The following is a 57671-nucleotide window of genomic DNA, read 5'->3' as shown; positions in this document are numbered from 1 at the left end:
AGTCCCAAGCTGAGAAGCCAAGGGAAACCGCAATGAAACAAACCTCCAACGCAAATATTCGGGCGACTCTTTTGCCCGTTACTACCCCATAGCCCCTGCCCAAAAGCACCTAATCGCCGGCCACAAACAGTATAGATTGGTGCGGAGTACGGATTTCCAGCATATGTCCGGCAATTCCTCCTCCCTCAGCTGACACAGTTGTCGATCGGACCCGTTACCGCGAATCACGAAAGCCTCGAAGTCGCCGAATGGCTGCAGCGCTGATTGAAGCGCGACTGCTGCCAATTGGTCCGCGGATCAGTCCTCAGATAGTTGAGCCGCGCGTCGGCAGGCTGATGCTCCAGTCCGATCAACTTGCAACCACCGAGCTGGCCAAAGCCGGAGGCCCGGTCAGGCCGAACATCTCACTATTGTTCGAGTTCGCAATTGCCGTGCCTCACTCTCGATAAAGGCCTACTGGACGCTTGTTGAGAGATTGTCTCGACCGGTCGTTTCTGCCCGCGGCGGCGGTCGGCATAACGCGTCGGCATTCGCGGCGTAAATTTTTGAAATTTTCTGTTAGACAAAACATCGCCACGTCAGCTTCGTTACGGCCTGTAAAGCGGTCACAGAAGCGGATCACGTCTGGTTTGCACGACACTAACACTTCCTCGGCCCGGCGATCTCCCGCGCAAGCGTATCCTGTGCACCAGCTCGCTGCTATCGCGATCGTAGCAAGGACGGCTGCATAGCGATGCGCATTGCAAGTCCCGCCTATTCGTCGCGCTTGATTCACCAAACCTCTCTTAAACCGCATATACTTCACTGCTTTTTTCTTTGCCCCGCCAGGCTGATCTGTTTACCGGATTGCAGCGCCTCGGCAGCCACTGGCTTGCTGTTCCGGGCGCCGCAATGATACCGGCGCTCGGAAATCATCGTACCGCTAGGCGCAACACGCATTGCGAAGACCGGGATCACACGGAGATCGGCCGTTTAGCGCTTGTGTGCCGATGTTGGCTCCAATACGGCGTTCTGCTTCGCAATGCCTACATCCTGACGTTACGATCGATTCAAGCACTTTGAGCGAGCGGGCAGCGGATATCGTCTCATATCAGCGCTTTTTCCCAGCGAGCGGCTGCCGACCTCCCTTCGCGCAGATCGGAAGGTGCGTCGACCGGAGGCAGGGACTTGTGCATCACCGACGCGTGGCCGCACATTCGCCGAAGCACCATCTCCAACGCGAGAGGCATGGTTCACCCTCAGGTGCCATCTCATAGCTCCTGCATGTACGGTTGGCGACGTTGAACGTCCAAGGTCCTACAATACGATGCGGCGATTTAAGACGCGGGGTGGAGGCCGATGCAAAGCCTCCCTTGCCAAATAGCCGGCCAGATATTCCTTAAAACGGCACGCCGATTGCTGGGTAAGGATCAGCAAGTTGCCGCGAAGAAAGCGGTCGCGGCGGAGCCGGGATTCCAATGAGGTTTATTCGATTCATCCTGATCGACCTCGCCTTGATGCTACTCGCACCTGAGAGTGCAAAGGCCAACATTGTGGCGACCGACGCAAATTTCAAATCGGCTCGGAAAGCTGTGGGATCCGTGATGCCGAATTCTGGCCCAGAGCCAGTATCCGGCTCCGGCGTGCTCCGACAGCTTCACTGCCAAGCCTTTCAAGCCGCGCCATTCCAACATTCATTAGAAGGCCTCGGCCCGCCAAGCAGACTGACAACCTTGCGCTGCTGGAATGGCGCTTTACCTCTGATTGGCAAGCGCAGCGGGCAACGTCCGGTTGCCACACTCCTAGCGGCGCGGAGCTGCTAACAAGAGCTTGATACAAATCTGCAGTCCGCCCTCCCACCCAAGGCTCCTCACGTGAGCGGAAACGCCGTGCTGCCGCGCCATAAACGGCATCGTCGAAAGCATGGCCATCAGCTCCACTGCTGCCATTGGCCTCCTGATTTAGATGAGAAGATGCAGAACATGCGAAGCTTCATTAGAGAAGCCAAAAAGGGCTGTATCGAAGTTGCCTTCAACGGCTCTCTCGGAAGTATTCCGCTAGATACGCAATTCAGCGTACCAGCCAAAGGCATCACAGCGATTTCTGGTCCCCCCGGGTGCGGCAAAACTACGCTCGCGCGCTGCATCGCTGGGGTCCAGCGCCTGCCGAATGGATTCTGTGCAATTGACGGGGAGATCTGGCAGGATGAGACTATATTTCGACCGCCTCATCTGCGTCACGTCGCATATGTATTTCGCTTACCGATTCTCTCTTCTCATTTGTCTGTCCGACGCATACTCTTATACAACGCGTCCAAATCGGAACCGACACTGATCGATTTTGATGGTGTGGTCGAATTGCTCGCCTTGGCGCCACTGCTCGAGCGTTTGCCATCACTTCTTTCCGGAGCGGAGCGACTGCGACTCGCTCTTGGCCGTGCGCTGCTTGGCCAGCCTCGGCTAGTCTTGCTTGACGATCCACTCATTGTGCTCGACCGCTCCGCCAAACGCGAGATCCTGCCCTTTCTCGAGCGCATGCGGCAAACGCTTCCATTGCCGATGATTTACTTCGGCCATGACATCGCTGATATCGAGCATTTTGCCGATCATCTCGTCATGATGAAGGATGGCGCCGTGACTACGGCCGGTCCGCTCAGTGTCCTTCAGAGTGATTCGGCGCTTGCCAAGCGCGGCGAAGCGGCAGTCTGTCTTGATACTACGGTCGGCGGCTATGACGGGCGCTATGGGCTGATCATGCTTCGCCTCAAAGCTGTGCGCTTTCTGATACCTGGAGTGCCGCTTACACCGGGAGCGCAGCTGCGGTTACGCATCGCTGCCGACGACGTCAGCATCGCGCGCGAGCCACGGCGAGCAAGCTCTATCCTCAATGTTTTTCCAGCACGCATAAAAGCCTCTCTGCCGCACGGCGAGGCTGAGGTCACCTTGGTTCTGACCCTTGAAACCGGCCGATCTGGCGTGCCGCTTTTGGCGCGCATCACACGCCGCTCCTTTGATGCGCTACGGCTTAGCAATGGAGGGGAAGTACTCGCGGAGGTCGCGCGCGCCGTTCCGCTTGGGCTGCCGAGCGGTTGCTTGCAACACCTGCCACATCCGCATGAGCACCTTCGACAGCTATGCTCCGATGCGAGAAGAACACCAACAAGATCCCGGCCGTGATCGACAGTCTACCTAAGATAATCCGAATAATGTTCCGGGTAGCTCTTTGCCTTAAAAACGATCTCGATCGGCTACTGACCGATCTGGCTCAGGACGTCGCGCACCAAAACGTACGCATCGGCAGCTGGTGCAGCGACAGTCGAGGCGAGCAAATGGCACGCAGATGATACTCGCAATCGATGTTGCCAGGGGAGAAAAGATCTCAATTTCGCAACCACCCGGCAGTAGAGCAATGTTCTGTCTTGATAAAAGCAGGCTTGCCGAGGCCGCAGCCCTCGGCCCGACCAGCTGCTTCTCGTTCTTTTGGCGAATTTGCTGATGGGGAGGCGATCGGTCCTATTGCGAAGCGCTCGTGAACTGCCGACTGGCGAGCCTCACCGCGGACTTGGCACGCTGCTGCCTTGATCGTGCCACGCGGCCGGGCCTTCAACCCGAGCTGCGGTTTTTTGGTTACAACGATACCGGCCGACATTAACGTGACAGTGGGGCCGCCGAGCAGGTCGGCTCCGCGATCGTCCATCGAACTCTTCGCCATTTCAGAAGCCACCTTAGCTACGGCGTCCGCTGCTGGCCACCTTGATGTCTTGCAAATGTACCGATTGTGGACCTTCAATGGCGAGACGTCGCGCGCGCTAAATAACGCAACCCGACATTAAGTCCATAGTCGGCTTTGCAGTGCCTGCTGGTCAAATGACAAGACCGCTACGGTTCAGGTCTGCCATCTTCCCGCCAAGCGCCTGACCAGCGCCCGTGTGCCGTCGAGCTCAAAGGCAGCGCGACCGTCGCTATTGCTCTGCTGACGTATAGCGGTGTTTTGCAGATTGGCCCCAACGCCTTGTGCGATCTTTGGTGATTTAGATGACCGTCAGCTTAGTGCTGATCGAGCCACCAAGCGCGCGAGCATGCCCGGATCCAAGCCGCTGGGCTGGCCTTGTTGCACCCATTCCGGACCTAAGAACGGGTGGCATATAGTTTGCTCCATCAGTGAGGTCACGATCTACAAAAAGCAAGTTTGTGAGGACAGCATGCTCGGAATTGGAAGTCAGTTGCCGTCATTCGACATCACAGGCGTGAAGCCCGGTTTTCATGCGCAGGAAGAAGAAGGGCAGAGCGCATTTCAGACGCTGACCGAAATGAGCTTTCCGGAAAAATGGAAGATTATCTTCTTTTACCCCAAGGACTTTACATTCGTCTGCCCGACAGAGATCGCCGAATTTGCCAGCCTTTCCAAGGAATTCGCTGACCGGGATGCGGTTGTACTGGGTGGTTCGACCGACAACGAGTTCTGCAAGCTTGCTTGGCGGCGTTCGCATGTCGACCTGCACAATCTACCAATCTGGCAGTTTGCCGATACAAAGGGAACGCTCGTCGATGGTCTTGGGGTGCGTTCACCCGAAGGGGTCGCCTATCGTTGCACCTTCATTGTTGACCCCCAAAACACGATCCAGCACGTTTATGCGACCAATCTCAGTGTGGGGCGCAGTCCTAAGGACACGCTCCGCGTTCTGGACGCGCTGCAAACCGGCGAGCTCTGTCCCTGCAACCGCGAAATCGGCGGCAAAACCTTGAAAGTTGCTTGAGGCAGCATGTCGTGGATCGAACAAATAAGGATTCCCGATTTCGCGAAGGATGTCCGGCTTAACTTGATCTCAGTGGTGTCCGATGAGACGTTTTCGCTGCAACGAAAATACGGGCTGCTGCTGGCGAGTGCGGCTGCCACCCGCAATGCAGCGCTGGTGGCCGCGCTGGAATCCGCGGCGTCCGCCGTGATGACCTCTGTGGAGATCGCCGCAGCGAAGGCCGCCGCCACTGTGGAAGCAATGAACAACGTCTACTACCGCTTCGCTCACCTCGTTTCCGACCCGGAATACAAGACGATGCCGCCACGGCTACGTATGGACGTGATCGGCAATCACGGGGTGGACAAGACAGATTTCGAGCTGTGGTCGCTTGCTGTCTCCGTCATAAATGGTTGCGGCGTCTGCATTGATGCCCATGAGAAGACACTGAGGGCCGCGGGCGTCTCTTCCAAAGCGATACACACCGCCGTGCGCTTTGCTGCGATCACGCAGTCAGTGACGATCGCTATCGAGGCCGCTGGGCCCGCCCCCGCTCAGGCGAGAGGGTGATCTCTACTCTGCCATTCGATCAACGCAGTTGGGGCGCCACGCAGTGGCGCCACAACAAGGCCTTTGCGGCTCTCGAACGATCGTCACGGCGGGGCACGTCGGCAAGTCATGTTGCGCAGCGTCCCTATGAAGAGCGTCGTGGTCGAATTCCCGCCGTCCCGCAAATGACACGCGATGCGCCACGGATAGGATGACTTCGCATCGCCTAGCCTCGGTCGCCGATGGCCGTTCGTTCACAATCACCCAAACTTGAACAGCACACCATACCCGCCGCGCGGATGGCTCCATTGGATGTCGCCGGTCGGCTCAGCGATAACCCGACAGGTACCGCACTCGATGCAGCCGTCAACCGCTACCTCGACTTGGCCGCTGTCGGTGAGTTCGTAGCACCGCGCGGGGCAGACTTTCAAAAGTGCAAGTAGCTGCGGCGATGGCGTTGTGTGCGCACGGACCTTGACGTGAGGGTTTCCGACGTCGACAAGATAGCGGTTGTAATACAGCTTGTCTTCGACGCGCACCGCGGGTTCGGAACTCATGCTTTGGCCTTCCATTGTTGGACTTCACACTGTTGCGGTCAGCGCCAGGCCCGCGCAAGACGACAAGCATCGCCGAACAGACCTGACCATGACCGCGCCTTGACAAAGGATTTCAGGCTCGCTTTCTCCTTTTCAGCCTTGGGCGTACCATCGACGCGCACAAAGTTCTGCATCGCCTTGGAGATGAGCTGCGGATAGGTGAGAAAGAAGTTCTGGGAGTGAGTATGCATTAGGGGCGGCAAATCCTTGTACTTCCTCAGATCTTTGATGACGAACGAATCGTCCAGCATCTTCTTGTAAATTGACAGATTTGTTGCACTCATCGGTTCGCCGCGTGATTTGACCAGACCTATCGCTTCCGCGGCGATACGGCCGGAGGTCATCGCGAGATTGGATCCCTCACGATGAATGGCATTGTTGAGCTGGGCCGCATCGCCCACTACGACCCATCCTTCCCCAAAAAGCTGCGGGATTGACTTGTAACCGCCTTCGGGAATGAGATGCGCCGAATATTCCTTGACTTCGGACCCTGCTATCAGGGGCGCCACAGAGGGATGCCTCTTGAATTGATCGAGCAGTCCGTACGGCGTTTGGCCGGTGTGCTGGAAGTCGCCGACGAGACAACCGATGCCGAGCGAAATACACTCTTTATTGGCGTAGATGAAACCCATCCCGGTCATGCCACGAGAAATGGTGCCGGCCGCCTCGATCACAACGCCTTCATCGCCCCTGAGATTGAAGCGCGCCTCGATAGTCTCGCGAGGCAGGAAATGCATTTCCTTAACCGCGAGCGCAACGTTCTCGGCTGTCGGGCGCGCGCGTAGGCCTGCACGCGTGCCGAGCAGGCCATTGACCCCTTCGGCCAGGACCACGACGTCGGCATGTATTTCCCCGTCTCTGCGATCTGTACGGACACCGACGATCCTTTCACGATCGTCCCGTACAAGCTCGGTGACGGTGGTCTCGCACAGCACGATCGCACCAGCTTCACGCACCTTGGAAGAAAACCATTTGTCAAACTGAGCGCGTATGATCGTATAGCGGTTCGGCCGCTCCTCGTTGAAGTCCTCCGAACGGTAGTGCATGCCGACATGGGAGCGGTCGTCCATCATCCAGAACCGCTGTTCGATCAGGTGGCGTTCGAGCGGCGCCTCCTCTCGAAACTCGGGGATCAGCTTTTCCATCATGTCGGCATATAGGATGGCGCCCTGCACATTCTTCGATCCGGGATATTCGCCCCGCTCGAGCTGCAGCACCTTCATGCCGCGCTTGGCCATCGTCAATGCCGCCGCGTTCCCGGCCATACCGGCTCCGACTACGATCGCATCGAATTTCTCTTCAATCATGCTCATCTCCTCTAGACCGCGATCCGGGCGCGCGCTTCTGGCAAAAGCCGCGCGCGGAATGCAGCCGTCAGCGTCGGTAGCAATTGAATGGCATCACTGACGATCGCGAGATGGGCGAAGTCGAAGATCGGAGCGTTCTTGTCAGTATTGACGGCGACAATCAGATCCGCGCCCTCGACGCCAACCCGGTGCTGGATCGCACCGGAAATGCCGGCGGCAATATAGAGCTTCGGCCGGATGGTTTTGCCTGTCTGGCCGATTTGCCGGTCAGACGTAACCCACCCTTTTTGCACGAGAGGACGCGAGCAGCCATATTCAGCTCCAAGCAGAGTTGCGAGCTCGCGCACCAACCGGAAGTTCTCAGGCGATCCTAGTCCTAGGCCGCCCGCAACCACGACATCGGCATAGGCTAGATTGGACGTTTGTGCATCGCGGTCGGGCAGGAATGACAATACTTTTGTGACAATATCCTCTTCGAAAAGGCCGAGCGGATGAACGACGATACGAGCGGCATCGCGGTCGACACGCTCAGGCATCGGCATGACCCGCGGGCGGACGGTGGCCATCTGCGGACGATAATTCAGGGTGTAGATCGTGCAGAGCAGTGAGCCACCAAAGGTCGGACGCGTCGCCGCAAGCGACCCATCGGCGTCCACGTGCAGCGCGGTGCAGTCGGCAGTAAGCCCCGTCGACAGGGTCGTCGCCACGGAACCTGCCAGATCGCGACCGAGCGTCGTCGCACCCAACAGCAGGATCTCGGGCTTGTAGGTGTTGACGAGTTCGGTTAGCGCCTTGGTGTAGGATTCGTTACGGTAATCCGATAAAACATTGTCGCTCACGAGATAGGCCAGATCGGCGCCATAGCAAAAGGCTTCAAGCGCGGCGTTACGTGTGTGCTGCCCTTCCGGACCGATAACCACAGCGGCAAGATTCACTTTTAGCCTGTCGGCAAGGCCGCGCCCTGCACCCATAAGCTCCCAGGAAACGGGATGCACTTGACCACGCTCAAGCTCGACGAAGACCCAGACGTGCTTGTACGACTTAAAGCGCTCCGGCAGCTCTTTTTTGGCTGCTGCGCGGCCGGCGGCCGCTGGCATGGCCGTTCTGCTGACGTTGCTCATACTTTCAAATTCCTCCTCAACGATAGGGGCGCCGGCGCCACGGGTTGCTTGTTCACTTCGTCAACTGAAGATCACTTTCGGTTAGCAAGTGGCTGGCTGCTCTGCCCCGCCTGCGTGCTTGGACCGGCCGGACAACAATACACGTCGTCGCAAAGAAGCACCCGTCCGACTGATTTTGGAGGGCTCTGCCAAACCGAACCGTTACTCGCCGGGTTCGACGAGCGCCACCGCGGCTCGGCAAGGCGCCGTGGTGATTCTAACCGATAGCTTCGATACCTGAGTTGGCGAGTTCGTACGCTGCGCAGTACCTGCGACCCAGTTCGGCCCAACGACTCCAGATCGGCGGCGAAAACGAGGGCGATCCTGGCAACACTCCTGTCACGCAATCCATCCCGCCCCTCAAACGAAAGCATTCCGTATGGGCCGAAGCTGGCGCTGTTCGTGGCACAGTTCCCATCCGCCAAGAGATGGGCACCGATCTGAGCGGGATCGGGGACCGCTTTGATGCAGATGTTGTTATGCATACCGACTGCAGGAGTAACGCGAAGCGACGACTTACCATTGACCAGCATCTGACCGACGCTGCAGAGCTCTGATCGAGTCAAAACCCGTATCCAAGGAAGCTAACGCGACTATGGGGCTCGGAATGGTAGCGCAGATCTCAGCATGTCGTAAAAGCAGCATCATAGGTCCTCCTTCAAACTCATGCGGTCGACTGCCATCTGTCGGCTTCGATGGCAGGACAACAGCAAGTGTCGTACCAGTTGCAAAGACCATTGAAAGCCAGTCGAAAGTAATGTCCTGCGACACAATTCAACGAACGGCTGATACCTTTGACGCGAGCAATCCAGACATGGGTCGGGAATACGACAACCGCCGCTCCGGTCATTGCTTCAGATAGTTGAGCACGAAAGAGAAGGCCCAATATCGGATCGCCTCGACGCCGGTCGGTCGCAATTCGCTTACAGCGTCACTCCAACTCGCTCAACGGGACAAAGGCCGCGGCCTTCTTAGGGTCTGCGACGGCATCCTTCAAAACCTTGAACACTCGCTGATCGATCGGTGACGATGTCACGAAATCTGCATAGGCTTGCTCCAGTATCGCCTTGCACCTAGCTCTGATTTCCGGCTCTTCGGCGCCAGTAAATTGCTCTTCAGCAAAATATTGTCCCATGCGCTTTAAGATGTGAAGGCGCGCGACATTCACGATTTTGGCGTCGTAATCGACGCCAAGCAGCGAGAAAAACTCCTCTGCCGACGAGGCCTTGCTGAGCCGATCCAGGATACCGGCTGGCATGGATGAGCTGATCATCGAAAATTTCTCCTTCGGATTTGCAGTCGCCATCAGTCTGATGAGAAAATCGACCTCGGCGCGGGAGGAGTCCTCACCACCGATGGCGACCTCAAGTCCGCGCTCACGGGCGTAGCCTACCAATCGCTTCACCCGTTCTAGCGCCAGGCCGCGATGACCACCTAGCTTGGCCGCAATCTGGACATCGGAGGTCGGGATCGACACATTAATCATGGGCACCTTTCCTTCGATCGCCGCGTCGACATCAGATTCCCGCATCCGGCACCAGCCTATGGTGGTCACCGGAAGATCTGCTTCGACAATGGCGCGGATGGCGGCGATCTCCTCGTTGCCCATCGCCGGCGTCCCCGCCTCGATCTCCGTGATTCCGGCAGGCACCAGCGCCTGCGCGGTAGCCAGCTTTTCCTCTGTGGTGAACGCAACGCCAGGTGCCTGCTCGCCGTCGCGAAAATGTCGTGTCGTTGAGCACGGTCGGCTTGGCGCGCACCTGGTCGGGCCGAAACGATTTGGCGGGGGTGCTGGCGGCGCTCACGCGAGAGCTCCTCATTATTTGACCTACCTACGATTCAGCAAACAGCATGCCGGCCTGCCGTACCGGCCAACCCATTGATGACCCTACCGCTTCCGCCCTCGACCTTCTTGAGCAAATGAATTGTCGCAAATGCGACAGGTCATGAAGCGGACGCCTTGCCTGTTGTTACGTCGAGTTCGAACGTTAGCAATTGCGGCTCGCCAGGATGTGAGAATTGTCGCCGAGACTTGGGGGCCGCCGCGGCATTGAACACATGTTCACTCGCTCACATGGAACCGGCGCCAACCGTGCGCTCAACGTCCCGCGCGGCTTACCAAATCCGGCGAGGCTTTCTCGGATGACTGGGCGATAGCGGACCTTTGCGGCGGTTCAGATGGCCAGTCGCCGGCAACCACCGGCCGAGCCGCCTACAACAGAAAATCGCGCCGGCGCACGGCCATCCGGCTCTCACCGCTTTCTTCACCGAAGCAGATGTTGAAGTCGTTACATTGATTGCACACGGGTGTTGTGCACATCACGAGACCTTCACTCTCACAAATCATGCGGTAGAAGAAGCGCTTCCAGCGCATATTGTTGAAATTGCGCGCGGCGAGCGGCGCGAAATGACGGCTCAGCAGCCGCGAGAGTTCGCCACGATTGCGCAAGCCGAGAGCTTCCCACAGATGGTCCGGTTCTATCGCGCGACGCGCGATCATCGAAGCCAGCCAGCGGCCGATATCCCCTTCCGTCGATCGTTGCTTGATCAAGAGATCGCGCAGCATTGCGATCTCGTCGTCCTCTTCGCAGTTGAAAGCCGAAAGCTGCTTCGCGAGCTTGATCTCAAGCGTGGGAAAGTACTGCTCCAGCAAGGCCACCAGTTCAAGGCCGGACAGGCCAGCCTTCTCGGGAAGGGAGCCACCATCCATTGTGGCAGCCGCCAGTATAGACGCCACGACATGGCGATCGAATTTGCTGTCAATGGTAATATCGGCATCTGCAGGATGCACACCGGTGAGCATGCGGTAGGTTGCAATTCCCCTATGCATCTGGCTGTTGATATCAACGGCACAAGCAGCCAGCGACGGAAGCAAGTGCGCGTCAGACATAATTTTGCGGGTCTCCAAAATGGTCAGGTTTGCGCGCCGCAACCTGGTTTTGATCAGGGTCGCTCGTCAGAATGCCGGCCTCCCGGGATGGGCGTCGAGGAGACCGGCATCCGTCGCGCGCCTTTACGAGGCCGCGAGTTCGGCGGCGGTCTTGCCGATGATGGATTCGTCCACCGGCTTCATAATGCCGTGCTCCATCAGCATGTCCTCGAGCTCGTCCATGGAGATCGGGGTGGGGATGATGCCCTTGCCGCCATTATTGTGAACCTTGGTTGCAAGATTGCGATAGTGATCAGCCTGCTTGGAATCGGGTGCATATTCGAGAACCGTCATCCTGCGTAATTCTGCATGCTGCACCACGTTGTCGCGCGGCACGAAGTAGATCAGCTGAGTGCCTAGCTTCTTGGCTAACGCTTCCGCTAGCTCCAGCTCCTTGTCAGTCTGCCGCTCGTTGCAGATCAGACCGCCCAGCCGCACGCCGCCAGAGTTCGCGTATTTTAGGATGCCCTTGGAGATGTTGTTCGCGGCATACATCGCCATCATTTCACCGGACATCACGATGTAGATTTCCTGCGCCTTATTCTCGCGGATTGGCATCGCAAAGCCGCCGCAAACAACGTCGCCAAGCACGTCGTACGAGACATAGTCGATGTTCTCGTAAGCGCCGTTCTCTTCCAGAAAATTGATCGAGGTGATGACACCGCGGCCGGCACAGCCGACACCTGGCTCAGGACCACCGGACTCCACGCAACGAATGTCCTTGTAGCCGACCTTCATGACGTCTTCCAGTTCTAGGTCCTCCACGCTGCCGGCGCTCGCGGCAAGGCTCAAAATCGTGTCCTGCGCCTTGGCGTGCAGAATCAGGCGGGTCGAATCTGCCTTCGGATCGCATCCTACAATCAGGATTTTCTGACCCATCTCGGCTAACGCCGCCAGCGTGTTCTGCGAAGTGGTGGACTTGCCGATTCCGCCTTTGCCGTAGAACGCGATTTGTCTCAGTGAAGACATGTTGCTCTCCATCAACCGATTTGCCAAACGTTGCGCGCTTCTTGTGCGAGCTTGGTTCTCTCACAGAAGCGGGGGCACACGGGTTCAAGGGAAGGAGCGCATCGCTCGCCTTGGGCGTCGGCGTGCACTCAGCCCTCACTCAGTGTTGCTGCAGCTCATTAGCAACAGCCGTGCCAGCGCCTGAACCACACATTAAACTTCTGATTACACATAAAAAAGCCAACCAGCCGGCGTGTGATCGTTGGCTGTTGCGGATGTGACGGGTTCTGCGGCCTGTCGGAAAACAAACAAAAAACCACAAACATCAACGACAAAAGCCGGCATCACGGGATCTATTCCGATCTCTCCAATTGTGGAACGGAGCTTGCTGTTCCTCTCGCAACCCGAGCGATTTCGGGAGAATGAATATGCCGGACGGGCTCGAAACCTGGCGGACCAGCGGCGAGTGTTGCAAATGCGGAATGGCGCTTGGTGCGCAGATATCGGGGTTGACCGAAGAACTTCAACTGGGCTCGCGGGGAGCCGCAGCGGCCTGCCACTTGGTCAGCTCAGCACCCCTACATAGGTCGGCCATGGCGACAATCATCGTCTATCAGAAACCCGGCTGCGCAAATAACGCGCGCCAGATTCAAGCGCTCAAGACCGCCGGCCATGACGTGGTCGTGAAAGATATCTTGAAGCAGCCATGGCATGCGGACGAACTGCGCGGCTTCTTTCGCAATATGCCCGTTAACTCCTGGTTCAACCGAGCCGCGCCCCGTATCAAGTCAGGCGAAGTCAATCCCGATGCTCTCGACGCGGCAAGCGCACTCGCATTGATGGTAGGGGATCCGCTCCTGATACGACGACCGCTGATCGACATAGACGGGGCACGAAGTGCCGGACTCGATCGTGAGCCAGCGCTGTCGCTGCTTGGCGGCAAGACGCAAGATGATCTCGAGGTATGCTTGCACGAAGGACACTGCACGCCGTGCCGGCAGGCGTGAAGACGCTGAGCGTCCCTGCCAGCGAACAAGCAAGGCAACAATGTGTTTTTTCACTTCGGGCTTGCTTCACACGAAGTAACCGCGGGAACCTCCGCCAAGACGGCGCGCGAGTGATTGCTCGTAGCGCGGCATCGCCGGTATTGCACTGGAGTGCCGCGCTCGCCGCTTTGTAACGTGTGAGAGACGTAGCCGCATTCTGTAACCTTTATCACGCGCGACCTCCGCGGCCTGCCTTGACTCGGAGCGCCAACGCCGCGAAGCAGATTCGTCAGTTCAAACTGACTACTGGATTATTACGATCAAAACAGAACATGTTTCGTGGCCGTGATCCTAATGCAACTTAGCGGGACAATTGTGCTAACGTTCGCTTTGTTTTTGATCGGTATCAAATACTACTCCGTTCATCATGTGTGACAGAGATCTCGCGCGGCTGCTCGCGCGAGTTTTGGAATGGAGACTTAGATGAGAGTACTAGCAGTTCTGACGAGGGCATCGGTCCTCGCGCTTGCGAGCTCGTTGGCTAGCAATTCGGTCCAAGGTGCGGATCTGGGCCCGGCACCGGTCTACTATAAAGCGCCTCCAACTGTGGTCTCCAGTCCCTGGATGATCCGCCTGCGCGTGCTCGGCGTTCTTCCGGATACCGCAGGTAGCTCAGTCAACGTTGCTGGAACGCCATCGCTGTCGTCACCGAGTTCAGGGCTTTCGCTCAGCGAGCGAGCCATACCAGAGCTCGATATCACCTACTTCTTCACAGAAAACGTAGCCGCTGAACTTATTCTCGGCGCGACTCGCCATCACATCAGCGGCAATGGCGCACTCACGGGGCTCGATATCGGCACCGCCTGGCTATTGCCGCCAACACTAACCCTTCAGTATCACTTCACCGATTTCGGCCCGATAAAGCCGTATATCGGCGCGGGCATCAACTACACTGCATTCTTCAACCAATCGGCAGCCAATTTGTCGTTCGGCGGTCTTACCGTCACGGATCTACACATCAGAAACCAATTCGGCGCGGCGGTCCAATTCGGCTTCGATTATATGCTTGACCGTCACTGGGGCCTCAACCTGGACGTGAAGAAGCTGTGGCTGCGGCCGGAGTACTCCGCGACCGTAAACGATGCGGTTGCCGTCACCGGGCGCGCCAATATCGACCCATGGCTCGTCAGCGGCGGCGTCGCTTACAGGTTCTGAGGGCGAGAACAGGGTCAAGGAGACTCCGTTATCGACTCGGACGCTACGAGCGCGTGAAGCGCGTCTCCTACCCTCACCGTGTGCAGTGGGAAGCTAGCTGACACGTCCTCGCCGCGTCAGCTGGCCAGAGGTAGACAATCATTACCAGCATTGCTCTCGCTGTGAGCTACGAATCGGGCGGCACGTAAGTGACGATACGAACAGATGGGCGCGTTATAATTCTATTACTGCGTGGGCGCGCGTTGCAAAGGACAAACTTTGCCTATTTGGCCTCAGAAGAGGGGATGCGCCGCGCACATGTCAATGACCTCGGGTTGGACGGTCAACCTCAGACGATCCGAGCTCCGAGCGGCCGAGCAGCTCCTGGACGAGCACGCCGTCCATGCTTGCGGGTCCGGTCAAGTGGTCGCCAGGACGCCTCTAACTTCGCTTGAGCACCATCACAAGGCGGTCGACACGTTTGCCCTGCTTGAGATGGGATTTGACGATCTCGTCAACGTCCTCAGGCGTGGTCACGCGGTACCAGATTCCGCCGGGATAGACTACCAGCAAGGGACCAGAGTTACAAAACCCAAGGCAGCCCGCCATCGTGAAACCGATATCGTTGAGGCCTTGCGCTTCGATCGCCTTGCCCATTCGATCCCACAGGGTTTGCGCGCCTGAGGCGCCGCAACTGCCATGCGGATGTCCTGATGGACGCTGCGTGTTGCAGGCAAAGACATGATGCCGATACAGCTGCGGAAGCTCCATTTCTTCTTCTGAGTTCATGCGCCTATCCTCTGTTGATGCTGAAGAAACGGGGTGCGAGCACGTAATGCCCAGTAGTCTCTTACGATTGAACGCACCATAATTCCCAGTCGCGCTTGCGGAACAGGCGCGATGAGCCGGCGCCATAGTGGTTGTCGTCGCCAAAGAAGCTCGATAGGACCTGCGCGTACCGGCGCCGCCTATTGATCAATTTCAAGCTCGCTCCTGTCATGTCGATCTGTTTATCCACCCGTCGCTTATTCTCGATCCAAGTCAACTAAGTATCACATCAGTGTGCAACGTTCACTTCTGCAACGATCCTTTGCTTTGGGCAGCGCGCCTCGCAAGTATTGCCGAAGTAAGCGATCTGTCGTTGTCTTCTCGCTTCTATCAGCGGTCCCCAACCGGCTAACAGCCCCACGGCTTCTTTCAGGTCAATGGCATCGGCCGGAAAGACGCCCAAACCCTCTGACCTATTCGCTCATCAGGTCCCGCCGGTTTGCTGTTCGCTCATCTCGGCCTCGCAGTTTCCTGCCTGAAGACATCGACCGCAGTCCGACTCAGCCGAAAAACCCCGCGGCCACGAGTGAGCGGCCGATAAGCCGAGCTGGCCCGGGTGTTGAGGACATCAAACCATTGGTCGGGCGTAAGCCTGGCCGGACGCTCGCTGATTTGTATCACCCTCCCGTTCGGGGCGAAGCGGACGTGGATGACGATTTCTTGCGAGTTCATACGATCCCTATTTGGTAACACTCACGATCACGGGCCGAAGAGACCAACGATCTCGATGATAGCGTGCTTGCCCTGGGGCACTCGGCGCAGGCCTCAAGGCGAGCCTTTGACGCCGATACTGGTTATGATTGAGCAGGCCTTCTCCGCCCTCGCCTGGAACATTTTTCTTCCCCCTTTCCTGAACGAGTACATGCCGCCGGTGGCATTCCAGCGCGGGTCACGATGTATAAAGCACGTATCCCGCCTGCTCATCTTGCGATAACAGGTGTGCGCTCATCCAGCTGACACTCCGCAAATTCAGTGCTCACCGCACAACGTTCCTTTCGCGCCAACGGGACGCTAGTCGGTCGCTTTGGGTCGGCCGTAATCTGCGATCCGATCGATCGAGCATATGAAGATCGAGACGATGAAATTGTCGGAACGGCTGATTTGATCGTCTGACGCATCGCAGCGGCCCAATAAATCTGCGGCAACTGGCACCGGGCTCAAGCCAGCGCCATCCGCAGCAAGCTGGTCGTTCGATTTCGATCAATTCTTTCGCAGTGCGCGCCATCGTGGCTTCTTTTCAACTAAAAGGCTGGCCCCTTATTGCCAGAACAGGCGCTCAGGATCCGCGTTCAATTCGTCGATTGCAGAAGGCAAACGGAGGTAAAGGCTGTAAAATTCCCAGACTCCCTGGGCATGATTCTTGCGAAAAAGCTTCCAGATCCCGCTCACGGTATCATAAAGAATTAGGGCGACATCGATGAGAGCGCCATCCGTGTCGATGTTGCGCGAGCAACAAGGGCTCTCGACGAGGTAGCCCCCTCTCACCGGCCCCACTTTCGGCGAGACGTAAAGATAGCGCTTGCGCGCGCTCAAGCCGCGCTCAATTCGTTTGCGATCGAGCTCGTTTGGGTGAGGCAGCAACCCCGTCTTTGCTTTCCTCATCAGCGCGGCATTCATGGCGAAAGCCTCCTTCAAAGCACTGCTATTTCTTCTTCAAGACAGCCGATCAGTAGCGCCTCACCAAAATCGACAATATAGACCGGCACGTTCGCTTCGGTGTGGATAGCGACCTTGATGATTTCGCCGGTCGCTCCGGCGGTGAGCAACACTCCCTCGGGCTCCGCGTTCGGAAATGAGCTATCGTTGGTGAGGTCGACTGCGGCTTTGACTCGCTGGCCCCGTCGATATTTCGGAACGGCTTGCTGAGTCATGACTCCTCCGGCAACGGCAGATCATCGATCTCCTCGCAGGTTTCCACCGGCTCTAGTTCCTTGCGTTTCATGCCAACCCGGTGGCCGCTGTCCAGAAATGCCACACCGTAGATGTAGAATTGCTGCAAGAAAGTGCCGATCGAGACGACGTAACCCACCTCCCCCTTCTTGACTAAGACGTCACCAATCTCCTTGCCGGGATAGGTGCCATCGTTTCGGATGGTGCGATTGGCTCGGAGCTTTTGGCCAAAGCTGAAGACGGGTGGGTCGCTGAGCTCGACGATGTCGCTGTCACGAACAATGCTGCTCATATACCCCTCCTCATGCGCCGCTCCCTCTTCAGATGCAGAGAAGCCGCCTAGCCTACGCGGGCAACACTCTGCATCATTTCGTGCCCACCCGCCGGATCGTCAATCGCATCGACGATGGGAGGGCTGCCTCGGAGGGCGCTCTCGTACCACGAAGCGCCCTCGCACCGCTGAGATGCCGCCAGGCCGTGCTGCCGACCCAGCAGCACCACCGCAGGACAATGCAGAGCGGTTGCCGTCCCGAAGGGCGCGAACCCGGCGCCTGCGACGAGGGCGACGGATTCAGCACCAGGTCTTACCTTGCCGCTCATGAGACCTCACGCTTTACTCTGGCGCTTGATAGCGAGGCAAGGACCTGTCAACCACGCAGGTATTGTCGACCGGACAGGCGGCTGCACATTGCGGCTCGTCAAAATGGCCAACGCATTCGGTGCATTTCGCCGCTTCAATGACAAAGTTCCCCTCCTTCTCCGATATAGCAACGTTCGGGCATAAGGGTTCGCAGGCTGAGCAGCCCGTGCACTGCGAGGCGATGATTTTGAACGGCACATATTCCCCCTTACGCCGCAGAGATCCGAGCTCCTTGCGGAATCGCGGCGTCGCCGCGCTCTACATGCTGGACTTCCCCACGCCTCACCTTGTCGAGATATGACCTAAACCAAGTGATCGCCGACTTCTCAATGAACTCATAGGCGAATTGATCGACCGGCTCGATGCCCGCCTTGATCAAATTGCTTTTCGGGCCGCCGCCAATCTTGGCCACGAAAACCGCATGGCAGTCACGGATGCCGCGCACGATGGTGGAAAGTCTATCTTCCTCGCCATAACCGCCCTGGCAGTAAACCTCCACACGGCGTCGGCCAACGAATTTGGCGCCTGATGTAGAGAGCTCGTACATTTGGAATTCTTTTGCGTGCCCAAAGTGCTCGTTGATCAACCCAGAGCCCTTGGTTGCAACCGCCACCAGAAGAGTGATCGCGCTGATCTCTCCGGAAAACTTCTCAAGCTCCTTTTGGCACGCCTCGGCTTTGGCGACGCGCTCATTCTCTACTCTTTGCTGATAAGCCTTGCGCATCCCTAAGTCATACTGGACGTCCATTTTCATCACCTGATCAGTGGTGAACTCTGGGCCTCGATCGTCCCCGAGTAGACCAACCGCGTCGGCGCGGCACTGGCGACAATGCCGCATCATGTTTATCCGCCCTTCACAAGCATCTTGCAGCGCTTTCAGTTCTTGCGCGGTCGGGCCGCGCTGACCGCTGAGGCCAAATGCTGTGCCATGCTCGGGTGCGGAGATCAGCGGCATGATATTGTGAAGGAAGGCACCGCGCGACGTGACCGCCTTGTTGACCTCGACCAAGTGGTCATCATTGATGTTGGGAATCATCACCGAGTTTATCTTGCACAAAATACCCCGTTCGCTAAGCATCTCGAGGCCTTGCAGCTGGCGATCAGTGAGTATCTTTGCCGCCTCAATGCCCGTGTATCGCTTGTGGTTGAAGAAGATCCACGGGTAAATCTTGGCTCCAATTTCGGGATCAACCATGTTTATGGTGATGGTGACGTGGTCGACCTTGGACCTGACGATGGTATCAACATAGTCCGGCAGTGCGAGTCCGTTGGTTGACAGACAAAGCTTGATGTCGGGAGCCGCCTTTGACACCAGCTCGAACGTTTCGAACGTCTTTGCTGGATTGGCCAGAGCATCGCCCGGTCCAGCGATGCCAAGCACTGTCATCTGAGGGATGGTGGTCGCGACCGCGAGCACTTTTCTGACCGCCTGCTCAGGGGTGAGCTTCTCGCTCACCACGCCCGGACGCGATTCATTGGCGCAGTCGTATTTTCGGTTGCAGTAATTGCACTGGATGTTGCAGGCAGGCGCGACCGCGACATGCATGCGAGCGTAATGATGGTGCGCGTCTACGCTATAGCAGGGATGGTCTTTAACCTTTTCCCAGATTTCGGTTGGCAGATCGCCTTGGCCGGCCTTCGAGCCGCAGCTCGCCTGCCCGGTCTTGGCCGAAGCGCAGCAGCCCTTATGATCGGTGGTGGGCTGCATAATCTTGCCGTGATTTACTGCAGCTTTGACATATGTTCCGCGTCCGACGACCGCGTTCATTCGCTTTTCCCTGGAGACATCGTCGCTCTCCCAGGACCATCCGTGAGCGAGCCTCATAAAGCTGGGTAGCAACTTGCATGCCATGGCCAGAATGATGCAATCGCAGCAGCAGGCCATCGAGTTAGTGCTACGTTAGCACTGGCGCATGCAACAACAGCCATGATGAGCTTGTTAGCAAAACGACAGATACGTCGCTATTCTCACCCAGAGCGCTATGCCTTGCGCATTCATTCTCGCGCTAAGCTCCCCCGAACGCCGCTCCATCTAACGCGTTTGCCGCGTTGCGGCTCTCGCAAGCCCGTTACACGCGGGGGGATCCGGGCTCGACAAGGCCAGTAGTGGCTACCACGGATCCTGCTGGACGCCCAACGACGGGGCGCAGGATGGAGTGTAACCGCCTCGGCTCAACTGAGCGAGCGATTGTCTGCGTCGTCAATTCCGTTGCGACGGCGCTATGTTTGCTAATTTCGATATGCTGGGTCGCCGCTGACCGTATTGCCCCTAACTTCCCGCGGCGGCGCAAACTTGCTGGCGAAGAAGCCGAGCATTCGGTCTGGCGTGGTCGGCAGAACGGGTCTCCGCCATTCAGCGTGGCCAGGACGATATGGAACGATGCTCGGGGCCCTCAAACCACGAGAGCGCCCCACGCGGCCGCCGCAACGACAAAGTCGATCTGCGGCAGTGTCTTCACGGATTGTGCCCGGTCTCGTCCCGCTTTTTCACATTGATTGTGATCGGCAATCGGGTGTCGCTCGCCATCTCAGGCAAATCGAACACCCAGCCATTAGCCACTTTGATCCAGCCGCCCCATAGAGTCTCGTACTCGGATTCCACGATTTTCTCTTCGAGATCCTTTTTTGGCACGTAGATGGACAGGCCCTCCGGAGACCGGCGGATCATGATCTTCACGAGGTCTACTCCCTAACAGTGGCGCCGGAGATGGCTCGCATGCGAGCCACAACGTCGGACACAGCGCACACGGCCTCATCGACCTCCGCCAACGAGGTCTCACGCGACAGAGAAAAGCGCACGGCGCCGTGCATCCGCCACGTCGGCACCTGCATAGCACACAGAACATGCGATGGCTGCATTGAACCGGAGTTGCAGGCTGATCCGAGCGACACGGCTATGCCCGCCCGATCGAGATGGTGGGCGATGGCTTCGCCTTCGAGGTGGTCGAAGGCAATATTGGCCGTGTTCGCCAACCGATTGCTGACGTCACCGAGCACAACGCACTCCCCATTGCGCAAAACTCCACGTTCAAGGCGGTCGCGCAAAGCGCCAATGCGAACGCGCTCGGGTTCAAGCCGCTCCGCCGCAAGCCCGGCAGCCTTTCCCAGGCCGACGATCGCGGGAACATTCTCGGTCCCGCCGCGGCGCCCTCGTTCCTGTGATCCGCCGCAGATTAGCGGCCGGAATTTAGTCCCTTTGCGCAAATATAATGCGCCGACCCCCTTGGGGCCGTGCAGTTTGTGCGCGGACAGCGACAGCATGTCGATCGCGCTTTCCTTTAGGTTCAAACGCACCTTCCCAATTGCCTGGACCGCATCTGTGTGAAACAGCGCGCCCGCCTCACGCGTCAATCCTGCCAGACACTCCACAGGAAACAACGTTCCGGTCTCGTTATTGGCCCACATCACGGAGGCAACGGCTGTGCGTGGCCCAAGCGCGCAGCGAAACGCCTCGATATCGAGCCTGCCGCAAGCGTCTACGGGTACTATGTGCGTCTTGACTCCCCTTGTCGCCAATTGCTGAGTTAGCGCAAGTACAGCGGAGTGCTCAACCGAAGTAGTGACAATTTCGTCTCGATCTTCCTGCGTCGCCAGAGCAGAGAGGATGGCGGCATTATTGGCTTCGGTCCCTCCCGAGGTGAAGACGATTTCATGATCGTATGTGTTACCTAACAGGTCCCTCAGGCTTCGCCGGGCCTGCCTCACAGCAACTGCGACGTCGTTGCCGAAGGCATGCCTGGATGAGGCATTGCCGAAATTCTCAGTGAAGAACGGCAACATCGCTTGCACGACGGACGGATCAGTCCGTGTCGTTGCATTGTTATCGAGGTAAATCGGCGCTCGATCTTCGCTCAATCCACTGCCCCATCAGTACCAGAAACGAGGATTAGCTGACCAAATCCGCGGATTTTACCCACGAGCCACGTGCGTACGTCCCACGCTCGCCCTCGAACGCTTACACGACGTACAGGCACCGGCCAGCCTAGCCATAAACAGACTGCCATCGATGCCGATCAGCTGCCAGCCGCCACCGTGGAGTTGTAGAATGAGGCATGAAAAGTTCGAGCGCGTCGCGAATGCGACGCTCCCGCTTTGTCGTAGTGGACGACGATTGCCTCAGTTGTTTTGGCTCGGCCGGCGCGCTTCGATGTTTTCTTCTCATCACCTGAACAATGTTTTTCATCAACAGAACGATTTCCCGCAGGAGCAGTTTGCGGTGGCGTTCGGGTTGTGAAAGGTGAATCCAGAGCCCTCCAGCGCCACGACGAAATCGATGGTCGTACCGACTAGATGATCGCAGCTCTTGCTATCGACGAACACCTTCAGCCCATCGCATTCGATCACGGTGTCGTCAGGCTTCGGTTCCTCGGCCAGACCCATCTTGTATTTGAAGCCACTGCAGCCGCCTGCTTCAATCATGACGCGCAGACCGCCGGACGGGCGCGTGGACGATGATATCGCACTCTTGATCGCATTCACTGCGCTATCGGTCAGGTTGATCACGTCTTTCCCTCATCAGCTTGAACGTAGCTAAGAGCAAGCCACGTGCCAGCGCGCAGACACTTAATGATGCGCACCTTCGCACGTTGGCTTTGGAACAGGCGTCGGATTTCCTACAAGGCTACTCTAGGCGGTGCCAGCCGATGACGCGTTGTCTTCTTAGGGTGGGCCGCAACGCTGCGGCGGCAGGCAATTTGCATCGGATCTGGCACCGACCAACAGGTCGGTGAAGAGCTTAGATCAAGGACGCATTTTATGACTGCAATCGAGAACACCGCACTTGGCAGACTTGAGAAGGAGGGCCGCCTGCTTAACGCCGTACTCAAAGGTGCGACCACCAAGCCGGGCCGGTTCGGCTTTCGTGGCGACGTCGCACTGAAGTTCCAGACTCAGGTCGCGGACGAGAAGCGACCGCCAGACTATTCGATCGAGCAGGTTCTGACGTTCGCGCAGGACGGAGAGCGCACTATTCCGGTGCTGGTCGGCTACCTACATTCCTTTGCATATCTTGCTGACGTCGCGACCGTCCTTGACGGCACCTTAAGCCCAACCGGCGGCTACTTCATGTTTTGCAACAACATCGATTTGCTGGCGAAGTACAGAGTGAAGTTCGGCGATATTAACTTCCACGTCTTACCCTGCGATGAATCCACCGTTTGGAAGGAGATGATGGACCTGGTCGGGCTGAACAAGGATGATATCAAGAAGCTCGATCCGCGGGGTAAGCTTGATTGCCTCCTCGATGCGACGAAGGATCTCGATCTGTCGTGTGAGGAGATCTCGTATGACGACGGGCTAAAGAGGATGGAAGCGGTGAAAAACCGCAACGAGAACCGGCCGGTCTAAGCGCAGTCTTCAGTTATTTGCCCATGCATCGTCTTCGACAAGATGCACACCAACGATGCAGATATCGCCTTCCAGAACTGCCAACGCGATCGGCGTGAGCGCTCTACCCTCACATGGACCTTCGACGCACCGCCCGGTGCCGAGTTCGAAGGTCGAACCGTGCTTGCCGCACATCAATCGGGTGCCGCAAGAATCGAGGAATTGGTTCTGTTCCCAGTCCAATTTGACGCTGTTGTGCGGGCATTTATTGACATAGCCAAGCACCTTTTTGCCCCAGCGCACCACGATGATGGACCACGGCCGGTGCTTGCCGTCATCTTCGACGACCATAAGATGGAATCCCATGGCTTGGCGGCTCGGAATGTCGTTAAAGCCGCAAATTGCATAGATGGGATTTGGCTGCATTCATCACCCGGTTGTTGCAAGGCGCTTTTCATTGTCGTTGTGCAATCACCGTGCAAGAAGTGTACAAGTGCCGGAACGTGTTTTCGGCAATCCAATCGAAAGCTTCGCCGTCGCAGCATACCAATTTCTTTCGCTTGCGCGCAAAATTCAGAACAATTCGCAGGAGCATTGAGCCTTGCTGCCCTTTCCATGCCTAGCTGCCCAGCATAGCTCCAACCTTTCTGGACCATTTGCAGGACTGCTAAACTTGACAACTGGTCTTTGCTGCTCGCCAATCGCCACGCTGCGGAAGGCCGGTTGCAATGCCCTGCGATCGCGTATCCATCGCGGCATCGCAAGTGCCTTCCCACAAGGTGAACGCTCGCTCCCAACCCGCAACGGGGGGCGCACGCGGCGAACATGCGCCCCCTTTAGGCTAGCCCTTGCGCCCGCGCATGGAACGGCGAAATGTCCGTCTTCTGGCCCGCTGCTGCTGTTGCAGCCACTTTACCCTGCAAAAGCGGCCCCTAAGCCTGCCAAAACCTCTCGAGCAAGCGATACGCAGTGAATGACACAACCTGTTGCATCAGGCGCGAGCTCCTGATCGACATCAAGCAAAGCGCGGGTTGCCGGATGGGCCCGGAAATTGCCGTCGGCGCCCGCGCGCTCGGCTTTTGGAAGGCTTCCCGGACCCGACACCCGCGATGCTAGGTGCTGCACAACACCGCCAATATCTTGGACAAGGTACCGCTCTCGGTGCCAGCCGCCATCAGGAGGGATCCGCGCCAGGTCTATTGGGAGCCGACGCGGACGTCCGCCCGCAGCGGCAATCGACGTCTTTGCGAACAATACCGCGCCAGATGCGGACGGGGAGTCGAATGATCGCCGCAATCGTCGTCTCACCATGAAGAAATCGCTAGTCTATCTCATCCGTGCTTCGCAGTTGATCCCAATGCTCGGCAGGGAAGTCGTAGAAGGCCAGCAGGGTTTCGCGATCCTTGACCAGGCTCGCGGCTAGGTTTGACCGTCCCGCAGAGAGACCTTATCCTCGATCGGCTTTATGATCACTTCCCGGCTCTTTTTGAGCGCCCGCCGCCTCTTACGGGCTCTGCTTTGGTGCATTGCCGATGTCGTCGATCGGCATCAAGATGTCCGCTCAAGCAGGAATGGTCGATAGACCGCCCCCTAGCCAACGCGGTGGTGGAGCACCGGGCTGCGCAGCGCAAGGGCAGGCAGCTGAGGGCTAAGCCGCGTTGGCGGCGAGCGGCCCCGCGCTGCGTCGGTGCAGCACTCTGGGCGCGATCCCGCCGCCTGACGCCGGCGCGTGTTGAAGTGGCGAGCCATTTCTGCAGCAACATCCTCGATGAGCTCAAGTAGCCACCGCTTTCAGGCCCGACCTCGTCCACAGCGACTATTCTGCAGCCGACCCCGGACCTAGATTTAGGCGCTCGAAGTACCAAGACGTGTCGTCGCCTGACGACTCTGTCTCATCACTTGCTTCACTCGAAGCTCGCTTGATGTTTGCCTGAGCACCACTACTCTCGGCGGCAAGATATCCTTCAGGTTTGCCTACACGTTGCCATTTACCTTCGTCGTTATGCGTCCACTTGTCGGGATGCTGGCGAGGATCAAGTACCCAGTGATTCTTATCACTCACAGGAACAAAGCCCATCTGAGCCAGGCGGGACTCGATGCCTGGGAGCGCAGGTTTTGACATAATCAATGCTTGTTCGCCGTCTTGCCGAAGCTGATGTTCGAGTAGGATATCGCCAGCGTTCTCGACGAGCGGATGAGTAACCCGAAGATCTACTTGGGATGTGACCTCGTTTCGACCGGGGAACTGGGCGCTGAATCGCCTTCCTCCTACCCGAAGTTTGCCTTCTGTCCTCAGAAGCCCGACAGTTTTGTCACCCAAGCGATAGGCGTAATATCGCGCCTGGTCCGTATCTTCGTCGGTGTGGCCATAGGTTCTAGCAACGTTTGCCGCGCGCTGAGCTTTCGTGGATATGAAATCCGAGTACTCCAGTGGACGCTCGGCAATGTACTTGATGTCCTCACCATAGAAGGCCTTCACTTCTTCCCCGAACCGATCGATGTCGATCTCTTCGATCGGAGCTTGGGAACTTACGAAGTACGGCCGTGTCGCTGCCTGAGACGAACTTGGGCCAGCATCGGGCGCCATGCCTGCAAGCCTTTCCGCAAAGCCCTCGTCATCTGAATGCTGTGCTTCATCACCCTGGGCAGCGCTTGTGGATTGGCTAGATGAGCCAACAATTCGGCCATACATCGGATCGCTCTCCTGTCGGTACGGTTTGGTGCTGAGCTCGCGTTGCTCGAGCCCTACCGAGGATTGTAAGATGTCTAGCTGACTACGAGCTGACGCGCCGAGGTTGAGCATCTGTCGCCGGCTTTTGTGAGAGGAAGCTCACTCCTCGTGAGTGAAGAACGGTTAAGCAAATGAGCTAGAACCCCATCTCGTCGTTGTGGACTGCTGCGAATGCACGGTTTGGTACACCAGGCATGGAAGTCTTGGAATTTCATTTTCAGGATTCCGTCGAATCGACAGCCATAGTTCCGTCGTCCCATCGGAGGTGGCGATGCGGCCGACGAAGCACAGGACGACGGGTCCGGGCAATCCGTTCCGGGCGAGGCTGAACCAGATCATCAATATGAAGCACTCGCGGTTCAGCTCACCACCAAGGTCGATTGGGACTGGATCGACATCCGCCGCTGTACAGCGAGAACAGCCGTCGCGCCGCAGCTCCACGAGCTTGTTTCGAGCGGCCAGCATCGGCCACACAACCACAGGCGGCTCTCAGCGGCAGGTGGGCACCTTGCACGCCTGGCTGAAAACTGTTTGGCGTCTCTTCCTGACCGCCGATGGCACTGAGTTCCGGCCACAGGTGAGGGCCGGATGAGGCAGTCTTAAACCACGCCAGATGCGCCTTCGGCGGAACAAGCGTCCCTGCCGGGACGAAGGTCGTGGCAATCTTGAAGTCGTCCTGCGGGCTTTACGCGCCGCACTCTCCACGTCGAGATGCACACCTCATGAACGCGATCATGCGACGGCCCCTGTGGAGACGACCCGCCGAAAGACCCATGAACTCGGTTGTGGATCACGTTTACTATCGGGGTTGACACCGTAACTGCGATTAAAGCACGGACGACCGCGTAGGCCCGTCGACGCGCTTCCACTCGTCGTTCTCGTTCTTCACACTTCGCCCGCGTTCTCGACGGGGATGAGTAACCTGAAGACCTACCAACGACGTGATATCGTTGCGGCCCAGCTGTTCCTGCAAATCCTCTCCTTTAATCCGAGCCGGGCCTGCTGCACTTAAAGGCCCCGGAGAGCGCCTTCGCTCATGCAGCTTCGGCTGCAGCTGAAACGTGGGTCTGGCAGTCGGCCGGGCAAACCCTGGCGCACGCACCGCATCCGATGCAGGCACCCTGATCGTCCAAGACCATGATCTTCTTCTCGATCTCATCGTCCTCGTCATTGTCGAGGTCGACAAATTCGCCTTCCTCGTTGATTCCTTTCAAGGTCATGACATCTCGACCGCACACCTTGAAACAGCGGCCACAACCGATGCATTTCTTTGCATCGATCGTGACCAGGTATTGTGGCGTCCAGTCGCGTCCGTCTCGTGTTTGAAACGACATGCATTGCCCCCTCTAGGTATTCTCCAGCGCTTTTAAGGCGCGGCTCGTGCGATCAAGTTCGGCGTAAGAATCGTACGCTTTCTGAGCGACCACCATGATCGAGGTCCAGTTGATGGGTAATTCTTCCGAAAGATCGTGCAAATCCATCTTGGCCTGTATCGCCTTGGCGGACACTTTCCTCAGTTCGGCCTTCAGTGTTTCACGATCGCCCATGAGTGAGTATCCTCAATAGTTTGCCACGTCCGGGAACTTCCGAATCAGGTCGATTCCGTCCCTGACATATTTATCCCCCTCCTGCGCTAACTTGACGAAACTGTCGAATCCGAAGCGATGCACGTCGCGCAGCTGCTTGTTTACGGCGACCAACCGCCCTGCGATGAGCACTATGCGCCCGAAGCCTTCATGATGCAGCTTCAGAATCGGCTGAATCATGACGCCAGTCTCCCTCTCTACCGACAGCGCAACTGCATTGAAGAACAGCTCAAGCCGCCACAGTGTTTTTGGATCGGGATCACCGATAATCGGCAATGCGCGCCGCTTTTCCATGTTCAGGATATAGGGTTCGAGCAGATCACGATCGCTCTTCCCTTCCCAGGCTCCGTTGGTATCCTGAGCACGCCAAATCTTGACCAAATCGATGAGGAATGGCGCGTCGACAAGGCTGGCCTGCTGCTCTATTTTTGTGGTCATATCACCTCATTCATCAAAGTCGAACGTTCTCCGCTGGTCCTTTGCCATGACCTTGCGCAGCCAGGGGGGTGGTGTGCCCTTCAGCACCCGCTCGAGTTTTTCTAGCAACACCAGAATGTTTTCTGGTTTACTCACCTTGATAGGATGAATTTTGTTGGCGACCACTCGCGCAGCCGCTGCACCACCAATGGCAGCGACGTAAAGGATTGCGCAATCTTTGACGGCCTCGATCTTTGGCGCCAACTTATCATCGCTGCCGTCTTCCTTAAGATCGCCCTCAAACTCGATCGCTTCAACAAACACGTGCCCGCCGGGAGCGACATCGTAGATTGCGATATTCTTTGCCCAACCAAAATGAGCATCGACGCGTCTCAGGTCCTGAGTGGCAAACGCAACTTTCATGCAACCGACCTCTCAGTCGCGCCAGCGGAGCTGCGATAGCCTGGGCATAGTGGCAGTCCGCGCGCAGTTCGCCACCTATCTGGCGTAGGCTGATCGTTTTTATCGCGATGCGCGATCACGAGATTAGCGATTTCGAAGATCAGATGACGGGTACCACGATAGCCTACTGACAGCTGGTGTCCCGCGCCAAGTCGATCGAATATCGGAAAACCTGCACGATAGAACGGCACCTTCAGCCGCGCCGCCGCTTGCCTTCCATGCGAATGCGTGATCAGCAGGTCGCAACACCTCTCTTTGGCAAGGTCTTCCAGATCTTCGAGATCGCCAATGATCACCTCCTTGGTCTGGATCCGCTCGATCACCTCCGACTGAGTAGTCGTCACGGCAACGGTCACCTGCGCGCCCATTTCGCTCAGCATGTCGGACAAATCGAGCAGAAGGTCTGGCTCAGCACCGATTGCGAGTTTGCGACCGCCAATATGGAAGTGTGCATCCAGCATGGCATCTGCGAGCTGACTGCGCTGGCGTCGATATTTCAAGGGTATCGGGCGCCCGCTGATCTCGCTCAACAACGTCATGAACTCATCATTCGGACAGAGACCGCACAGCCGTTCGAAGACACGAAAAGGCACGCCGGTCTTTGCCTGCATGACCTCTGCAGCTCGCCGCATCTGCGCGCCGATTGCAATCGTCCAGCCCGCGCGGCCCATATCCGCAATTTCGCCAACGCCGATGCCACCGATGGTCGTTGGCGTAAACTCATCGGGGATATGCCCATCGAGCGATCCCGCCAGGTCAGGGAGGAAGGACGGTGACAACCCGAAATCCTCCAGTATGACACGGAGTTCATCAAGATCGCCGGGCGTGAGGTGACATCCCGGCAGAACATTCACCCTCGATGGATCCCTCAGGCGACTGGCATTTGGCCCATCCACCAGCACCTCCACAATGCGCGCGACAGCCTTCTCCCAGCCGTCCTGGAACGCACCCTTGAAATCAGGTGTCGAGACGTAAACGAGCGGCAACTTTGCGAGTTGCGGATGCTTGCTCCGGATCAGCTTGAGGTAGGCATCCACATCGTCGCCGTTGGTTTCGGTGACACCAGTCGAGCAGATTCCGATGATCTTTGGCTTAGCTCGCTTGTAGATGTTTAGTACCGCCTGCTCGAGGTTCTCATAACCACCAAGTACCGTCGTGACCTCGCTCATCGCGGTGGTCTGCAGCGGTACAGCCTCTTTGAAATGCCGGACAAAGAGCGTGAGCCCGAAGGATGTGCACCCCTGGGAGCCGTGCAGAAGCGGCATCGCCCCGCCCAGCCCCATGAAAGCGAATGCGCCGCCGATCGGCTGGCTCATCTTCAGCGGGTTGACAGCGCAGGCTTTTGTTGGCGCCGTGACGATGGCCATGACGCCTCCCTACTCTGCGGCCTGTCGCATGGCAGATGGCTCGGACGCCAAGATATCCTCGATACGTCTTTGGCAGCAGCCACCGACCGCATTGGTATGCTCCCTGACCGCTTCGACGCTCCTCAGGCGATGCGCGTAGATTGCATCCTCGATCGTGCCCAGATCGACCTTGTTGCACATGCAGATCTTCCTGGCGCGGCGCGACTCTTCGGCGAGCGCCGGATCGGCCAGCGCGGTCGCGGGCGATTGCATCTGCTCCATCGCCTTGGCCAACGCCTCCCATGGCGCCGGTCGACGTAGCTGCTTCCACATCGGACTGGAGAGCGAATTATCGATCTGCTCCACCAGCTTGACCATTCCGACATAGCCCATATAGGCGTGGCAACGCTCCTGGTTGATATCGAGCCAAGGCACCGCCGCTTTCAGCGCGACGAACTGCGACTTGCCGCCCGACAGCATGATGTCCGCTTTTGCGCCCTTTAATATCTCGTACATCTCGCGCGGCGTCATATCCTCGATCATATGGGCTTCATGCCCCATGAGCTCTTTAATGCGCTCCTTATCTTCCTTGGTCGATTTTTTCACACTGGTACCGACTAACTCAAGCCCGGCTTCCTGGAGTGCCGCAACGACCGACCATGACTTGACGCCGCCGGTCACTAACAATGCCTTTTTGCCTTCGAGCCGTGGCTTATACGGCTCGATCGCACCCCAGGCCCACGCTTCCTCGCGCGCGATCACCGTTTCGGTGCGCCCCAGCAGATCTGTTGGGGCGCCGCGTTCGACCAATAAGCGGGCAATCTGCCGTAGCGATTCGCTCGAATCTTGAATACCGTAGAAAGACCCCTCGAAGAATGGAATCCCGTAGCGTTGCTCCATCTTGCGTGCGACGTTGATCATGGACTTTGAGCACACCAACATCGACGCCCGTGCGCGATGAGATGAAGCGACTTCGCGATATTTGCCATCGCCTGAGATGCAGCAGAGAATTCGTACTCCAAGCTCGTCTAGTAATGGCTTGACTTGCCAGAGCTCTCCCGAAAGGTTGTATTCTCCGATCAGATTGATGTCGTACGGGGTGGTGTAGTCCGGTTCTCGCGTACCGATCACATAGTCAAGCAAGGCCTCGCCGGCCAGCTTGTTGCCGAGGTTCTTCGAACCGACGAAGCCCGGAGAATTGATCGGAATCACCGGCTTTGAGAATCTTCTAGATGCCGCCTTGCAGACTGCGTTGATGTCGTCGCCGATCATCGCCGGGATGCAGGTTTGATAAACGAAGATTGCGGACGGATCGTACTTGTCGATGATCTCCTTGATCGACTTGCAAAGCCGCTTCTCGCCTCCGAATACAATATCGGTTTCGCTCAAATCGGTTGTAAATGCGGTGCGCCACAGATCCGAGCCTGACGACGCTGCCCCCCGATTGTCCCAGGAATTGCCCTCGCACGCGATCGGACCATGTACCAAGTGAGCCACGTCGGTGAACGGCTGCAGCGCAACCTTGGCACCATCGAAAGCACAGCCGCCGGCAGCACTACCTGGCTGCAGCTGTTTGGTGCAGCCGTTCCTGCGTTCAGCCTCCGACTTACTGCCATTCTTGGCGCAGCCCGGCTCGTCGAAGATATCCTGGACCCTGGCCGCTAGTGAACTCATCCTGTTTCCTCTCAGGGCGAACAAATTGCAAAGCAACGACCATGCGAACGTGCCATCGCCCATTGCTTGAGCGATGGCACGCGCAGTCGCTCATCAGCGAATGATGTCGAAGCTGTAGTCTGTTTTGCCAAGAACGTTGGTGTTCTTGTCGATCTCGTCGAAGACCTTGTCCAGGATCTTCACCAGCACGTTCAGGCCGCCCTGATAGCCCCATAGGGGGGAACGGTGATGATGATGCCGATCGAAAATCGGAAAGCCGATGCGGATCAGTGGCGTTCCGGTATCGCGCTCCAGGTACTTCCCGTAGGTGTTCCCAATCAGAAAATCGACCGGCTCGGTAAATAGGAGTGAGCGCATATGCCAGAGGTCTCGGCCGGGATAGGCTTGGCAGCCCTGTCCAAATGGCGAGCTTGCAAGCAGCGCCTGCATTTTTTCCTGCCATGCCTTGTTGCCGTTGGTAGACAGCACATGGGTCGGTTCGGCGCCGAGTTCGAGCAGAAACGCAGCCAACCCATAGCAAAGATCCGGATCGCCATAGATCGCGAACTTCTTGCCATGGACATGCGCGCTGGAGTCGGCGATGGCGTCCACCAGGCGGCCACGTTCTAGCGCAAGTTGCTCGGGAATCTCCTTGCCGCTGAGGCGTGACAGCGCGACGATGAAGTCATCCGTTGCAGATAAGCCCACGGGGTAATTGAAGGATACGACGTCCTGGCCATGCTCCGCCACGAATGTCAGCGTCTTTTCCGTGCACCATTGTTGCATGGAGATAGTCGCCTTGGCATGAATCGCGTTCGCGGCATCCTCCAGCGTCGTACCACCGTCATACATCCGGAATTCGCCGTCGGTCGGAGTATCAAAGACTTCCGAATTGTCGGCGAGAACCGTATGCTGGATGCCCATCAATTCCAAGACGCGCTTGATCTCGCGAAGGTTTCCAACGGTATAGCCATCGAAGCCGCCAATGATGTTGATCGCCCCATTCGGTTTGCGCTCAAGCTTCGGCGCTGTCCCGGCCTTGCCGTCCCAAAAGTGCTCCAGAATGCCCTTGAGCGCATTGTCATAGCCCGTCACGTGGCTACCGACGAACGCCGGCGTGTGGGCGAAGGGCACGTCGAAGTCCGCCGGAACTGAGCCTTTTTCTTTCGAAGTCTTGATGAAGGCGTTGAGGTCATCGCCGATCACCTCGGCCATGCAGGTTGTGGAAACCGCAATCATCTTGGGCTTGTACATGTTGTAGCTGTTTGCGAGCCCGTCGATCATGTTGTTCAGACCGCCGAATACGGCTGCGTCTTCCGTCATTGACGAAGAGACACAGGAGCTAGGCTCCTTGAAGTGCCGCGACAAATGACTGCGGTAATAGGCCACACAGCCTTGCGAGCCGTGGACAAAGGGCAACGTACGCTCAAAGCCAACAGAGGCGAATACCGCGCCAAGCGGCTGGCACGCCTTGGCTGGATTTACCGCTAGCGCCTCCCGCGCGAAGTTTTTTTCGCGATATTCGGCGGTTTTCGTCCATTCCTTAATACGTTCGACCTCGGCAGGATCGCGAGGGTTCTCGAATATCTTCTTCTTGGCCAGCATCTGCTGGTATTCTGGACCGCGGAACAGTTCGACATGATCGAGCACGTGCTCGGCACTCTGCGCCATTGGTGAAATCCTTCACTGTCGTCGAGATTGGTATCGCCTCGGCTTTCCCGAGCGTTGATTTGCTTTATTCGGCAGCCTGGAGCTTGGCGCTCGAAGCTTCCTTCCAGGGGGCCTTCGTTTTCTTCCAAACCGGCGAATTGACCGCCATGTCCATGTCGCGGGCAAAGATCGCGAATCCGTCATAGCCGTGATATGGACCCGAATAGTCCCAAGAGTGCATCTGCCGGAACGGCACACCCATCTTTTGAAAAACGTACTTTTCCTTGATACCCGACCCGACAAGGTCAGGCTGGAGCTTTTCGACGAAGCGCTCGAACTCATAGCCATTGACGTCATCGTAGATAAGCGTGCTGTCCTTCACGTAGTGCTGAGCTGTGCGCTGATAGTCGTCGTTGTGACCGAACTCGTATCCGGTGCCAATGACTTCCATCCCCAGGTCCTCATATGCGCCGATAACATGACGCGGACGGAGCCCGCCGACGTACAGCATCACGGTCTTGCCCTCCAAGCGAGGCCGATATTTAGCGATCACCGCGCTCGCGAGCGGCTGATACTTCTCGATTACCCGCTCGGCGCCTTCCTTGATCTTGTCGTCGAAATAGCCCGCAATCTTGCGCAATGACTCTGCGATCTTTGATGGTCCGAAGAAATTGTACTCGCACCACGGAATACCGAACTTCTCTTCCATGTGGCGTGAGATGTAGTTCATTGAACGGTAGCAATGCAGAATGTTGAGCTTTGCCTTCGGCGTTGCTTCGAGCTCAGCGAGTGAGCCGTCGCCGGACCACTGCGCGATTACCCGCAGACCCATCTCCTCCAGCAGAATTCGGGATGACCAGGCGTCCCCGCCGATATTGTAGTCTCCGATAATCGCAACATCGTACGGCGTCGGCTCGAACTTGGGTTTGGCATCGTCCTCGAGATGACCGAAAATCCAATCGCGCACCGCATCGTTCGCAATGTGATGGCCCAGTGACTGCGACACGCCTCGGAAGCCCTCACAACGGACCGGCACGATGGTCTTGCCTCCATACTCCTTGGATTTTGCTCGTGACACGGCTTCGATATCGTCGCCGATCAATCCGATCGGGCATTCCGATTGGATCGTGACGCCGTTGTTGAGCGGAAACAGCTCTTGGATTTCATCAAGAATTTTGACCAGTTTTTTGTCGCCGCCGAATACGATGTCCTTTTCCTGGAAGTCGGAGGTGAACTGTAGGGTCACGAAGCTATCGATACCTGTGGTGCCAACGTAATAGTTGCGACGCGAGCCCCACGAATACTGACCGCAGCCGACCGGGCCGTGGCTGATGTGAACCATGTCCTTGATTGGTCCCCAGACCACCCCCTTTGACCCCGCATAGGCGCAGCCTCTGATCGTCATCACGCCGGGTATGGATTTGATGTTGGACTTGACGCCGCAGTCTGACTTTCCGGCCTGGTGAACATTGAGGTGCTTGGCACGCCGTTTCGCGGTTTTCTCCGGATAGACCCTCAGCACCTCCTCGATCAGCTCTTTGTTGCGAGCCCTGATTTCTGCGATGCTCTGGGTCGTGGCGAGACTCATCTGATGTCCTTCAAAGGTTAGCTGTTGCGAGGGCGGCTTCTTGATCCAAGACTTTTGCAACCAGCATGCCAGCGTCTCCTGAGCACCAAAACCGCAACAATCAAAGCTACTTACCGCACCTCATGCGGTGACAAGGCCGTTGTTACGAATCCGACATGGCGCTTTCGCAGAGAACTCTTGGTGTGGCCCCGTTCGAAATTGAACAAGGTGAGCTCTGCCTGAAAACTCCCACCCGGTTCTGGAGCCTATGCGCGATTGCAGTGCTCTGCGATTGAAGGAAGAAAGTCGGCAGCAAGGCCGGCTGGCCGACACAGGCTTACCAATGCTTCTATACTTACCTACAGATGCTCGCTTGCTGCGATGATGATGACGTGTACGATCCGAAGCTGCAGAGCTCAACGCGAGCTGCCTTGCCACGTGAACGCTCGCCAGGTTACGCGAGCAGTTGCCACGCCCTGACAAGGACACGCACAACACATCGATCTCTTCGCGTGTATTGTAAAGCCCAAGGGACACACGGCACGTCGCCAGCAGGCCGAAGCACTTGAGCAGCGGCATCGCACAGTGCGGCCCGCACGGCTAAACCGGCAAGGTCAAGGATGGTGGCAATATCATGCGCATGTGTTCTTCACTTCAAACGAAATGATCGACCCTTCTCGGCCGGCGTCCCGATCATGCGCACGAAGTTGATGGCCTGAGCCCCTCCTCCGGGTAAGCGACCAGTATCTTCTCGGGCGCGGGTGGAGAATTCCTGCTCGCCGCGCGCCTTGCCCTGGGCGTTCAGTGCCCCCCGCAGGAAGTTCATTGTAGTCACGCCGGAAACTCGACAGGTTCTAGAATGCCAGGAACACGCCTTGGCGCCTCAACCCGCCGGCGAATCGGTCTGGCGCAGGGTCGTCACCCAGATCACGCTCGCCACCTGTTGGGTCGGGTTGTCGAACATGTGCGGCACGATGCTCGGAAAGCGAAAGCTGTCGCCGGTGTCCAGCACATGGGCTTGGTTGTCGAGCCACAGCCGCAGGCTGCCCGCGAGGATGTAGCCTGCCTTCTCGCCGGTGTGCTGCAGGAAGTCGGCGCCGGAGGAGGCGCCGGGGTTGAGCGTGAGCTCGTAGAGCTCGAGCTGGCCCTTGCCTTCCGGGGTCAGCGCTTCCTTGACGACGCCGCTGGCGGTGAGCCGCAGCAGCCGCCGATTGGACTTGCGCACGATGTAGCGCGGCGCTTCGGCGGGATCGCTGCTCTCGAAGAAATAGGAGATGGGGACGTCGAGCGCGAGGCCGAGCAGGCGCAGCGTGCGGATCGACGGCATCGCGCGTGCGCGTTCGAGCTGGCTGATCATGCCGGTGGACAGGCCGGTCTTGTTGGCGACGTCCTGGATCGAGAGGCCGGCGCGCTGCCGCAGCAGCCGCACGGTTTCACCCAGGCGCTGGTCGACCGCGTCGTCAGCTTCGATCGCCGAAGCGGCCTTGGTGCCGTTGGTATCGCCGCGACCATCCATGTCGCTCTCCCATGCATTCATTTCAGCCTCGGGCATCTCGCCTCGTGGCTTCAGTCGGAGTGAAAAGCGGACTCACTCTAACAATGTGGCGACGGCTGTATTTAGTCGTGAAGAACTTCTGCTAGAACAATTTAGAAGTACTAAAGCCCACGCCCCTTTGCCGGGGTCTCGGGGCGCGGCGCTCGTTACGTCGCAACACTCTACGAGCGGCTCGCGCAAGTCACCACGAACTCGAGGCTAGCAAGTGAGAAAAACAGGAGACGGATAGGAAAGGCGGCTGTGTCGATAGCGTCTTCATTATGTTTCGTGCGGGAGCTCCTCTCGTCGGCTACCCGACCTTTGCCGGCACGCACGTATCGGGCACCGGGCAAACGACGGCGCATTGTGGCGCGTCAAAATGCCCTTCACATTGGGTACACTGGGACGGATTGATCACATATATGTCGTTCTTCAGGCTGATCGCAGCATTGGGACACTCGAACTCACACGCACCGCAGACGGTGCACTGGGATGCGATTATCTTGTAAGCCATCACTGCGATTCCATAAAAAAGGTGCGGGACAGCTTCTTGCTATCAAGTCTTGTGCCAGACAGTTTGAGCTTGATTCGTCTGAAGTATTTTCGATAACGCAAATCGCCGCCTCGACACGCTGTCGCAAATCCTACAAGGGCGTGGCGGCTTGATCTCGATGCTTGATTTGCGCATGGTCAATTCACATCAATTAGCGATCAGATGAACCAGCTTCGCCAGACTCAGCGGAACGATCTGAGATGCTCCCCAACGCCCGCCGTGCCACGGCTAAGATCGATGCGCCGCGCGGCATCATAGAGTTCTCCGCCCGTCTAACCCAGAGCGCATCTTGTTAGTTCCACTCACCGGGACAGCCGCCGCTTACGCGACGGATCACGGGCAACAACCGGCAGGTCCTCACCAGTCCGCCTCGCCACAGCCAGTCAGAAGGCCGCGGCGGCCGCTCCAGATACAATCACACCCGTGATGCGCGTCCCTCTCGGGGCCCGCGGGACGCATTTTCAGTTGCCCCGTATTGCCGGCAAACCGGCATTCACATGCGCTTTATGGGGCAAAAGTACACTTTCTCCCCTCGCGCGGGCGGCTGAAGTCAGGTGTTCGTCTGGTGATCCTCCGTACGCTTCGCGGTCAGAGTAGATGCCGGCAGCGGTCAGCCGATTAATGTGGCCGAAAAAAAAGCCACCCAAAGGATGGCTTAGTCACGGAGGGAACAGCCATGAGGGCCTCTGGGATCACGCCGCAGCCTGTTCGATCGGTGAGAAGGGCAGCCCGAGGCTTTCGGCCACCGCTTTGTAAGTTAGCCGGCCCCGATGGACGTTGAGGCCTGCGCGCAAATGTGGATTGTCCAGTACGGCGGAAAACCCCTTGTTGGCCAGAGCCAAACCAAACGGCAGAGTTGCGTTATTCAGTGCTTGACTCGACGTCAGCGGAACGGCGCCGGGCATATTGGCCACGCAATAATGAATAATGCCATCTACTTCGTAAGTTGGATCAGCGTGAGTGGTTGGGTGTGATGTCTCAAAGCAGCCGCCCTGATCGATAGCGACGTCCACGAGTACCGCCCTCTTGCGCATCGAGCTCAGCATGCTCCGGCGGACCAGCTTCGGCGCGCTCGCACCTGGAACGAGCACGGCACCAATCACCACATCGGCCGCCAATACCTCTTCCTCTACGGACTCGATGGTTGAAAACCTGGTGCGAACGCGTCCTTCGAATAGCTCGTCCAGCTCGCGGAGCCGGATTAACGAACGATCGATGATGGTCACTTCTGCGCCGAGACCGACCGCCATGCGTGCCGCGTGCGTACCGACGACGCCACCTCCGATCACCACGATTCGGGCAGGCTGAACACCGGGCACCCCACCGATCAGCAGCCCTCGTCCGCCTGTACTCCGCTTTAGGGCGCTACCCGCCGCTTCGACCGCAAGCCTACCCGCGACCTCGCTCATCGGCGCCAGCAGTGGAAGACCACCATGCGCATCAGTTACCGTCTCATAGGCGATCGCGGTGCATCCAGATTCCAGGAGGCCGGTAACCTGGTCCAGGTCGGGAGCCAGATGCAGATAAGTGAAGAGGATATGATTCTCACGCAGCTGAGACCATTCGGACGGCTGAGGCTCCTTGACCTTTACGATCATCTCGCTCAAGGCGAATACCTCAACGGCGGAAGTTAGAATCGTTGCGCCAGCATTGCGATAATCGTCGTCGGTTGCACCAATGCCAGCGCCCGCATTGGTCTCGATCATCACGCTGTGGCCTGCTGCCACATATTCGCGGGCAGCTCCAGGAGTAAGGCCCACGCGATATTCGTGCGCCTTGATTTCCTTTGGGACTCCGACCTTCATTTGAAAACTCCCTGCCTGACGCGCCCTTCATATCGGAAGCGAGCAGCGATATCGCGACGCAGCCGATAAAATCCTGCAGGAATTCAGCGATAATTGACAGGCTTCGCAGGATTTCAAACCCACGGGTGCCGAGCGGACCGTGGGAGCTTGCTCCCTGAACTTAACACGTCGACACGCGCGATAGTGATAAATCGTTCCGAATTGCTGTTCCGGCTCCGTGCGGAAGGTTCTTGCAGACCTCGTCGAGAACCACCGGTAAGAGGCAGTGCTGGGGTCATCCAACATCTGGCGATCTCCCTCATTTTCCGCAGCTAGCGTAGATTTCGCGTTGGAAAGCCTCACTTCAAACACTACTCAAAGTAGATTATTCAAGCGGTCACCACGGAAAAGGAAGCTGACAAGACGCAAAAAGCAGATGTCTGTTTGACGCTTCGCGTTGCTTTTTTCTTGAATTGAATAAAGAGCGACGCCCGGCTGCAGTGACGCCGATGAACCACTGCAGCCTGATGCTTTTGCTTTGCGTCCGACGCATCTGAGGCGACGCATCGCGTCGCGCGCTCGATGCTCGAACGGGGGAGGTCCGGATCGGACGGCAGGGCCAGGTCCCTCAACCCGGCACAGCCGGTCCATTTATCTAAGCATGCCTCAGACTGCCCGACCTTCGCACGCTAGCGCGATTGCGCTCTCTGTCGCGCAAACGCGTAGACCGGATTGATACCACAATAGGCGTAGGTGCCGGATGCAGTGGCCATACACTGCTCATAGGTCGAGAACTGGCAATTGCCCGGATATCCCCAGGTACGTCCCTGCAGACAATATACGTCCTGCGGGGCCGAGGGGATGTACGAGCGCCCCCGCGAAGCCGCGCTCGAAGCCGATCCAAAGCTGACGACCATGGGGATTGCAAGCACACCGATAAACAGAAGATTGCGCATGATCTCGCCTCCGCTAATTCTTGCCGAAGGATAGAGGATTCGGATTTTATGCTCTGATCCTAGTCAATGGCAAATAGCCGGTCGCCATCGTGGGACGATCACCTTACTCTAGAAACTCAAGTGACAGCGCTCCGAGTTCAGAGCAGCAATCCGGCTGCTTCCAGAGCAGAACGCATTTTTCCGGCGTGATGGGCTGCATTTCGGGGCAAAGAAACGAGGGAAGTAGCGAATCGGCATATTACGCGCACTCGCGCATGCGCATTGTAGCGATCAGACCGCCTGACTCACTGCGCTTCGAGCGCGAGAAATTGATTGGGCGATTGCTTTCCGCGGATATCGTCGTGGCCAGCGGCCAAGCGCCCCGTTTACAGGCCGAACATATGACCGCACCGTCGTCCCTTGTTCAACCAGAGAAAGATCTGCAGCCGGGCCGTTCCAAAGATGAATCAGAGCCCCTTTTGGACGCCGGTAGGGGTTCGATTCCAGTGCCGATTAACTCTAGAGGCTATTCTCAGGAGAGGGCGGCCACGGCATTCACTCTTTCCCATATTTCAACGGATATTGGATTTGTCGTCGATGCCCTCCGGCACGATCATGTGGATGTGCGGATGGTGGTTCAGCGCCGTACCCGAGGAATGCAGCACCGCGGTGATGCGGATACGTGCGCCGAGATGCTCGGAATTTGCGGGGATGATCGTCATCGCCTCGGGAGCCTCTTGGAACGGCAGGCCATAAGTGCCGATCGCACCGGATAATCGGCATCACTAGCGGACCTGAACCCGCGGTAAGCGCGCCCCAGGCAAGCGGATGACGATCTGGCTGTCCGTGATGTTGACGACTTCCTTGCGCTTTCTTCCGTCATCGTACCGCAATTCGAACGTCACTCTCGATGCAGACGGGGTAAAGGGCTCAGGCGTAAGGCTGATCCACCCCTCCCCCAAATTCAGAATGATCGGTCGATCCGCCCGGAATCGGGCGTCGAGCAGCACCAAGTCCAATCGGAAGGACTGGAGCCGCACGTTGAGCCGTCGACGCACGCCATCATGTGGCCAAATACGCAGGGTGTGAGCGAGCGTCTTCATGATGCCACCGTGACAAACCTGCCCAAAGATGGGATCATCGGCAACGATCGTCGCAGCAGCGCGGATCGCCCCACAAAATCCCAGGTCGATCTCGCACGAGTAATACCACGCTCCACGGTGATGCGGCTGACCGAGCCATGTGGTCCCGCTCGGCGCCGGCTCGAAGCCGCCACCGGCCGCGCCGTCATTCTCCTCGCCCGGATACCAGTAGCCATGACCGGCCGACGCCGGGCCGCTGTTCAGCAAAGCCCACGCGCTGAGTTGTGACGCATAGCCGAGACGAAGGAGCGGATGCGGGTCGTCTGCATCATTCAGCGCATGATCAAGCAGCGCCCAGCCACCCATCTGCGCCATGTAAGTTAGCGTATAGGCGTCGCCCGCAGTGCGACGATAATCGCTGCCCAGGTAGTAATACGCAGGTTCCAGCCAGCCACGGCAGAACAGATTTGCAGCGATCTGACGCTCCGCGAAGGCACGCGCTGCCGCCTTCGAAACCCCCATGGCGACAGGGTCGTCAAGAGCCGAGCGCGCCAGTGCCTGCGTTGATTCGAAGGCTGTGGAATCGAACGGATATTCAGACTTGAACAGGTCCGCCTTCGGATCGACGACGGCGCGCACCTTACGTGCCCAGTGCGCCTCCAACGTCGCCGCCTCGCGCGTCAAGCCCGCCGTCGTGAGCGCCGAAACCAGTTCGGGGATCACACATTCGTTGCAGATGCCGGTGCGGTAGGCAGACCACATCACCACGCGCATCGGCACCGTGAACATGGCCAGCGCCGTACCGTAGGCGCGTATCAAATAATCTCGTGCGCTCTGGCGGGTGGGTATCGCGGGATGGTCACGCGCGATGCGGTGCATGGCCAAATACGTTGCGAAGATGTGCGGATAGTCATAAGGCCGCCAGATATGCAGGCGGCCCTTTGGGCCGGGATCGCTGCTCTCCCTGTTCTGCTTCCAATCGGGTATGCCATAGAGGCTGTAGGCGTATGCCTCCTGTGTAGTACGTTGCAGCCCGCCCCAGACGAACGTATCTATATACCGATCTAGCGCCGCCACTTCCGCCACATCAGGATGCTCGGCATTCTTCGTCGCGAGATAGGCGGGCTTGCTCAGCCCGGGATCGTCGCACGTCACCTCGTAGATGCGCCAGCCCTTGATCCGGTCGTAATTGTCCGGGCCAAGCAGGACCTGCGTCTCCATATTCCACTCGCCAAACAAACCGTCGTACCATTTGGACGGGTCACGATGCTGCCGCTTCACGATGAAGGTTGCGCGCTTCTTCATCATCGTCTCGACGGGCTCGGTAGCGAAGAATTCAAGAAAGGTCTGGCGTGCACCCGGCTGGTGCAGGGTCAGCCGGTTCTCTCCCAATCGCGAAAAGCGAATCCGCCACAGTCGCCTGCCAGCCCGATCCGGCAACCGTTGCACCATCGTATCGTCGGTAAATTCCGCTTCGATTCGCTCCACCGGAATGGAGGACGCGAGCGCGATGTCGACATGCAGGTCGTTGGGAACCGTCATGCCCGGCGTTACTTCCACGTCCACCAGACCGGCGTCTGCGATAGCCCTGCGCGCCGCCTCGTAATCGGCAACCCACTGGAAGCGGAGACGGTAACGCCGTTGCTCGGTCGGCGACAGGAACAGGGAATGGGTCGGCTGGCGCCAGCGAGTCCCGCCCGCCCCTGCCTCGCCGGCGGCCGCCCCGGCTAAGATGTAGGCGCACCACGTACCACTGGCTTCGGCCGAATCCTTATGGACATTCCAATATTCCAGTGACGTGTCCGCTTCCGGTAAGAGCATGAGGAAGGGACCGATGCTGTTGCCGCGAATCCAGAAGATGTGCGATCCATGCCCCGAGATGAAGCTGTGCTTCAAAACAGCCACCGATACCGGTTGTCCTGCCGGAAATTCGGTGTTCATCGGCATGGGTAAATATAGGTCGCCAACCTCCACGCTCGCCATGCCATCGTTCCGCAGCATGATCTCCCACGTCAATCCAGCCTCATCGACTGCGAGGCGGGTCGTGAGAAGGACGCCAGCATCGCGGGCTGCTAGTTCAAGGGCCGCGCTATGCATCGGCCTCGTTGCATCAGCGCCGGTTCGAAGCGTATGCCACTCGGATCCGGCACGCCGAACTCTAGCGTGAGCCGCCCCCAGCACGGCTCCAGGCAGGACATAATCCGTGTCATACGCATCGTTACGATAACGCAACGAGGTGATGCCGTCTTGTGTGCACCCCACGACGAAGGGAGAGTCGGCGGCCTTCAACACCATGAAAACCTTGCGCTGCGGCCGATTGGGGTAGGCACCGTAACGCCCCCGAACAACGCGCTACCCAAGACGCTACTGCCCAACAGCATCGTACGACGCGTATACGTCCAGGCTTCAGACATGCCTTTGGTCTTCGCCATCAACCGTATCCCGTATCGCTATTAGGAGCTGGAGCCGATATCCAACAGGCGAACTTCTCGCCGGACCTCCGTGCAGTCGTGGATCATCCCTGTGGCGGCAAGTTGGCAGCCACAGGCTCGCCCTCGAGAGTTACGCTCGTTCTGCGGGCGACGACCTTCCGCTCCGCCTCTTCTGCTGCTGAGACTGGCTGTATGGGAGTCCGCGACAGTTAGGGCGGATTCGGTTGCTGCTCGTGGAAGTTCTGGCCGTGCACGATCAGCGTTGTGCCGATCGAGCGCCTTCTCGAGGAACAGGGTCGCAACCATGGGAAGCCAAGCGCTACCCGCGGGCGCGGGTTAACTTATCGGGACGATGGCTTTGGGGATTGGGGCGTCCACACGCCGCGTAGAAGTTTCAGATAGCCTCGCTTGCAGGGCGGTGAAATCATGAATGACCCGGTTAGCCTTGCGGCGGGCATGCGAATCCTTCCACTCGACCGAAGGAGGGTGGGTGTGGTCGGAAGCGAGCACCTTCGCTGCCACGTCTTGCGGGCCACCGCCGAGGCCGTGGAGGTCGAAGGCGTGAAGGAATTTTATCAGTGGAGGTTTCTGAAACGACATCAGCCGCAGAATACGCTCCTCTTCAACAGATCCGAGGCAATTGTTCGCCCCACAGCCAGTCGACGACGCGTCGGCCGCCGAAACCGGTGGTCATCTGCACAAATTTGTGATCGTCAGCCACCGCCTCGCCAATGTCAGCTGCATCGGACGCGAGCGGGTGCGCCTTCATGGCAGCAAGCACGGCATCGGCCGATTCAGGCGCGACGATCGCAACGAGCTTGCCCTCATTGGCGACATGGATCGGCTCTAGTCCAAGAAGTTCGCAGGCAGCCGCAACCGCAGGCTTCACCGGAATGGTTGATTCCTGCAAATGGAACCCAACGTCGGATTGATGCGCAATCTCGTTGAGAGCCGCAGCGAGCCCGCCGCGCGTGGGGTCGCGCATCACGCGGATGCCGCCAGGGCCGGCGGCAAGCATGACCGCTACGAGATCATGCAAGGCGGCTGAGTCCGAGACGATTTCGGTTTGAAAAGCGACGTTCTGACGTTTTGACATAATCGCCACTCCATGGTCGCCGAGGCTTCCGGACACCAGCACACGATCGCCGACCCTTACCTTGTCGGCGGACAGATCCAGCCCATCGGCCACAAACCCGATCCCGGCCACAGAGATGAACAGACCGTCTGCTTTGCCGCGCTCGACGACTTTGGTGTCTCCAGCAATGATGTGAACGCCGCCCCCGCGAGCTGCCGCGCCCATCGAATCCGCGATCGTCTTCAGATCCGAAAAATGGAAACCCTCCTCGATGATAAAGCTGGCTGACAGATAGAGCGGACGCGCACCGGACATCGCGACATCATTAATCGTGCCGTGCACAGCCATTGACCCGATATTGCCGCCGGGAAAGAAAAGAGGGGTAACCACATAGCCGTCCGTCGTCATCACCATCCTGCCTGCCGAAACATCAAACGCCGCCTGGTCATTGCAGCGAGCGAGCCATTCATTACCGAAGGCTTGGTGAAAAAGGTCGGAGATCAGCTGTGCCATGGCACGCCCCCCGGATCCGTGGGACAGTTCAACGCGCCCGCTCTTTACGTCGAGCTTACGTGGATAGGCTTTCATGCTCATGACCTTTGCCTCACCTGTTCACCGCGAACTCGGCCATAGGTCCAATACGCCGCACAAGCGCCTTCTGATGATACCATGCAGGCCCCTATGGGCGTTTCCGGCGTGCAGATCTTTCCAATCAACTTGCAATCGGCCGGCCGTTTGGCGCCACGCAGGATCGCGCAGCACTCGCACGCCGGATTGTCTGCGACAGGCATGTCATGGATCGCGAAACGCGTCTCGGCGTCGAATTTTGCGTAAGACCGCTTCAGCTTCAGTCCGCTGTTGGGTACGAGCCCGAGCCCACGCCATTCAAACTGATCACGCAGTTCGAATACTTGCGACACCTCGCCCTTGGCGCGCAGATTGCCTTCGCGTGTCACTGCACGGCGGTATTGGTTTTCTACCTCGTAGCGGTGTTGATTCACCTGCCGCACCAGCATCAATATAGCTTGCAACACGTCGAGTGGTTCAAATCCCGCGACTACGATCGGCTTCTCGAACTGTTCTGCCAGTGGCTCGTAAGGCTGCGTACCGATAATAGTGCTGACATGCGCAGGCCCGACGAAGCCGTCAATTGGGACGCCGCCGGTGTTGCGGATCTTCGGGTTCTCGAGAATGCTGTGCATCGCAGAGGGTGTAAGCACGTGATTGCAGAACACGCTCAGGCCATCCAACCGCTTGCTCTCGGCAATCCGGATCATGACCGCCGTTGGGGGCGTCGTGGTCTCAAAACCGATGGCAAAGAAGACCACCTCGCGGCCCGGTATCTGTTCGGCAAGCCGGATAGCGTCCAGCGTCGAGTAAACCATCCGAATGTCAGCGCCCAGCGCTTTGGCTCGCAACAGAGACTGTCCTTGCGACCCGGGAGCACGCATTAAGTCGCCGTAGACGCAGAGAGTGACCTCTGGTCGCTCGACGAGCCGGATCGCCATGTCGATTCGGCTCGCGGGCAGAACGCAGACGGGACAACCGGGCCCGTGGATCATCCGGACGTTCGCGGGCAGCAGATCCTCGAGGCCGTAGCGGGAGATCGCATGAGTGTGTCCGCCGCAAAATTCCATGAACCGATAGGTTCTTTGCGAACTGACCTCAGCGTCAATCGCACGCGCAAGTCCCTGCGCGATGGTCTTGTCGCGAAATTCATCAGAATATTTCATGATCGGCATTCCTGCTCGGCGGTGCTTAGCTCCTGCAGGAGCTCCAGCGTGCGCTTGGCTTCCGCCTGATCGATCTTAGCGAGCGCATAGCCGGCATGGACGAGGACGCAATCGCCGACATCGAGCTCGTCGACGAGAGCAATCGATATCTCCAAGCTGATGCCATCGATAGACACGAGAGCCATGTCGCTGGATAGAATTTTAGCGATCTTCGCCGGAACCGAAAGACACATATCAGGCAGTTACTCCCGTGGCGGACGACTGTTGAGCAATCTGTAGAGCGGCAATCCAGGCCTGGCCAAGGCTCAAAGCGCCATCACTGGGCGGCAGCCGCCGCGGCACCAATGGTGTAAGACCGGCTGCGCTGCAACCGCGCGGGATCTCGTCCGACAGCACCGCGTTCAGGAAGCAGCCGCCGCTCAGAACGACGGTATTGACGCCGGTTGTTCGCGCAGCGCGCGTGACCCAGTCGACACAGGCGGCGGCGAAAGTGCCATGAAACAGCCCCGCTCCACCTGCGGCGTCAATGTCATCAGCAATCAAGCGCGAAAACAGCGGACGAAGCGACAGCACGCCGCCGTCGATCGTCCAGCCGGGTTCGAGAATCGTTGCCCGCCGCACCAGCGCTTCGAGCTTCATCGCTGCTTCGCCCTCATAGCTCTGCACATGCGCAATCCCCAGCAGCGCCGCTGCCGCGTCGAATAACCGTCCCGCACTGGTCGTGGTGGTCCCGCCCGGCTGATCGAGCAAGTCCGACACACACCCCGCTTGCCGTTGCGCCGCAAAGCGGTGCCCGATTTCGTTACCCCTGCCGAGCCCGTGTAATACTGCGCTCGCCATACGCCACGGCTCGCGGGCTGCACGATCTCCACCGGGCATCTGCAGGGGCGCTAAGTGCCCTATGCGTCCGAACCACGTCCCTTCGCACAACAATAGTTCGCCACCCCAGTTACCGCCGTCAGCGCCGAAGCCATGGCCATCGAGCACTAGGGCAAGCGCTGGCCCCGTATGGCCATGCTCGGTGATTACCGCGGCAGCGTGTGCGTGGTGATGCTGGACCGCGACCAGCGCGCGAGCATTTGCTTCCGCAAACCTGGTAGAAGCCATTTCGGGATGCAGATCATGGGCGAACGCGACAGGCTCCACGTCGAGGATCGATGTGAGATGTCGGATCGTCTTCTCGAACGCACGGATGCCTTCGGCCGTATTTAGATCGCCAATATGCTGAGAGACGAACGCTTGGTTGTCGCGGGTGATTGTGATCGTCGACTTCAGTTCGCCGCCGACGGCGAGCACGGTCGGGACAGATCTCGCAAGCCGGATCGGCTCGGGAACATAGCCACGAGCACGACGAACGAATTGCGGCCGGCCAGCCACCACCGAAACCACGGAATCATCAGCACGCACCAAGATATCGCGATCATGGGTCACGATAAGATCGGCGATTCCGTCGAGCCGCCGCAGCGCCTGCGCGTTGTCAATCAACAGCGGTTCGCCGCAAAGATTGGCACTGGTGGCCACCATGACCGGGCTACAACCCGCACGCACACCTCGCGAACGAAGCGCATGGAAGATGAGGTGATGCAGCGGCACTACCGGCAGCATGATACCCACTAGCGATAAACCGGGAGCTATGGCGGGCGCCAGATTGTGGCGCGATGGCAGGAGGACAATGGGGCGTGCTACCGATTCTAGCAGCGCTAGCTCGGGCGCGTTCGCCTCCGCGATCTCGCTGACGCGCTCGATGGACTCGACCAAAACCGCGAACGGCTTCTGAAGGCGGTGCTTTCTCCTTCGCAAACGCTGCACGGCGTCCTGGTTACGCGCATCGCAAAGAAGCTGGTATCCGCCCAGCCCCTTTATCGCCACGATCTGCCCCCGCGCGATTGCCGCGACAATATCGCTGATCGCATGGCTGAGCCGAGGACCGCATGCTGGGCATGCGATCGCCTCCGCGTGAAACCTGCGGCTTGCCGGATCGGCATAGTCAGCCACGCACGCGGCGCACAAACTAAACGCCCTCATCACAGTGTTGCGACGATCGTACGGAAGCCGTTCGGCGATGGTGTAGCGTGGGCCGCAATGGCAGCAACTGATGAAAGGGTAAAGATAATGCCGATTTTCTGGATCAAATAGCTCTTTGAGGCAGTGCTGGCAGACCGCGGCATCAGCGACGATCTGCGTCGACGATTTCCCGGCTTCGCTCGTACCGATCGAAAAGCCCTTCTCCGAGAGCGCGGCAGTCTCGCGAACGCAGATGTCGACTATGCGTGCCAAGGGAGGCGCCTCGAGCGGCAACGTGGCGACAAACTCCAACGCACGGTGGCCCTCAACCTCGATGATAACGCCCTCAGCGCCATTGATGACAAAGCCCGCCAATCCATACCGAATGGCAAGTCCATAGACGTAAGGACGAAAGCCGACCCCTTGCACTGCCCCACTCACGATGACGCGCAGCCGTGTTCCGTCGCGGGTGGCTGCGGCGCTCATCGCCCTGCGTCCTGGAAGGCGCGTCTCAGACGGCCCGCCTGTCTATCGATCCAGGCGTAGAGCGCGGCAAAACCTTCGCCAGTCCGAGCCGACACTACAATCACGTCGATCTTCGGGTTGACCCGTCTGGCGTATTCGATGGCCTTGCCCAAATCGAATTCGAGCGCCGACGCTAGATCAATCTTATTAATCACCATGAGCGACGAAGCGGCAAACACATCGGGATACTTGAGCGGCTTGTCTTCACCTTCAGTAATCGAGAACACTACGATCTTGCAGGCTTCGCCAAGATCAAAGGCGGCGGGACAGATCAGATTACCCACGTTTTCAATGAAGAGAATACCGCCTGAGAGCAGCGGCAGGCGGCGATAAGCCTCGCCAATCATTGCAGCGTCGAGATGACAATTCTTGCCGGTATTGATTTGAACGGCTGGCACGCCGGCGGCCTGAATCCGTCTGGCATCGTTCGAGGTCTGCTGGTCCCCTTCGATGACCCCGACCCACCGGCTGCACTTGAGCTCGGATACCGCGCGGACGAGCAGCGTCGTTTTACCGGCACCGGGGCTGGACAAAAGATTAAATACAAGCAGGTCATCGGCTGCGAAGAGCGCGCGATTGTTCGCCGCAAGTCCATTATTCTTGTCCAGGATATCGCGCTCAATCTCAACGAGCCGTTTTCTGCTCCTGCCACAGCCCCTCAAATCAGGCGGATCGAGGCCGCTCGGAAGCGCCTGCGCGTTATCCGCCTGGTAATTGGCTGAGCGAGGACAGCGATTATAGCTATCATCAGCGTGATTTGACGGCGGCGGCCGTCGGTCGCCCGGCGGAAGCGCAGAATGGCAATCGCGATTTCCCTGAATGGATCGCTCATGGCTCTCCGCATCATTCTCCTCGGCGCGTTTTGTGGACGGCGTCCCGTCGTGGCAGCCGCAAACAGTACACATCAATCGATCTCCAGCTCCTTCACCCGTATCTGTTCGCCCGCGGTCACCTGCAAGTGATAGCTGCCGCAGCAAGGGCAGCACTCACCGCGCCGAGCAATTTCGACGCTCTTCGAACAGCTCATGCACCAAGCAACGCCTGGCAGTTCGACGATATTAAGAGCCGCGCCCTCGGCAACGGTCCGCGTTGCAGCGGCAGCAAAGCAAAACCTGATCGCTTCAGGCGCCGCATGACTCAGTGCTCCCATCTCCAGACAGATGCTCCGCACCCGCGAAGAGGATCGCTCGTGTACCTTCTCCTCGACGATCTGAATGATGCCAAGACAAATCGCCATTTCATGCATCGCGAACTTCGCTAAGGTTGAGGGTGAACGCGACGCACGGATCGAGGGATGCAATCACCGCATGGACTGCATCTCCGCGTCTTCGAGCCGTCAGCACCGCGCCTTGCAGGTTCCGTACAAGCGGCCCGCGCCGGTGGAAATTCCACTCCGTCGGCGCAAGAAATTCGAAGCGGGATATTCTACCCTGAGCGTCGAGTTCAACCGCGTGATAGAGACGGCCCCTGGCGCATTCGACCGCGGCCGCTGCACGGCGCGGCCCTAGTTTATATCTTTCGATAATCCCATGCTCCGCGGCGGCAATCTGAGCGCCGGCCTTAAGCCAGGCACATAGCCGGACGATCTCATTAAATCTGGCCATCAGCCGCTCGGCCGCACCGAAGGGTCCCAGCGGGACCCGATCCCGGCTTATCTGGCGCGCCCATGGACCCGTCTCGGGCACATCTCCGTCAACATCGGGACAATAGCAGAACGTCGAGTCGTCCCCGAGCAATCGTTTCGTGATGCTGGGGTCGTCAGCAACAGACAGGAATGAGTGCCCCACCGGAATTGACTTCACGTCGACGTCATTAAGCGCCGCAACGCGAACCGCCAGCGGGCTACCAGACCTCAGCGCCTCCCCCTCATCTAGACCGAGCACGGCAAGCGCAGCGACAATCCGGCCGGTTGCTTCGCGTTGAGCGGAACTCCAGGCTGGCTGTGCGGAGCGGACAAACGCTGACAATTCCGACATCAGGGAGCGGATCGTCGCCGCACTGGCGACATCTAACGTAAGATGTCCGACAAAAAGGCTCCGGGCCAACTCCGCGATGCGCTCAGTAACGATAAGTGCAATACGCTGCCGCCTTGTTGCGCGGGTGATCACCTCGTCGCGCGCCGTCTCGATCGCGGACAAGAATGCAGTTTGCTGCGCAGCGACACACAACGCGAAAAGCCGCGGCAGCACGTTGAGCACTGTCGAGGGCTCCTTTCCGACGAACATCCGCGCCAGCGGCGGCCGGACTCGCGGCAGGATCTCGACCGAGGCGACTGCGTCGGCAGCTAGCAATACGCGGACATCGATTTTGTGGCGGGCAACGAGACTCATGGGCAACACTCCGCCATCATCCCGCGCAAGCTATAGTCCACGCGCATGCGCCGTCTGCGGGGTCCCAGCCGATGCCGAATGCCCGAGAGAGCTCTTCATGTGAAGTACGCCCCGATAATTTCCTGCATGCGCTCGGCTGAGTCCTGTAAATCCTCATCGGCAGCCAACGTAACAGCCGGCACGCCGCCGACCTCCAGTGTATCAAGGATGATGTCGTCGGTAGAATTAAAGAACTGCACGGACCAGACATTCCTAATCCTGGTCGCTTGTACTCGGCAGGTGCCGTAGCCGTGCAACATGAGTTGGACCGGTCCATTGCCCAAGCTTTGCTGTAGGAATGTCAAGTCGATAATGCTCATTGGCAGTGACGTCAGATTGATAACATGGGCGTGCATGCCCAATTGCCACACCCTCGCCCGCTCGCGTATTTCGGCCAGCACCGGTCGAACGTTCATCGCGCCATTCGGCGGCGAGCCGATCACAAGATCGGCCGACGTCAGGTCAGTTGCAGCACGCCGGACAATCTGCGGAATCGACCCGACCTCAACATATTCATGCGCGGGCTCAGTGCCGATGCGCAAGCGCCAGATTCCCGCAAGCACAGACTCCCGGATTTGCGCCAAAGAGCCATCCGGGAGCGCAGCCACGCCGACCACCTCACCTTCTCCGAGCAGTTCGTCAATCAACTTGCGTTCGCCATCGCCGAGATGTGCGAGTCCGTACAGTTGTGTCCGAGCACCGCTTCTCTGACCGCGAACGGCAGCAGCGGCGTTTGCTAACAGCAAGGTGGCGTTCGGATAGTGACTTCCACGCTCGTCCGCGTCGCGCCAGGCGGGGCCGGCGAGCGCACTCATGAGACCGGTATGGAATACATCGAGACTCGCAGAGCCAGTGGCAAGCTCGCTCGTCGCCCGCTCAGCGCCGCCGGATACAACGGGGGTCGCTCGTTTCATGACGCGATGCTCCGTTGTCTGCACCGAGCGGCAATGCACTTGCCGACGCAAGGGCTGGCGGCGTGTGCCCGAATGATCGGTACGGAGATGCGGTTGATGCCAAGCAAACGGTCCGATCTCTCGCTGAGCAGGCAGACTTCATCGTGCCTAGGGCATAGGGTCCGCATCGACGGTCTACGTCGGCCAAGCCCGCCGACCCGTGTGCCACTAACGCCGCGGGAAACCACTGGGTCTTGCATGCCTTGCCGAAACTTTTTGACAACTTCAGGAAGGAAGAATGCGAGCTGGATGATCCGGAGCTCTGACGCGGGCAGCGGCATCACAGTCACCGTCACTTGAGCGTGCGCGGCTATGCGCGCATCGACGCCGCTGACGCCCTCCACGTCAGACGGGGGGCGTCGCGCCGAACCATGCTGCGCCGGCTGCAATTTCATCAAACGCCTTTCTGACGATGTTCGGTTCTGCTAGCAGGCCGCTAGCAAGGCGCATGCCAATCATCGTCTGGCCTCGGATCACGCTCGGGCCAACGGCAGGCGCCTGATATTTTCCAGGCAAACGTTACGTGCGACTGGAATTCGATTTGTGAGAACCCTCACTCGGCGCAAGTGGGCGGAACGGCTACCGTAAGTGCTCTGGCAATTGTGGCTCGTGACCGATCAAGTCCGCAAAGAATCGATTGCTGTCCTGGCCGTTGAGGCTGGCCTCAAGCCCGTCAAGTGCTTCCGAGATCAGCCTTGCTTCATCGTCGTCCAAAACCCGCACCGCGCTGTCGATATGGACGAGCACCTTGGCGCCGACCGTGACATCGGGGAGCAGCATGACCGAGACGCGCCGCTGTTCATTGCCATACTTGCACAGCGCCGTGATACCGTCGGTCTCGGCAATCGTCATTGGCAAGCCAAGGCACATTGTCAGTCGCAGGTCGCTAGACGGGCTGCGCCCTCATCTCATAACTCGCATGGTCAATATTGTTTGCCAACAGCCGTTCTGATGCAGGCAGCGGCGCGCTCCGCGGTTTCACCGGCGAGCCCCACCGCGCTAGAAGCTTACAAGCCAGTTCAATCGCAGGCGCAATCTGAAAGCGCACCGGCGCGGTCAGAGGACCGCCCCAATTCTCCACGTCCAACGGCTGACAGCCGATGAGAGCGAGCTCTCGCGGGCGGCGGCCAAGAAAATCGGCCGCGCTCAAGACCTCCTGAAAACCGGTCTGATGCAGGCTCACTTTCTTGGCACCAGTAAACTTCGGCACTTCGTCATCTCGTACAAGCTCCAACTGCCCGGGCGGCAATCCATAGTCGATGGCATCGAACACGACCAGGCAATCGGCCTGTTCAAGAAAACTGACGAGGTAGAGTCCCTGGGTACCGCCATCGAGAACGGTGACATTATTATCGACGGTGTAGCGGCGATGAAACTCTTCGACCACTCGCACGCCGAAGCCCTCATCGGCCCACAGGATATTGCCGATGCCGAGCACGAGGATCCGTTTTTTGTCTTTCGGATTGAACATTCGCTTCCCGGTCAATCGCCAAACCCGCGCTCAGCCGATCTTTTGGAAAAGAAGCTGCGGCGCGAGATGATGTCTTCCCGGATCACCGCGTAGATGTGGACCAGCGCGAACATCACGATGACCCACAGGCCGAGATGATGCAGGGTGTGGACGTCCTGACTGTTCGGCCAGATTGAAAACACCCAGCCAAACACCTTGTACTGCCAACTGTCAGTACCGGCACCTTGCCCATACAGTGCAAAGCCTGTGACGACCATGAAGCTGATCGTCTGTGTAAACATGAAGAACATTGCGAGCTGAGCAAGGCGGTCGTGCCCGAGGCGCCTCTCAGGCCCCCCTGTAAGAAACGCATACCAACGAATCTCCTGATACACCTCCCGCCAAAAGCACCGGCGCCAGAGCGGCACGCAAAAGATCTGCATGGCATGCGCATTTCCCATCAAGGCCCAGTAGATGCGCAGAAGAAAGCCAACGCTGGCCACATATCCCGCCGCGAAATGGGCAAAGCGGATATAGCCGAACAGGAAATCGTCGCTTGCCTCTTCCTTCATCGCTGGTGTGCCGATCCCAATAAGGTAGCCAGTTAAACTTAGTACCAGAATGGCCGCCGCGTTAGCCCAATGCCACAGTCGCACCGGCGCATAAACGTAGGCGACGCCAGTGCCAATGCTGCGATCAATCGGTGCCGCACCGTCGGCGGCGAGGAGCTTCTGAGCCCTATCCAGCATGGACCTAACGCACTTTGACTGAAGCCATTTCTTGGCCCTCAGGACTCATCACGTGCGTCGAGCAAGCCAAGCACGGATCAAAGGAATGGATGGTGCGCAAGATTTCCAGGGGCCGCTGCGGATCGGCCATCGGGGTACCGATCAGCGAAGCTTCAAACGCGCCAATATTGCCTTTGGAATCCCGAGGAGATCCATTCCACGTCGTCGGAACGACACATTGATAATTATCGATCTTAGCGTCCTTGATCTTGATCCAGTGGCCGAGTGCACCGCGAGGCGCCTCAGTGAACCCGTAGCCCTTGGCCTCCTTACGCCAGCTTTCCGGGCCCCATTTGCTAACGTCGGCAGTTGCCGTATCGCCTGCCTTGAGCTGGACTACGAGCTTATCCTGAAAATAACGCATTTGGTGCGCCGCCCACTGGCATTCGAGCGCCCGCGCCGCTGTACGGCCAAGCGTCGAGAACAGCGCAGTCAGAGGGAGATTGAGCCCCTTGAGCAGTCTCTCGGCGGGCTCCTTGAACTCGGCTTTGCCTTGCGCATAACCGATGATGTATCGCGACAACGGCCCGACCTCGACGGCGTGGCCACGCCACCTCGGCGCTTTGATCCAGGAATACTTGCCGCCTTCGTCGAGTTCCTTGATATCTGTCTTGCTGCCTTTGAATTCTGGCCCAAGTTTAAAACTCGGCTCAGTGATGCCGTCCCAGGGATGGAGCCCACCGCTATCACTGGGGTATTTATACCATGAATGCGCGATGAATTCCTGGATCTGCTCGGGATCACCATGGTCGATCGGCAGTATCTCATTGAGATTGCCATTAAGAATGATCCCGCGCGGCAGCTTGAGACTTTTCTCAGAACAATCATTGGCATTTTCGGGGATGTCGCCATAGGACATCACGCTTTTGCTCGACAGGCCACCGCCGTGGAGCCAGTCCTTATAGAACGAGCAGATTGCAGCAATGTCGGGCAGATAGACCTGCTCGACAAACTCGATTGAGCGGTCGATGATCGAAGATACGATATTCAGTCGCTCCATATTGATCGCGCCCACCGCACCGATTCCGTCGATGTTGATCGCGCAGGAGACGCCGCCGACCAGCCAGTTCGGATGCGGGTTCTTGCCACCATAGATAGCTTGGATCTTGACGATCTCCTTCTGGAAGTCCAGCGCCTCCATATAATGAGCTACCGCCATCAGGTTTGCTTCCGGTGGTAGCTTGTAGGCCGGATGCCCCCAATAGCCATTCTTGAACGGACCGAGTTGCCCTGACCCGATGAATTTGCTGAGCCGGATCTGCAAATCTTTAAAATAGCCGGGGGATGACAGCGGCCAGGGCGAGATAGACTGCGCGAGCGCCGAGGTTGACTTGGGATCGGCCTTGAGCGCGGAAACCACGTCGACCCAATCCAGCGCATGCAAGTGATAGAAATGTACGAGGTGATCATGCACGAGTAGGCACAACTGCATGATATTACGGATCGAATTGGCATTCTCCGGAATCGCAATTCCCAGTGCATTTTCAACCGCGCGCACGGAGGCGAGCGCATGGGTGCCGGTGCAGACCCCGCAGATCCGCTCGGTGAACGCCCAGGCGTCGCGCGGATCGCGCCCGCGCAGGATGACTTCGATGCCACGCCACATCGTCCCGCTTGAGACCGCATTGCGAATTACATTGTCGGAATCGAGATTGGCTTCGACGCGGAGGTGGCCTTCGATCCGCGTCAGCGGATCGATGACGATTCGCCTACCGGAACGATCGAGACTGAACCCATTCGGCGTCTGGACGGCCACCTTCGTGTCTCCTCAACTCGGGTCGCCTTTATCGGCCGCGCGATCCGGCTTGTGGGTCAACCGCTTCACGGCGGTGACCGCCGCATGAGCAGCGACCGTTAGCCCGACCACCCCGGCAGCGGCCATGCCGATCTTGTCGGCGTTCTCCTCGATTCCGAACTGCTTAATGGTTGTGAGTCGGTCGTAAAACGAACCTTTGTCCCAGAAGCTGTCCTCGGAACAACCGAGGCAGCCGTGACCGGATTGAACGGGAAATGAGACGCCGCCGTTCCACCGAACGGCCGAACAGGCATTGTAGGTGGTTGGCCCCTTGCAACCCATCTTGTACAAGCAATAGCCCTTGCGGGCGTACGTATCGTCCCACTCTTCGACGAATTGGCCAGCGTCGAAATGGGAACGCCGATAGCACTTGTCGTGAATGCGCTCGGAGTAAAACATACTTGGACGTCCTAGGCGATCGAGCTCCGGAAGTTTTCCGAACGTGACTATGAAAGTCACGAGACCACTCATGATCTCTGCGATAGGAGGACACCCGGGCACCTTGATGATGGGCTTGTCGGTGATCACCTTATCGATCGCCGCCGCGCCAGTCGGATTGGGCTTGGCCGCTTGCACGCATCCCCAGGACGCACACGTGCCCCAAGCGATGATCGCCATGGCCCCTTCCGCCATCCACCTGAGCTTTTCAACGAACGGTTTGCCGCCATCAATGCAGAACATGCCCCCTTCCTTCAACGGCGGATTGCCTTCCACTGCGAGCACATAGCGGCCTTTGTACTTGGCACGGGTTTCTTCCAGGATGGCCTCAGCCTGATGTCCAGCCGCCGCCATGAGCGTATCGTCGTAGTCGAGCGAAATCATCGACAGCAGCGCGTCTTTAATCAAGGGATGGGCCGAGCGGATAAAGCTTTCCGAGCAACAGGTACACTCGAGCCCGTGCAACCAGATGACGGGCACACGCGGTTTGGTTTCCAGGGCGTGGGCAATACTGCTTGGGGTGAGCGAACCAAGCCCCAAGCTCGCGGCCGTCACACTACAGAATTTATGGAAACTACGACGCGTGATACCCTGACGTCTGATCACGCTGTAGAACGTTTCCGTTGCATCATCCATGAAACCTTCCAAGTGAGTAGCCGTGGCCGTTACGAATTGCTGATGGTTCAGCAAGAACCAGGCCAGCGAAGCGAAAGACTTAGGACATCAATCGATCGCTGAGATTTTCGAAATTGTGAACCCAGCCACCCACCAGTAGCTTTGCCATGGATCTGTCATGCTAATGGTGTTCAGTTTCGAAGATGTGAGCACATCAACAAATCAGTACGATGGCTCACCTCTGCACGCAGACTATCCTACAATCGCTACGCTCATCAGTCCGATTGTCGAATAGAATTGGTGCAGTTGACGGGCACTGCACTGCCTTCCCCCAATCAGGCTTGCCGATTGCTGACCAACGAGGCGTTCAAGCTCTGATGCTCGCGACTGCACAGGCAGCCCGTCCAAAAGCGGCCGTCGAGCGAGGAAGAGAGGCGGCAATGGACCGAGCTGCGATGCGCCCCGCTGACGTTGCTTTACAGTCTGGATCGACTCGATCTGACTTTGGTAATAGCGGCAGGTCGCACGTGATCGCTACGGCGCTGTGGGCAAGAGACCGGACGTTTAAAGTTATCATCAAGAAGCCTTCATCACGCAAGCCCATCGTTGGCAAGGCGCGACGTCTGGGCGCATCGCGACACTCACCGGCTTGCAGGGGCTTCTTCGGAAGGCGATCGCGTCTTGACGCATCGGTACGATCCATCCGACACGGATAGATGGCAACGGCAAGACTCAGTCGAAATCCATGGGTACTAGCAACACTGCCTACCTACTACCCAAAACGGATCATCGAGCCTTTTGGCGGAGAGTCATCGGATTATGGCAGCATAGACGATAAACTGGACTTGTTCGCGGTAGTACTTCCGGATTTCCCCGGGCGCTGCCGTTCCGACCACCACGACCAGACGCTCTTTTGGGTCGCAGAAGAATTGTGTGCCGTAGGCGCCGGTCCAGGTGAACTCTCCTGGATTGCCCGGAACCGCCGAGAGCCCCCCGGTTAGCCGTACAGCCACTCCAAGCCCGAAGCCGAAGCCGGCACGATGCGGCTCGACATTGGCGACTTTATTCTTGATCTCTGGCCCAAGGTGGTTGGAGATCATGTGGCCCACCGTCCTCGGACCAAGAATT

The 57671-nt window shown here is 58.2% G+C and carries 53 protein-coding genes and 4 pseudogenes (1 of these 57 cut by a window edge); 7 read left to right on the top strand and 50 right to left on the bottom strand.

Translation table 11 applies throughout. From position 1 onward, the window contains the following. Positions 1 to 1961 precede the first annotated feature (1961 nt). Positions 1962 to 3155, top strand: a complete 1194-nt coding sequence (gene modC, locus XI04_RS04580) for a molybdenum ABC transporter ATP-binding protein (protein WP_271596779.1) — start codon at positions 1962 to 1964, stop codon at positions 3153 to 3155. A 202-nt stretch (positions 3156 to 3357) separates the two neighbouring features. Here modC and XI04_RS04575 read toward each other — a convergent pair whose 3' ends face one another. Beyond that, positions 3358 to 3690 (bottom strand): hypothetical protein, encoded by a 333-nt coding sequence (locus tag XI04_RS04575; RefSeq protein WP_271596634.1) that lies wholly within the window; start codon positions 3688 to 3690, stop codon positions 3358 to 3360. A gap of 490 nt (positions 3691 to 4180) precedes the next feature. Between XI04_RS04575 and XI04_RS04570 the strand changes: the two genes are divergently transcribed. Together XI04_RS04570 and XI04_RS04565 are read left to right on the top strand one after the other, a co-directional pair. Beyond that, on the top strand, positions 4181 to 4735 hold the full coding sequence (locus XI04_RS04570; protein ID WP_271596635.1) for a peroxiredoxin: 555 nt from the start codon (positions 4181 to 4183) through the stop codon (positions 4733 to 4735). Between the two features lie 6 nt (positions 4736 to 4741). Continuing rightward, positions 4742 to 5284: a carboxymuconolactone decarboxylase family protein gene (locus XI04_RS04565; protein ID WP_271596636.1), complete on the top strand. Its 543-nt coding sequence runs from the start codon at positions 4742 to 4744 to the stop codon at positions 5282 to 5284. A 239-nt stretch (positions 5285 to 5523) separates the two neighbouring features. Here the strand turns inward: XI04_RS04565 and XI04_RS04560 are convergent, their stop codons facing one another. From XI04_RS04560 to nifH, 7 genes and pseudogenes are all read right to left on the bottom strand, one after another. After that, positions 5524 to 5820 carry a ferredoxin family protein gene (locus XI04_RS04560; RefSeq protein ID WP_172787725.1) on the bottom strand — a complete coding sequence of 99 codons (297 nt, stop codon included), beginning with the start codon at positions 5818 to 5820 and terminating at the stop codon, positions 5524 to 5526. Between the two features lie 38 nt (positions 5821 to 5858). After that, on the bottom strand, positions 5859 to 7166 hold the full coding sequence (locus XI04_RS04555; RefSeq protein WP_271596637.1) for an FAD-dependent oxidoreductase: 1308 nt from the start codon (positions 7164 to 7166) through the stop codon (positions 5859 to 5861). 11 nt (positions 7167 to 7177) lie between these two features. Next, positions 7178 to 8287, bottom strand: a complete 1110-nt coding sequence (locus tag XI04_RS04550; protein WP_172787727.1) for an electron transfer flavoprotein subunit alpha/FixB family protein — start codon at positions 8285 to 8287, stop codon at positions 7178 to 7180. 970 nt (positions 8288 to 9257) lie between these two features. Continuing rightward, the gene (gene nifW / locus XI04_RS04545) at positions 9258 to 9599 is read right to left on the bottom strand and encodes a nitrogenase stabilizing/protective protein NifW (protein ID WP_271596780.1); all 342 of its coding nucleotides are present in this window, start codon (positions 9597 to 9599) and stop codon (positions 9258 to 9260) included. 21 nt (positions 9600 to 9620) lie between these two features. Next, a pseudogene (locus tag XI04_RS04540) lies at positions 9621 to 10146 on the bottom strand (homocitrate synthase); the annotation flags it as partial. Positions 10147 to 10538: 392 nt separating this feature from the next. Continuing rightward, positions 10539 to 11216: a nitrogen fixation protein NifQ gene (locus XI04_RS04535; RefSeq protein WP_333913904.1), complete on the bottom strand. Its 678-nt coding sequence runs from the start codon at positions 11214 to 11216 to the stop codon at positions 10539 to 10541. Positions 11217 to 11339: 123 nt separating this feature from the next. After that, the gene (gene nifH, locus XI04_RS04530) at positions 11340 to 12224 is read right to left on the bottom strand and encodes a nitrogenase iron protein (protein WP_027571409.1); all 885 of its coding nucleotides are present in this window, start codon (positions 12222 to 12224) and stop codon (positions 11340 to 11342) included. Positions 12225 to 12796: 572 nt separating this feature from the next. On the opposite strand from nifH, the gene XI04_RS04525 reads away from it, so the two are divergent. Together XI04_RS04525 and XI04_RS04520 are read left to right on the top strand one after the other, a co-directional pair. Next, positions 12797 to 13210, top strand: coding sequence for an ArsC/Spx/MgsR family protein (locus XI04_RS04525; RefSeq protein WP_442868218.1), 414 nt, complete (start codon positions 12797 to 12799; stop codon positions 13208 to 13210). A 462-nt stretch (positions 13211 to 13672) separates the two neighbouring features. Continuing rightward, complete coding sequence (locus tag XI04_RS04520; RefSeq protein ID WP_271596639.1) at positions 13673 to 14404, top strand: OmpW/AlkL family protein; 732 nt, start codon at positions 13673 to 13675, stop codon at positions 14402 to 14404. A 420-nt stretch (positions 14405 to 14824) separates the two neighbouring features. On the opposite strand, the gene XI04_RS04515 is transcribed toward XI04_RS04520, so the two are convergent. From XI04_RS04515 to XI04_RS04470, 9 genes are all read right to left on the bottom strand, one after another. Beyond that, positions 14825 to 15172, bottom strand: coding sequence for a (2Fe-2S) ferredoxin domain-containing protein (locus XI04_RS04515; protein ID WP_271596640.1), 348 nt, complete (start codon positions 15170 to 15172; stop codon positions 14825 to 14827). 1296 nt (positions 15173 to 16468) lie between these two features. Then, positions 16469 to 16828: a DUF3024 domain-containing protein gene (locus XI04_RS04505; RefSeq protein WP_271596641.1), complete on the bottom strand. Its 360-nt coding sequence runs from the start codon at positions 16826 to 16828 to the stop codon at positions 16469 to 16471. 14 nt (positions 16829 to 16842) lie between these two features. Continuing rightward, positions 16843 to 17082 (bottom strand): nitrogen fixation protein NifZ, encoded by a 240-nt coding sequence (locus XI04_RS04500; protein ID WP_172787731.1) that lies wholly within the window; start codon positions 17080 to 17082, stop codon positions 16843 to 16845. After that, complete coding sequence (locus tag XI04_RS04495) at positions 17079 to 17393, bottom strand: nitrogen fixation protein NifZ (protein ID WP_271596642.1); 315 nt, start codon at positions 17391 to 17393, stop codon at positions 17079 to 17081. Before XI04_RS04495 ends, XI04_RS04500 begins: the two co-directional genes overlap by 4 nt. Positions 17394 to 17714: 321 nt before the next feature. Continuing rightward, positions 17715 to 17939, bottom strand: coding sequence for a 4Fe-4S binding protein (locus tag XI04_RS04490; RefSeq protein WP_271596643.1), 225 nt, complete (start codon positions 17937 to 17939; stop codon positions 17715 to 17717). A gap of 10 nt (positions 17940 to 17949) precedes the next feature. Then, positions 17950 to 19509 carry a nitrogenase cofactor biosynthesis protein NifB gene (nifB, locus tag XI04_RS04485; RefSeq protein ID WP_271596644.1) on the bottom strand — a complete coding sequence of 520 codons (1560 nt, stop codon included), beginning with the start codon at positions 19507 to 19509 and terminating at the stop codon, positions 17950 to 17952. Between the two features lie 687 nt (positions 19510 to 20196). Next, on the bottom strand, positions 20197 to 20418 hold the full coding sequence (gene nifT / locus XI04_RS04480) for a putative nitrogen fixation protein NifT (RefSeq protein ID WP_172787735.1): 222 nt from the start codon (positions 20416 to 20418) through the stop codon (positions 20197 to 20199). Between the two features lie 5 nt (positions 20419 to 20423). Further along, positions 20424 to 21596, bottom strand: a complete 1173-nt coding sequence (gene nifS, locus XI04_RS04475) for a cysteine desulfurase NifS (RefSeq protein WP_271596645.1) — start codon at positions 21594 to 21596, stop codon at positions 20424 to 20426. Between the two features lie 327 nt (positions 21597 to 21923). After that, positions 21924 to 22244, bottom strand: a complete 321-nt coding sequence (locus XI04_RS04470) for a HesB/IscA family protein (RefSeq protein WP_036031955.1) — start codon at positions 22242 to 22244, stop codon at positions 21924 to 21926. 252 nt (positions 22245 to 22496) lie between these two features. On the opposite strand from XI04_RS04470, the gene XI04_RS04465 reads away from it, so the two are divergent. Then, positions 22497 to 23087 carry a hypothetical protein gene (locus tag XI04_RS04465; protein ID WP_271596646.1) on the top strand — a complete coding sequence of 197 codons (591 nt, stop codon included), beginning with the start codon at positions 22497 to 22499 and terminating at the stop codon, positions 23085 to 23087. A gap of 9 nt (positions 23088 to 23096) precedes the next feature. Here the strand turns inward: XI04_RS04465 and XI04_RS04460 are convergent, their stop codons facing one another. Then, positions 23097 to 23492 (bottom strand): Rieske (2Fe-2S) protein, encoded by a 396-nt coding sequence (locus tag XI04_RS04460; protein WP_172787738.1) that lies wholly within the window; start codon positions 23490 to 23492, stop codon positions 23097 to 23099. Between the two features lie 1390 nt (positions 23493 to 24882). Then, complete coding sequence (locus XI04_RS04455; protein WP_271596647.1) at positions 24883 to 25758, bottom strand: host specificity protein; 876 nt, start codon at positions 25756 to 25758, stop codon at positions 24883 to 24885. 310 nt (positions 25759 to 26068) lie between these two features. Here XI04_RS04455 and XI04_RS04450 point away from each other — a divergent pair. Beyond that, a pseudogene (locus tag XI04_RS04450) lies at positions 26069 to 26222 on the top strand (IS5/IS1182 family transposase); the annotation flags it as partial. Positions 26223 to 26831: 609 nt separating this feature from the next. On the opposite strand, the gene fdxB reads toward XI04_RS04450, so the two are convergent. From fdxB to XI04_RS04300, 31 genes and pseudogenes are all read right to left on the bottom strand, one after another. Beyond that, positions 26832 to 27131 carry a ferredoxin III, nif-specific gene (gene fdxB / locus XI04_RS04445; RefSeq protein ID WP_271596648.1) on the bottom strand — a complete coding sequence of 100 codons (300 nt, stop codon included), beginning with the start codon at positions 27129 to 27131 and terminating at the stop codon, positions 26832 to 26834. A 12-nt stretch (positions 27132 to 27143) separates the two neighbouring features. Beyond that, a complete protein-coding gene (locus XI04_RS04440; RefSeq protein WP_271596649.1) occupies positions 27144 to 27344 on the bottom strand; it encodes a CCE_0567 family metalloprotein in 201 nt (66 codons plus the stop codon). 12 nt (positions 27345 to 27356) lie between these two features. Then, positions 27357 to 27821 carry a NifX-associated nitrogen fixation protein gene (locus XI04_RS04435; RefSeq protein ID WP_271596650.1) on the bottom strand — a complete coding sequence of 155 codons (465 nt, stop codon included), beginning with the start codon at positions 27819 to 27821 and terminating at the stop codon, positions 27357 to 27359. A gap of 6 nt (positions 27822 to 27827) precedes the next feature. After that, a complete protein-coding gene (gene nifX / locus XI04_RS04430; RefSeq protein ID WP_271596651.1) occupies positions 27828 to 28223 on the bottom strand; it encodes a nitrogen fixation protein NifX in 396 nt (131 codons plus the stop codon). Further along, positions 28220 to 29629 (bottom strand): nitrogenase iron-molybdenum cofactor biosynthesis protein NifN, encoded by a 1410-nt coding sequence (gene nifN / locus XI04_RS04425; RefSeq protein ID WP_271596652.1) that lies wholly within the window; start codon positions 29627 to 29629, stop codon positions 28220 to 28222. The genes nifX and nifN overlap by 4 nt, the downstream gene beginning before the upstream one ends. Before the next feature lie 9 nt (positions 29630 to 29638). Next, positions 29639 to 31282: a nitrogenase iron-molybdenum cofactor biosynthesis protein NifE gene (nifE, locus tag XI04_RS04420; protein WP_271596653.1), complete on the bottom strand. Its 1644-nt coding sequence runs from the start codon at positions 31280 to 31282 to the stop codon at positions 29639 to 29641. Positions 31283 to 31375: 93 nt separating this feature from the next. Beyond that, positions 31376 to 32932: a nitrogenase molybdenum-iron protein subunit beta gene (gene nifK / locus XI04_RS04415; RefSeq protein WP_271596654.1), complete on the bottom strand. Its 1557-nt coding sequence runs from the start codon at positions 32930 to 32932 to the stop codon at positions 31376 to 31378. A gap of 64 nt (positions 32933 to 32996) precedes the next feature. After that, on the bottom strand, positions 32997 to 34499 hold the full coding sequence (gene nifD, locus XI04_RS04410) for a nitrogenase molybdenum-iron protein alpha chain (protein WP_271596655.1): 1503 nt from the start codon (positions 34497 to 34499) through the stop codon (positions 32997 to 32999). Between the two features lie 120 nt (positions 34500 to 34619). Next, the gene (locus XI04_RS04405) at positions 34620 to 35057 is read right to left on the bottom strand and encodes a hypothetical protein (protein WP_271596656.1); all 438 of its coding nucleotides are present in this window, start codon (positions 35055 to 35057) and stop codon (positions 34620 to 34622) included. 181 nt (positions 35058 to 35238) lie between these two features. Then, positions 35239 to 35356: pseudogene (gene sufC / locus XI04_RS04400) on the bottom strand (Fe-S cluster assembly ATPase SufC); the annotation flags it as partial. 5 nt (positions 35357 to 35361) lie between these two features. After that, positions 35362 to 35994 carry a cupin domain-containing protein gene (locus tag XI04_RS04395; protein WP_271596657.1) on the bottom strand — a complete coding sequence of 211 codons (633 nt, stop codon included), beginning with the start codon at positions 35992 to 35994 and terminating at the stop codon, positions 35362 to 35364. Between the two features lie 328 nt (positions 35995 to 36322). Then, positions 36323 to 36526, bottom strand: coding sequence for a 4Fe-4S binding protein (locus XI04_RS04390; RefSeq protein WP_036014930.1), 204 nt, complete (start codon positions 36524 to 36526; stop codon positions 36323 to 36325). 731 nt (positions 36527 to 37257) lie between these two features. After that, positions 37258 to 38370, bottom strand: coding sequence for an alanine dehydrogenase (gene ald, locus XI04_RS04385; protein ID WP_271596658.1), 1113 nt, complete (start codon positions 38368 to 38370; stop codon positions 37258 to 37260). A 668-nt stretch (positions 38371 to 39038) separates the two neighbouring features. Continuing rightward, positions 39039 to 39305 (bottom strand): DUF3551 domain-containing protein, encoded by a 267-nt coding sequence (locus tag XI04_RS04380; RefSeq protein WP_271596659.1) that lies wholly within the window; start codon positions 39303 to 39305, stop codon positions 39039 to 39041. A 578-nt stretch (positions 39306 to 39883) separates the two neighbouring features. Next, positions 39884 to 39985: pseudogene (locus tag XI04_RS04375) on the bottom strand (transposase); the annotation flags it as partial. An 84-nt stretch (positions 39986 to 40069) separates the two neighbouring features. Next, positions 40070 to 42382: a DUF5695 domain-containing protein gene (locus tag XI04_RS04370; RefSeq protein ID WP_271596661.1), complete on the bottom strand. Its 2313-nt coding sequence runs from the start codon at positions 42380 to 42382 to the stop codon at positions 40070 to 40072. A 752-nt stretch (positions 42383 to 43134) separates the two neighbouring features. Beyond that, positions 43135 to 43398, bottom strand: a complete 264-nt coding sequence (locus tag XI04_RS38665) for a DNA -binding domain-containing protein (protein WP_333913910.1) — start codon at positions 43396 to 43398, stop codon at positions 43135 to 43137. A 22-nt stretch (positions 43399 to 43420) separates the two neighbouring features. Then, complete coding sequence (gene hypE, locus XI04_RS04365) at positions 43421 to 44467, bottom strand: hydrogenase expression/formation protein HypE (protein WP_271596662.1); 1047 nt, start codon at positions 44465 to 44467, stop codon at positions 43421 to 43423. Further along, complete coding sequence (gene hypD / locus XI04_RS04360; RefSeq protein WP_271596663.1) at positions 44464 to 45606, bottom strand: hydrogenase formation protein HypD; 1143 nt, start codon at positions 45604 to 45606, stop codon at positions 44464 to 44466. The genes hypE and hypD overlap by 4 nt, the downstream gene beginning before the upstream one ends. Then, a complete protein-coding gene (locus XI04_RS04355; protein WP_257187456.1) occupies positions 45603 to 45791 on the bottom strand; it encodes a HypC/HybG/HupF family hydrogenase formation chaperone in 189 nt (62 codons plus the stop codon). Before XI04_RS04355 ends, hypD begins: the two co-directional genes overlap by 4 nt. Before the next feature lie 49 nt (positions 45792 to 45840). Continuing rightward, positions 45841 to 48096 (bottom strand): carbamoyltransferase HypF, encoded by a 2256-nt coding sequence (hypF, locus tag XI04_RS04350; protein ID WP_271596664.1) that lies wholly within the window; start codon positions 48094 to 48096, stop codon positions 45841 to 45843. After that, positions 48093 to 49040: a hydrogenase nickel incorporation protein HypB gene (hypB, locus tag XI04_RS04345; RefSeq protein WP_271596665.1), complete on the bottom strand. Its 948-nt coding sequence runs from the start codon at positions 49038 to 49040 to the stop codon at positions 48093 to 48095. The genes hypF and hypB overlap by 4 nt, the downstream gene beginning before the upstream one ends. After that, positions 49040 to 49381, bottom strand: coding sequence for a hydrogenase maturation nickel metallochaperone HypA (gene hypA / locus XI04_RS04340; protein WP_271596666.1), 342 nt, complete (start codon positions 49379 to 49381; stop codon positions 49040 to 49042). Before hypA ends, hypB begins: the two co-directional genes overlap by 1 nt. Beyond that, positions 49374 to 50465: a hypothetical protein gene (locus XI04_RS04335; protein WP_271596667.1), complete on the bottom strand. Its 1092-nt coding sequence runs from the start codon at positions 50463 to 50465 to the stop codon at positions 49374 to 49376. Before XI04_RS04335 ends, hypA begins: the two co-directional genes overlap by 8 nt. 95 nt (positions 50466 to 50560) lie before the next feature. Further along, entirely contained in the window at positions 50561 to 51418 is an 858-nt protein-coding gene (locus tag XI04_RS04330) for a hydrogenase expression/formation protein (protein WP_271596668.1), read from the bottom strand. A 618-nt stretch (positions 51419 to 52036) separates the two neighbouring features. Continuing rightward, positions 52037 to 52327 carry a HypC/HybG/HupF family hydrogenase formation chaperone gene (locus tag XI04_RS04325; protein ID WP_172787758.1) on the bottom strand — a complete coding sequence of 97 codons (291 nt, stop codon included), beginning with the start codon at positions 52325 to 52327 and terminating at the stop codon, positions 52037 to 52039. 16 nt (positions 52328 to 52343) lie between these two features. Further along, a complete protein-coding gene (locus XI04_RS04320; protein WP_271596669.1) occupies positions 52344 to 52928 on the bottom strand; it encodes a HyaD/HybD family hydrogenase maturation endopeptidase in 585 nt (194 codons plus the stop codon). Positions 52929 to 52939: 11 nt separating this feature from the next. Then, positions 52940 to 53656, bottom strand: coding sequence for a Ni/Fe-hydrogenase, b-type cytochrome subunit (gene cybH, locus XI04_RS04315; RefSeq protein WP_271596670.1), 717 nt, complete (start codon positions 53654 to 53656; stop codon positions 52940 to 52942). Positions 53657 to 53660: 4 nt separating this feature from the next. Next, positions 53661 to 55451 carry a nickel-dependent hydrogenase large subunit gene (locus XI04_RS04310; protein ID WP_271596671.1) on the bottom strand — a complete coding sequence of 597 codons (1791 nt, stop codon included), beginning with the start codon at positions 55449 to 55451 and terminating at the stop codon, positions 53661 to 53663. A gap of 12 nt (positions 55452 to 55463) precedes the next feature. Then, positions 55464 to 56564 carry a hydrogenase small subunit gene (locus XI04_RS04305; protein WP_172787762.1) on the bottom strand — a complete coding sequence of 367 codons (1101 nt, stop codon included), beginning with the start codon at positions 56562 to 56564 and terminating at the stop codon, positions 55464 to 55466. 788 nt (positions 56565 to 57352) lie between these two features. Further along, on the bottom strand, positions 57353 to 57671 hold the 3' end of the coding sequence (locus XI04_RS04300; RefSeq protein WP_271596672.1) for a serine hydrolase domain-containing protein. The gene runs 941 nt beyond the window's last position; only the last 319 of its 1260 coding nucleotides appear in the window; its start codon lies off the right edge, out of view; its stop codon occupies positions 57353 to 57355.

Source organism: Bradyrhizobium sp. CCBAU 11430 (assembly GCF_028128855.1).
In the GTDB taxonomy this organism is placed as follows: Bacteria; Pseudomonadota; Alphaproteobacteria; order Rhizobiales; family Xanthobacteraceae; genus Bradyrhizobium; species Bradyrhizobium ottawaense.
The sequence above is the reverse complement of the archived record's forward strand: the minus strand, read 5'-3'. Positions and strand labels throughout refer to the sequence as shown.

Coding starts and splice junctions, on each gene's coding strand:
- nifK (WP_271596654.1), bottom strand. CDS start 32,932: ATGGCGCAGAGTGCCGAGCACGTGCTCGATCATGTCGAACTGTTCCGC.
- modC (WP_271596779.1), top strand. CDS start 1,962: ATGCGAAGCTTCATTAGAGAAGCCAAAAAGGGCTGTATCGAAGTTGCC.
- hypB (WP_271596665.1), bottom strand. CDS start 49,040: ATGTGTACTGTTTGCGGCTGCCACGACGGGACGCCGTCCACAAAACGC.
- XI04_RS04305 (WP_172787762.1), bottom strand. CDS start 56,564: ATGGATGATGCAACGGAAACGTTCTACAGCGTGATCAGACGTCAGGGT.
- XI04_RS04460 (WP_172787738.1), bottom strand. CDS start 23,492: ATGCAGCCAAATCCCATCTATGCAATTTGCGGCTTTAACGACATTCCG.
- XI04_RS04435 (WP_271596650.1), bottom strand. CDS start 27,821: ATGACCACAAAAATAGAGCAGCAGGCCAGCCTTGTCGACGCGCCATTC.
- XI04_RS04395 (WP_271596657.1), bottom strand. CDS start 35,994: ATGGATGGTCGCGGCGATACCAACGGCACCAAGGCCGCTTCGGCGATC.
- hypA (WP_271596666.1), bottom strand. CDS start 49,381: ATGCATGAAATGGCGATTTGTCTTGGCATCATTCAGATCGTCGAGGAG.
- hypF (WP_271596664.1), bottom strand. CDS start 48,096: ATGAGCGCCGCAGCCACCCGCGACGGAACACGGCTGCGCGTCATCGTG.
- nifH (WP_027571409.1), bottom strand. CDS start 12,224: ATGTCTTCACTGAGACAAATCGCGTTCTACGGCAAAGGCGGAATCGGC.
- nifX (WP_271596651.1), bottom strand. CDS start 28,223: ATGAAAGTTGCGTTTGCCACTCAGGACCTGAGACGCGTCGATGCTCAT.
- XI04_RS04440 (WP_271596649.1), bottom strand. CDS start 27,344: ATGGGCGATCGTGAAACACTGAAGGCCGAACTGAGGAAAGTGTCCGCC.
- XI04_RS04455 (WP_271596647.1), bottom strand. CDS start 25,758: ATGTATGGCCGAATTGTTGGCTCATCTAGCCAATCCACAAGCGCTGCC.
- ald (WP_271596658.1), bottom strand. CDS start 38,370: ATGAAGGTCGGAGTCCCAAAGGAAATCAAGGCGCACGAATATCGCGTG.
- XI04_RS04550 (WP_172787727.1), bottom strand. CDS start 8,287: ATGAGCAACGTCAGCAGAACGGCCATGCCAGCGGCCGCCGGCCGCGCA.
- XI04_RS04355 (WP_257187456.1), bottom strand. CDS start 45,791: ATGGCTCTCGTGTCTATCGATGGCATCAGCTTGGAGATATCGATTGCT.
- XI04_RS04535 (WP_333913904.1), bottom strand. CDS start 11,216: ATGTCTGACGCGCACTTGCTTCCGTCGCTGGCTGCTTGTGCCGTTGAT.
- XI04_RS04335 (WP_271596667.1), bottom strand. CDS start 50,465: ATGAGTCTCGTTGCCCGCCACAAAATCGATGTCCGCGTATTGCTAGCT.
- XI04_RS04515 (WP_271596640.1), bottom strand. CDS start 15,172: ATGAACTCAGAAGAAGAAATGGAGCTTCCGCAGCTGTATCGGCATCAT.
- XI04_RS04465 (WP_271596646.1), top strand. CDS start 22,497: ATGACTGCAATCGAGAACACCGCACTTGGCAGACTTGAGAAGGAGGGC.
- hypD (WP_271596663.1), bottom strand. CDS start 45,606: ATGAAATATTCTGATGAATTTCGCGACAAGACCATCGCGCAGGGACTT.
- XI04_RS04390 (WP_036014930.1), bottom strand. CDS start 36,526: ATGGCTTACAAGATAATCGCATCCCAGTGCACCGTCTGCGGTGCGTGT.
- cybH (WP_271596670.1), bottom strand. CDS start 53,656: ATGCTGGATAGGGCTCAGAAGCTCCTCGCCGCCGACGGTGCGGCACCG.
- XI04_RS04525 (WP_442868218.1), top strand. CDS start 12,797: ATGGCGACAATCATCGTCTATCAGAAACCCGGCTGCGCAAATAACGCG.
- XI04_RS04560 (WP_172787725.1), bottom strand. CDS start 5,820: ATGAGTTCCGAACCCGCGGTGCGCGTCGAAGACAAGCTGTATTACAAC.
- XI04_RS04405 (WP_271596656.1), bottom strand. CDS start 35,057: ATGCCGCTGCTCAAGTGCTTCGGCCTGCTGGCGACGTGCCGTGTGTCC.
- XI04_RS04495 (WP_271596642.1), bottom strand. CDS start 17,393: ATGAGCAGCATTGTTCGTGACAGCGACATCGTCGAGCTCAGCGACCCA.
- XI04_RS04520 (WP_271596639.1), top strand. CDS start 13,673: ATGAGAGTACTAGCAGTTCTGACGAGGGCATCGGTCCTCGCGCTTGCG.
- nifB (WP_271596644.1), bottom strand. CDS start 19,509: ATGAACGCGGTCGTCGGACGCGGAACATATGTCAAAGCTGCAGTAAAT.
- XI04_RS04320 (WP_271596669.1), bottom strand. CDS start 52,928: ATGTTCAATCCGAAAGACAAAAAACGGATCCTCGTGCTCGGCATCGGC.
- XI04_RS04555 (WP_271596637.1), bottom strand. CDS start 7,166: ATGATTGAAGAGAAATTCGATGCGATCGTAGTCGGAGCCGGTATGGCC.
- XI04_RS04330 (WP_271596668.1), bottom strand. CDS start 51,418: ATGAAACGAGCGACCCCCGTTGTATCCGGCGGCGCTGAGCGGGCGACG.
- nifN (WP_271596652.1), bottom strand. CDS start 29,629: ATGGCCATCGTCACGGCGCCAACAAAAGCCTGCGCTGTCAACCCGCTG.
- XI04_RS04565 (WP_271596636.1), top strand. CDS start 4,742: ATGTCGTGGATCGAACAAATAAGGATTCCCGATTTCGCGAAGGATGTC.
- fdxB (WP_271596648.1), bottom strand. CDS start 27,131: ATGTCGTTTCAAACACGAGACGGACGCGACTGGACGCCACAATACCTG.
- XI04_RS04380 (WP_271596659.1), bottom strand. CDS start 39,305: ATGCGCAATCTTCTGTTTATCGGTGTGCTTGCAATCCCCATGGTCGTC.
- XI04_RS04500 (WP_172787731.1), bottom strand. CDS start 17,082: ATGACTCAGCAAGCCGTTCCGAAATATCGACGGGGCCAGCGAGTCAAA.
- nifE (WP_271596653.1), bottom strand. CDS start 31,282: ATGAGTTCACTAGCGGCCAGGGTCCAGGATATCTTCGACGAGCCGGGC.
- XI04_RS04505 (WP_271596641.1), bottom strand. CDS start 16,828: ATGAATGCCGCGCTGATGAGGAAAGCAAAGACGGGGTTGCTGCCTCAC.
- XI04_RS04575 (WP_271596634.1), bottom strand. CDS start 3,690: ATGGCGAAGAGTTCGATGGACGATCGCGGAGCCGACCTGCTCGGCGGC.
- XI04_RS04570 (WP_271596635.1), top strand. CDS start 4,181: ATGCTCGGAATTGGAAGTCAGTTGCCGTCATTCGACATCACAGGCGTG.
- XI04_RS38665 (WP_333913910.1), bottom strand. CDS start 43,398: ATGTCGTTTCAGAAACCTCCACTGATAAAATTCCTTCACGCCTTCGAC.
- nifW (WP_271596780.1), bottom strand. CDS start 9,599: ATGATCAGCTCATCCATGCCAGCCGGTATCCTGGATCGGCTCAGCAAG.
- nifD (WP_271596655.1), bottom strand. CDS start 34,499: ATGAGTCTCGCCACGACCCAGAGCATCGCAGAAATCAGGGCTCGCAAC.
- XI04_RS04325 (WP_172787758.1), bottom strand. CDS start 52,327: ATGTGCCTTGGCTTGCCAATGACGATTGCCGAGACCGACGGTATCACG.
- hypE (WP_271596662.1), bottom strand. CDS start 44,467: ATGAGCATGAAAGCCTATCCACGTAAGCTCGACGTAAAGAGCGGGCGC.